Genomic DNA, 52,363 nt, shown 5'->3' with positions numbered 1-52,363 from the left:
CGAATGGGGTCTGGGGCGGAGCCCCCGGGGGCCCTGGCTGCGGGCCGTGGGTGGCTGGGTGCGCAGTTCCCCGCGCCCCTAACTACTCGGCCCTGGTCCGGACCGGCGACTTCAGCCTGTCCGGCGTTTGAGGACGAGCGCCCTTCAGGCGCGAATGGGGTCTGGGGCGGAGCCCCCGGGGGCCCTGGCTGCGGGCCGTGGGTGGCTGGGTGCGCAGTTCCCCGCGCCCCTAACTACTCGGCCCTGGCCCGGACCGGCGACTTCAGCCCGTCCGGCGTTTGAGGACGGGCCCGGGGCGGAGACCCAGGGGAGTTCGGCTGCGGGCCGTGGTCGCTCCCCGCGCAGTTCCCCGCGCCCCCGGCGGGGCTGGCGCCGGCCCGCGTTTGCGACTTCGGCGCGCCGGCACGGTCACCCCTTCGCGCCGCGTGGCAACCCACGTTGGGTCAGCCACGCCCGGTACAGGGGCGAGGCCGACGCCGCCTCCCAGTACGCCGCCTCCAGATCCGCCCCGACCCCCGCGAGCTCACCCCCGTACGCCCCCTCCCGTACCGCCACCACCAGCCGCACCCCCAGCGGATCCCCCCGCAGCGGCCGGATGGCGAAGTCCGCGCGCGGCTGTGACGTCGGCTGGCACAGGGTCACCACCTCGCCCGTGGCGACCAGACCCGCGGCGGTGAGGTAATCCCCGCGCAGGACACGGGGATTGAGCCCCGCCGCGTGCAGGACGCGCCGCAACCCCTCCCATTCGCCCTCCACGCTGGGGTCGACCATCCACTGGTCGTCGGCGAGGTCGGCCAGGTCAACGACGGGGTGACGCGCCGCGGGATGGTCGGCGGCCAGGCACACGAACTGCGGCTCGCGCTCCAGCAGCGTCCGCAGATCGAGCCCCGCCGGCACCCGCAGCGGACAGCCCTCCACCTCGTGCACGAACGCCACGTCCAGCTCACCCGCCGCCACCTGCCGCAGCAGCGCGGTGGCCGAAACCGCCACCTGGAGCTCGGTCTCCGTACCCGGCAGCCGCTCCCGCAGCCGCCGCAGCCACCCGGGTATGGCCCGGCTCGCGGTGGACCCGATCCGCAGCCGCCCCGCCCCGCCGGCCCGGGCGGCCGCGGCCCGCGTCTCGGTGACGAGGGCGGTGAGCGCGGCCAGCAGCGGCCGGGCCCGCCCGACCACGCCGAGGCCCAGCACCGTGGGCACACAGCCGGTCCGCTCACGCGAGAAGAGCCGCCCGCCCAACGTCCGCTCGATGCGCCGCAGTTGGGTCGTCACGGCGGGCTGACTCGTACCCAGCGCCCGGGCGGCACCGTGCAGACTCCCGGCGTCGGCGATGGCGCACAGCACCCGCAGATGTCTCACCTCCAGCTCCATGCGGCCGAGGTTAAGCGGCGCCAAGTGATCACACCAGATGGCCAAAACCGCTCCGATACGCGGGAGTTATCGCACATCGGCATCATTCCCGTACGTCGCTGTGGCCTCCACAATCACCGGGACGACGCCGCGCCGCGACCCACCCGACCGGGGTGCGCGCGTCGGCCTTCACCTCACCCGGGTGCGGCCCACCCAGCCGTACCCGGATCCCCCACAACGATTGGTGACCCCCCATGAGACACCCCCGCACCTTCGCCGTGACCGCCGCCCTGGGCCTGGCCCTCGCCGGTTTCGGCGCGATCCCCGCCACCGCCGCCACCCCGGCCACCACCGCGCCCACCGCCGCCGGCGCGCACTTCACGGCTTCCGGCAAGCACTCCGCCGCCCATGAGCAGGCGTTCTACGACGCCGTCATGAAGTCGGTCGCCAAGAAGCGCGCCGCCAACCCGCTCGCCGCGTCCGTGACGGTGTACTACAGCACCGCCAACGCGCCCAGTTTCCGCTCGCAGATATCGCAGGCCGCGCAGATCTGGAACTCCTCGGTGCAGAACGTGCGGCTCGCGGAGAGTTCGTCCGGCGCGGACTTCCAGTACTACGAGGGCAACGACCCCCAGGACGGTTCGTACGCCTCGACCGACGGCCACGGCAACGGTTACATCTTCCTGGACTACGGCCAGAACCAGCAGTACTACTCGGTGCGGGTCGTCGCGCACGAGACCGGCCACGTGCTGGGGCTTCCCGACCACTACTCGGGGCCGTGCAGTGAGCTGATGTCCGGCGGCGGGCCCGGCACGTCGTGCCGCAACGCCTACCCCAACAGCACCGAGAGGTCCCAGGTGAACAGCCTCTGGCGCAACGGGCTCGCCTCGGCGTTCAAGTCCGCCGCGTAGGCCTCTGGCAGCATGGGGGGATGCCTTCCAGTGCGTCTCCTCGCCGGTCCTGCCCGTTCTGCGGTCGTGACGTCGCCGTGGTGGCGGGCAGGTTCGTGCGGCACGATCCGCGTACGCGGGGCGCGGGTGAGCTGACGCTCTGCCCGGGTTCCAAGCGCGGCGCCCCGGCCCCGCCCGCCCAGGCCACCCTGGACGGCTTCACCCTGCCCCCCTTCCCGGGCCAACTCCCCTTGTTCTGACGCCTGGCTCCCGGCCCCTGACTCCCGCCCCGGACCCCGTTCTCAGGGGGCCGGGGCGGTGATGCCCCGGGCGGCGGCGACCTCCTGGCGCAGGGGGGCCAGGACCCCCTCCTCGTCGCCCGCGAGCGCCGCCCGCACACCCACCAGCGTCGAACGCCGCCGCAGCCCCGCCGCCAACTCCCGCAGCTGCGCCGCGATGTCCTCCACCTCGCCGGCCGCAGGCCACCCCGCGCCGTGGTTGACCCGCACCCGCGCCGCCGTCGTCGCGTCCACGACCCGCTCGACCGCGACGACCAGCGGCCACCACGCCGCCGCCCGCGCCCCCATCGGCGGGGGTTCCGTCAACGCCCGCTGGAATTCGCTGCGTACCGTCGACAGGTCCCGGTAGAGCCGGCGCCTGCGCCGGGCCCGTTCGGTGCGGTCGTCCTCGGATCCGAAGGCGTACTCCACGTAGTCCGCCGTCGCCGCCACCGCGTCCGCGAGCCGCGCCCCGATCCGGGTGTGCCAGCTCTCGGGCCACAGCAGATACCCCGCGATCAGCGCGATCGCGCAACCGATGAGGCTGTCCCACAGGCGCGGCAGGACCAGGTCGAAGCCCTGGTGGTTCAGGACGTCCGAGAGCAGCAGGATCACCGGCGTGATGGCCGCGGTCTGGAAGGCGTACCCCTTGGCGGAGAACGCCGGGATGAACGCGGCGAGCAGCAGCATCACCGGCACGTCCCACCAGCCGCGCGGCACCTCGGCGAGCACGGCCGCCGCGACGAGCAGGCCGCCCGCCGTGCCGACCGCGCGCGTCAGGGCCCGGGCGAACACCGAGCCGAAGTCGGGTTTGAGGACGAAGACGATGGTCAGGGCGACCCAGTACGAGCGCTCCACCGGCACCACCGACACCAGCGCCTGGGCGAGCCCGATGCACAGGGCGAGCCGTAGTCCGTAGCGCCAGGAGGTGGCGGAGAGCAGGACGTCGCGGGTGGCGCGGCGCGCGCGGATGCGCGGGGCGGCGGGGCGGCCGAGCCGGTCGTCGAGGGCGGAGTGCTCGGGGTCGGGGTGGTGCACCACGACGAAGGCGTGCCGCAGGGCGGTGTCCAGGGCGCGTTCGGCCGGGGTCGCGGGCGCGGGCAGTACGGGTACGACGGCGTCGGTGCGGCCCTCCTCGACCGCGTCCGCCAACTGCCGTACGGCGCGCGGGATCGCGGGGTCCACGCCCCAGCCGCGCAGATGCACGGCGGGGGCCGCCTCGACGATCGGGATCACCACGTTGAGCTGGGCGAGCAGCCGTACGAGCTCCCCGCGGCGTCCGTGTTCGCGGGCCCGGCGGCCGAGGATCAGGTCGTAGGTGGTGTTGAGGGAGTGGGTGAGGGCCTGGCGCCGGGCGTCGTACGCCTCGCTCGCGGCCGCCTCGATGGCGTCGGCGGCCGCGCGGTAGGTGCCCGCGACGGCGCCCCGTTCGGGTTCGGTGCGCCGAAGGGGCCAGCCGAGCAGACTCAGGAGCAGCACGAACAGGCCGCCCAGGCTGAGCAGCAGGGGCGCCTTCCACCAGGGCCCCGGCATGGGCAGTCCGGCCCCGACCACGGCGTTGAGCAGGAGCAGCAGCCCGGACACGGAGGCGACCGCGCCGATCGAGGAGATCATTCCGGACACCAGCGCGACCAGGGTGAGCGCGGCCACCGCGAGCCAGCCGTGCCCGAAGACCAGGCTGCCCACGGTGACCCCGAGCGCGCCGAACAGCTGCGGCACGGCGATGTTGAGGACCCGCATCCGGTAGGCGTCCGCGGTGTCGCCGATGACGCCGCTGAGCGCGCCCATGGAGGCCAGCGCGCCGTACGCGCTGTTTCCGGTGGCCATCCCCACGGCGAGCGGGGCGGCCATCGCGATGCCGGCGCGGGCGACGGCCGGCCAGGGGATGGGCGCGGGGGCCGGGCGCAGCCCCCCGATGAGCCATTCCGGGGGCACGGGCCACCCGCTCCGTCCCCCGTCCCGCTCTCGCTTCTGATCAGCCATGAGCACACGACACCGTAAAAAGATCACTTGGTGCAAACAGGACGGCCAACGGCGTCGTAAATGTTGTCCACAGGCTGTGGATTGTTTTCGGGTTTTTCCGCGCCGTGATCGGTACGCCGTGATCGGTCCCGCGTGATCGGTACGGCGTGACCGGCGCTGCCTGCCCGGCGCCGCGCAATCCGCTACCCGCCGTACAGGCCGAGCCCCACGAGCAGCGCCCGGTGGTCCGTGCCGCCCAGGGTGAGAAAGCGCGCGGAGGTCGCCTTGAAGTCGCCGCTCACCAGAACGTGGTCGATCTGGGTGCGCAGCGGTGTGGTGCGGTCGGCGGGCCAGGACCAGGCGCGGGCCTGTCCGGTGAGCCGGGCGCTGTCGTGCAGGGCGCCCTCGTCGAGTACGGAACGGAACAGCGCGTGGTCCTGCGTGGCGTTGAAGTCCCCGGCCAGGATGACCGGTCCGCCCCTGGCCGACTTCGCGAACTCCCTTACCCTGCCCAGCTCTTGATGCCATGCCGTGTCGTTCCCGGGCAGCGGGGGCATGGGGTGCGCGAGCTGGATCCGTACCTCGCGCCCGCCAATGGTGGCGACCGCGCCCGGCATCGCCATCTGTGACGGGATGCGCGCGACCGGCCGGAGCGGGAAACGGCTCAGTATCGCCGAGCCCGCCGAGCCGTCCTGCCGTACGACATCGCGATAGGGGTAGTCCGAGAGCGGCAGCGCGGCGAGCGCGTCGGAGCAGCGGAAGCCGCACTCCTCCACGAACACCAGGCCGGGCTTCTCGCGCCGGACGGCGGCGATCAAACCGTCCGTCGCCCAGCCGAACTCGGTGTTGGAGGTGAGCACCGTGAACTCGGCGCGTATGGATCCCGCGGGCCGGGTCGTGGCGTCACCGTAGGGCTGGGTGTACCAGCCGGTGACCGCGAGCACCGCCACCCCCCACACCATCCCCGTACGCCACCGCCCGAGCGCCACAAGCGCGAGCCCCGCGCCGCCCGGGACGAGCAGCCAGGGCAGGAACGCGAGCGCCTGCGGCACCGGTGTGACGCCGTCCGAGCCGGCGGCCCTGCATCCCACCACCGCACTGACCCCGGCGAGCAGCAGCGCCCCGGCCCACGCGGACACCACCCGCAAGGGACGCCGACGGCGGCCGCCGGTCACCTCGTGGTCCGCCAGGGTCCCGGTCTCCAAGGTGTCCAAGGCGGCGTGCCTCCCGCTAGCCGGTCACAGCGTTCGCATCCTCCCTCACGGACGGCCCGGCGGCCGGGACGGTTGCTCAAGCCTTTGCCCGCGCCGGACCCGGCGTCCGCGGCCACCCATCAGCGGACCGGCGAGCCAGCCCACGAGGGCCAGCGCGAGACCGGACGCGAGCAGGGCCCACGCCGCCGTGCTCACCAGGGCGCTGAGCACGTCGTAGACCGCGCCCGCCGCCGAGGGATCGGAACCGGCGGGAAGCCCGTCGAGCGTGCGGGACCTGCCGACGGCGACCAGCACCCGCAGGGCCGCCGCGCCGGCCGCGAGCCCGACCCCCACCCCGATCAGCGCGCGACGGCAGCGCACCGCGAGGGGCGCCGGTCCGGCCGGAGGGAGGTCGGTGTCTTCCACGGTGTCTTCCACGGAGATCCCATTCGCCGACGTGCGGATTACGGGTAGGCGCGCACGCGTCCACGTAATCCCGGGTTGCCCATCGGCGCGCGCGGGTGTGCGCTGGATGGGGGACGCAGGTCCCTGTCCCGGCAAGCGGAAGGAGTGCCGCCATGGCCGCACACGCTTCGGTACCCGCCACGAGTTCGAGCCGCCGCCGCACGGCTCACCACCTCGGCAGAGCCGCCCTCGCGGTCCCGGTCGTCCTCGGCGTGGCGTACGGCATCTGGGCCGCAGCCATCCAGCGCAACGGCGGCAGCGGCGTGCTCACCGGCGGTCAGATCGTCCTGGGCGTCGTGTCCGGCCTCGTCCTGATCGTCCTCGGTATCGGGCTGCTGCGCGCCCAGTCCGCGCTGCCCCGCGAGCTCCGCGCGGCCGCCTACGCCACGCTCTTCGGCGGCGCGATGGGCTTCCTGTACAGCCTGGCCGACCACAGCGTCCTGCGCTCGTCCGGGATCGGCGCGATCTGGGGCGGCGCGATGTTCCTCGTCTCGTTCTACGTGTTCTACACACACGAGGACTGAGCGGCGCGGGGGCTGAGCGGCGCGAGACGGGGCGGCGGCACCCCGCGCGGCACCAAGGCCCAGGCCGCCCGGGCCCCGGGCCCTGGGCGTCCGCACCCCGCGCGGCACCGGGGCCCCCGCCGCCCGGGCCCTGGGACCCCCGCCGCTCGGGCCCCGGGCCCCTGGGCGTCCGCACCCCACGCAGGCACCAAGGCCCCCGCCGCCCGGGCCCTGAGCCTCCGCCGCTCGCGCCCGGGTCCTGGGCGTCCGCGCCCTGCCCGGCTACAGTGGAGCCATGTCGTACGCGTCGCGGTGTCGCACCCACCTCTGCTGGTGGCGCTCCTTCTAGGAGCGGCCACGACGCACGTACGCCATCGCCAGCGGGCCGTTCCCTCCGTGGACGGCCCCTTTTTGTTGCCCTCGCCGCAGCCGCAGTGGGCGCCGTCCCGGCCCGCCCCCGCCACCCACTGCCTCCCGAGGAGCCACGATGACCACGACCCCGCAGATGCTGACGCGCCCCACCGCCGCCACCGCCGCCCCGGTCGCCCCCGCCACCCCCGACCGCATCCTGACCGGCGACCGTCCCACCGGCCCCCTCCACCTCGGCCACTACTTCGGCACCCTGCGCAACCGGGTCCGGCTCCAGAACGAGGGCGTGGACCTCTTCCTCGTCATCCCCGACTACCAAGTGCTCACCGACCGTGACGTCGCCGAGCGCCTGGGCGAGCACGTGGAGGGCCTGGTCCTGGACTACCTCGCCGCAGGCGTCGACGCGGACCGCGCCACGATCTTCACGCACAGCGCGGTCCCCGCCCTCAACCAGCTGCTCCTGCCCTTCCTGAGCCTGGTCTCGGTCGCCGAGCTCGGCCGCAACCCCACCGTCAAGGACGAGATCGCCCACTCCCGCCAGGCGGCGGTCTCGGGCCTCATGTACACCTACCCGGCCCACCAGGCCGCCGACATCCTGTTCTGCAAGGCGACCCTGGTCCCGGTCGGCCGCGACCAGGAGCCGCACCTGGAGCTGACCCGCACGATCGCCCGGCGCTTCAACGAGCGCTACGGCCCGGTCTTCCCCGAGCCCCGCACGCTGCTCTCCGAGGCGCCGCTGCTGCTCGGCACGGACGGTACGAAGATGAGCAAGAGCCGCGCCAACTCCCTTGCGTTGAGGGCGAGTTCGGACGACACCGCGCGCCTGATCCGGGGCGCGAAGACCGACGCCACCCGGCTCATCTCCTACGACCCCGAGCACCGCCCCGAGGTGAGCAACCTCGTGCTGATCGCCGCGCTCTGCCAGGACCGGGATCCGCACGAGCTGGCGGCCGAGATCGGCACGGGGGGCGCCGCCGCCCTGAAGGCCACGGTGACCGAGGCCGTTAACACCTACTTCGCCCCGCTCCGGGCCAGGCGCGCCGAGTACGCCCAGGACCTGGGCCACGTACGGCAGTTGCTGCACGAGGGCAACAGGCGGGCGAACGAGCTGGCCGAGAAAACCTTGACGGAGGTACGCGAGGCCATGGGCACCACCTACTGAGCCCGCCCGCCCCGGCCTGTCGGGGGCGCGGGGAACCGGGCGAGCAGAGCGCACCCACCCCCGCGCCCCGCCGGTGGGTTCCTAGACTGGGTGCGCGAGGACCCGGATCCGAAGGACAGGGCGGCGACGATGGCTGAACAGCGCAGGGGCGTGCGCATGCGGTGGCTTGTGCTGCCCGCGGCCGCGCTGATGGCCTGGGGATGCGTACGCGGCGGCGGCGCGGGCCAGGGCTCGGCGGACCCGCCCTCCCGCACCCCCGCCTCCACCGCGTCGGCGAACCCCTCCCCGAGCCCGTCCCCGAACGGCGCCTACGACCCCGCCGCGTTCGCGCCGCAGGTGCGTACGTACGCGAAGAAGGCCGGGATCAGCGCCCAGCTCCTGATGGCCATCCTCTACAACGAGGCCTACAAGCCGCACGACCCCGCCTTCGAGCGGAGCTGGCAGAAGTACAAGCCGGACGCCGCCTTCGGCATCGCGAACATGCACCGGGCCGCCTTCGACGAGACCAAGCGCGGGCGGGACTTCGCCGCTCGCAGCTGGGAGGAGCTGCCCGACGACCGCGCCCTCGCGGTCGAGGCGGCGGCCTGGTACCTGCACGACATGTCCGCGCAGCTGCCCGCGCACTGGCAGGGCCCGTACTCACGCGAGGAGCTGATGGCGCTCGGCTACAACGCCGGCGGCGGCAACATGGCGGCGTTCGCGCGGGGCGCGAAGCCGGGGAGCCAGGCGTCGGACTACCTGTCGCGGCTGCGGGACAACTGGACCAAGGCCGGCAAGGCGGTCGGCTAGCGCGGCGGCCGCGCGAGACCGAGCACCCGCAGGGCGTGGGCGAGCGAGACCATCGTCATGTGGTGGTGCCAGCCACGAAAGGACCGCCCCTCGAAGTCCCGCAGACCCAGCGGCTCAGCGACCTCGGCCAGATCGCGCTCCACCCGGCGGCCGAGCATCGCGATGCGGAAGAGCGCGCCCGGCTGCGAGGGGTCCACATTGGTGAGCCAGAACGCGTCCGGCTCCGCCCGGCCGGCTGTCGTCCACGCGGCGAGCAGGGTCAACGCCTGGGTGCGGCCGGACGCTCGGCGGTCCCGCGGAACGACTTGGGCGACGCCCACCGAGGTGGCGCGCAGCGTGCCGGTGGCGTGGTCGAACCACTCCACGGGCATCCGGCGTCCGTTCAGCGCCGTGAGGAGGCCGGGCCGCCCCGCGCCGCGCGGACCGGTGGCCGCCGCCCCGACGCGTACGACGAACGAAAGTTGACGCGCCGTCAACTGTGCGCAGACGCCGTACGGGTCACAGTCCCGCAGATCCATCACGACAGGGCGGGCCCGCAGACCCCACCCTTCGGTCATCTCGGCGAGCGAACCGATCGCGCACCGTTCCGGCGGACAGGCGCCCACCCCGTCCGGTATGGCGGCGCGTTCGCGCGGCCCGGCCTCCTCGCTCCAGCACGCGGGCAGCGCGATGCGCCAGTCGACGGGGCAGCTCGCCCGGTCGGATGCCAGCCAAATGCCGCTCGCGCGCTGGCAGTTGACGACGCGTCCGTATTGCGGCACGAACTGCCGTTGTACGCCCACCGAGTGGCGCCCCTCCTTGGTGATGACCAGGGGCCGCACCACCCAGGCACGCGCCTGCGCCCGTTCGTCGAAGAGCCGGGCCACTTCCGCGCGGACCGGGGCGGAGCCCCATGGGGACTTGCTGATGAACTGGTACAGGCTCTGCTCGGCGCTGCCACCGCCGTTGCCGCTTCCGCTTCCGCCCGCGCTCCCGGCGCCGGCGAGTGCCCGCATGGTCTTCTTCCCCTCGACCGAGAGCAGCCCGCGCACATACGCCTCGCCCCAGCGCCGTTGATCCGCGCGGGGAAGGGAGGCGAGCGTACGGCGGAGCAAATCGGTGACGGCATCCGATGAAACCGCTTCCGACGGGAACGCATCCGATGACTCCGATGACTCCGATGACTCCGGTGCATCCGATGGAATACCGCCGGGAATTCCCTGTCCGGTTCCGGAAACCAGCACGGCCATGTCCAGCCCCCTCCACGATAAAGCGGAACGCGTCGAAACCGCGGCCGGCCGGAGTCCGAACGGTCTCCACGGCACCGACCCGCGTCACACGCATCGACCGGACGCACCGAACACCGGCCGATGAGCCACCCGGGTCGCGTCGCGCGGCGCGGGCTAGGGGGTGTCTGGTGGATCAGGGTCGCCCCCGGCCATGGTCCACCAGACACCCCCTAGGTGTCCCGCAGGAGATCCGGCTGGGCGTCCCGCAGGGAATCCGGCGGCGAGGCATCCGGGCCGGTGGGGGCTTTCTTAGCCGTTCCTTGGTTGATATTCATGACGGCCTCCCCTGGGCGGCCCCTGCTTCTTTCGTTGACTTCCGTTCCGAAAGGCTCCCCGAGCACCCCGAACCTTCCCCGGGCTTTTCGTCAGCAGAAGCATCCCGCAGAAAAGCACCCGCGCTCGGTTCTCGCTGGCATCATGATTACGCAATGCGAAAACAAGAAGGGGAGGCACATGTGCGGAAATCCTGACATCGCGGCACAAGGCGCTGTGCCGCGCCCCTGCGACTGGGGACTCGAGCGGTACCGCGAGGCGCTGGCCGAGGGGCCCATAGGGGGTGAAATCCCCACATGCCTGCGGGAGTTGGGCCTGCTGCGTCCGCTGGCCGAAACGCCGACGGTGTGGGCGGCAGTGCCGCCGGACATCGCCGCCGGCGCGCTCGTACGCCCCCTGGAGCGTTCGGTCCTCGACCAGCGGCACGCCATCGCGGTGATCCAGGAGGCCGTCTCGCTCGCCGAGCACGTCTACCGCGACGAGCACCGGGACGCCGCGATCCCGCTGAGGCTGCTGCACGGCGCCGACCTCATCCACTCCGTGCTGCTGCGGGCCAGGGACGACTGCGCCTCGGAGATGCTGACCGCGCAACCGGGCGGCTCGCGCGATCCCTCGGCGCTCCAGCGCACCCTGCCGCAGGAGATCGCGATGTCCCTGCGCGGGGTCAAACAGCGCACCCTCTACCAGCACACCGTGCGCGCCCACGGTCCCACGCTCGCCTACATCGAGCAGATCGCGGCGGCGGGCGCAGAGGTGCGTACGCTCGACGAACTCTTCGACCGGCTGATCGTCTTCGACCGCCGGCTCGCCCTGATCCCCGACCCCCGGCACGAGCTCAGGACCACGGCGCTCCTGATCGAGCACCCGGCGGTGGTGGGGTACCTGGTCAAGGTCTTCGACCACGCGTGGGCGCGCGCCGAGCCGGTCACGATGACCGCCGAGCAGGCGCGGCCCCGCCTGATGACCGACGAGACCCGGCGCGCGGTGCTGCGCCTCATGGTCGAGGGGCACACGGACGCGGTCATCGGCACCCGGATCGGCATCAGCACCCGTACGGTCTCCACCCACATCAAGAAGGCGTCGGAGCTGTTCGGCAGCCGCAGCCGGGCTCAACTCGCCTATCTGCTCGCGCAGTCGGGGACCCTGGAGGACGGACCGGCGCGACCCGCCGCGACGACCGCCTGAGGCCAACGCCCCGACCGGGGCCGGGCGCTGGAGGTCAGGAAGTACGTGCCCGATCCTTGGCCGCCGTCCCGACCCGGCGCGACGCTGCCGTCCATGACAACCGAGAGCATCGACGCCACTCCCGTGGCGGCCGCCGGGGCGGCGCGGACCGGGCCACCCGCCGCGCCGCCGCGTACCGCCGGCCGCTTCCTCGGGATCGCGGTCGGTAACTTCCTCGTCCTGATGGACGCGTCCATCCTGAACGTCGCCCTCCCCGACCTGCGCCAGGGTCTGCACGCCTCGACGGGCGCGCTGGCGTGGACGGTCGACGCGTACACCGTCGTCTTCGCGGGCCTCATGCTCGCCTCCGGCTCGTTCGCGGACCGTTTCGGCCCGCGCCGCGTCTACCGGACGTCCCTGATCGGGTTCGGCGTCGTCTCGCTGCTGTGCGCGCTCGCGGGCTCGGCCGGGCTGCTCATCACGGGCCGCGCCCTGCTGGGCGTCGCGGCGGCGGGCCTCGTGCCGGCCTCGCTGGCCCTGCTCGCCGGGCTCTACCCCGACCCCGCCGGACGGGCGCGCGCGGTGGGCGCGTGGGCGGCGGTCAGCGCGCTCGGCCTGGTCTGCGGGCCGGTGCTCGGCGGCGCTCTGGTCGCGCTCGGCGGCTGGCAGCTCGTCTTCCTGGTCAACCCGCCCATCGCGCTGGTGACCTGGTTCGCCGCGCGGGGCTTTCCCGCCGACGCCAAGCGCCCGCACCGGCCGGTCGACGCGCCCGGCCTCGTGCTGTCCGTCGTGGGCCTCGGCACGCTGACGTACGGGCTCGTCGAGGGCGGCACCTCGGGCTGGGGCGGGCCGGCGCCGGTCGTCGCGGTGGCCGTGGCCGCCGTCGCGTTCGTCGCCCTCGCGCTGGTGGAACGCCGGGCCGCGTTCCCCGCGCTGCCGCCCGCGCTGCTCGTACGGGCCCGGGTGCGGGCCGCGATGATCGCCGGGGGCGCCGCGTCCTTCGTCTTCTACGGGCTGCTCTACGCGATGACCCAGTGGATGGTCGACGAGCGCTCCCTCTCGCCCCTGCGAACAGGACTCGCCTTCCTGCCGATGACGGTGCCGCTGGCGGTGCTGCCGCTGTTCACGGGCCGACTGGTGGCCCGGGTCGGCACGCGTCCGCTGATCGTGTTCGGGCTCGTGTGCGGTCTGCTGTCCGGGGTGATCCTGGCGTTCTCGGGAACCGAGACCCCGTTCGCGCTGCTCGTCGCCGCGCAGCTGATGCTGGCGCTCGGCTCCACGACGGCGATCCCGGCCTCGACGGCCGACGTGGCGATGACGGCGCCGGCCGAGTACGCGGCCACGGCGCAGGGGGCGCTCAACGCGTCCCGGCAGGCGGGGTCCGCGCTCGGCGTGGCGGTGCTCGGCACGCTGGTCTCCATGCACCGCATAGGCCTGACCGTCGCGTCGTTCGCGACCCTGGCCCTGCTGGCGGTCCTGACCCTCTTCGCCCGCGCGAGCCGTGAGAACCCCACGCCGTAACACGACCCGGGGCGGCTCCTCGCGCCCCTGGCGGGGCTGGTGCCGGCCCGCGTGGGCCGACCCTGGGGCAGGGCTCATGCTGGCCCATACGCTTGGGGGAGATTGAGGACGAGCGCGTTCAGCGCGAATGGGGTCTGGGGCGGAGCCCCAGGGACCCCGGCTGCGGACCGTGCGTGGCTGGTCGCGCAGTACCCCGCGCCCCTGGCGGGGCTGGTGCTGGCCGGTCTGTGGGTGCGGAGTTCGTTCGGGCTTTGACGGGCTGTCAGTAGGGCTGCCATCTGGGCGTCCAGGGCGCGGATGCGCGCGGAGGGCATCCGGTAGCGGTCGTGCGCCGCGCGTGGCCGAGGAACGGAAACGCCCCCTGCTCGGTGAGGGCCGTCACGCGGCGGCTGCGGCAGGCTTGCGGGCTCCGGCCACCAGGGGTACGGCCAGGACCGCGACCGGCAGAGCCATCGCCGCCCCGACCAGAATGCCGCTCCAGGCCACCCCCACCGCGGCGGCGGCGCCGCCGACGGTCGTGCCGACCACGAGGAAGACGTCGGACAGCGGGACCAGGGTCGCGTAGTAGCGCCCGTTCAGCTCCACGGGAAGACGCTTTTGCACCTCGGCGAAGTACACCACCGAGGCGATGGACTCGAAGACGCCGGCCACGAACAGCAGAGCAAGCGCGACGACGGCGTTACCCGCCACGCACAACGCGACCCAGCACAGGCCTTCCAGGACGTTTCCGAGAAGGTAGACCAAGCCCTGGTTCCAGCCGCGGAACCGAGCCGCGACCACCGCCCCGACCGCGCCGCCGAAGCCCATCGCGGCCAGCAGGTAGCCGAACATCGCCGGGACCCCGGCGAAGTGCTCCCAGGCGTACGAAGCCAGGAAGGTGCGTCCGAGCCCCAGCGCGATCATGTACGTGAAGGCGGTGAGGGTCAGCGAGGCCAGCCGGGCGTCGCCGCGCACCATCCGGGTGAGGCTCGCGGCGCCCTGAACCAGTGAACGCAGCCATATCGCGAGCCAGTTGGCGCGGCCATCGCGCGAGGTGGCCGGGTCGGCCGGCCCGGCGGCGACGGCTCGGGTGGCGCGCGGCAGCCCGACGAGCAGAAGGGCGGCCCCGGCCGCGGTGACGGCTTCCACACCGAACAGCGCGTTCAGGCCGAGTCCCGCCGCCGTGACACCGGCCAGGGCGGGGCCGAGCAGCTTGGGGATGCGCTCTGCGGCGACGATGAGCCCGTTGCCCTCCAGTTCGCTTCCCTGCGGGATCACGTGCGGGCGAAGCGCCATGGTGGCGGGGAAGCTGAACATGTAGCCGACGCCGATGGCCAGCGCCAGGGCCTGGATCTGCCACATGGCCGTGGTGAAGGGGAACAGAGCCGCGATGAGCCCGCTGGCCAGGGCGGCCGTCATGGCGACCTTTCGCGGGTCGTGGCGATCGACGATCTGGCCCGCCAGCGGTCCGAGCAGGATGTTGGGCAGGAAACGCACCGCGAGCGTGGCACCTGCCTCCAGCCCGATCCCGTACTGCCGGATCACCAGCAGCGGTAGGCCCACGGTGGTCATCGCCGAGCCGAGTTCCAGAACGAAGAGGGACGCGATGAGCCGCAAGGCGCCGGGAGTTTTCAGCATGTGGAGGAAACCGGCCGCAGAGCGCTGCCCGGTGTCTTCGCGCTCCTCTGGTGCACGTTCTGCGGTGTGCCCGGACATGCGTTCCCTTCGCCGTGGTGAAAACAAGGATGGGCCCAGTGGCGGGCACCGGGCCACGCGTTTTACGCGGGCCCCTGGCGGGGTTTGCGCCGGCCCGTGGGCTGCCCCGGGGCAGGGCTCATGCTGGCCTGTGCAGGCAACCTCAGCCCGTCCGGCGTTTGAGGACGAGGCCGTTCAGGCCGATCGGGGTCTGGGGCGGAGCCCCGGGGAGTTCGGCTGCGGGTGGTGGTCGCTTCTCGCGCAGTTCCCCGCGCCCCTGACAGGGCTGATGCTGGCCCACACTGGCAACCCCAGCCCGTCCGGCGTTTGAGGACGAGCGCGTTCAGCGCGAACGGGGTCTGGGGCGGAGCCCCAGGGGCGGCTGCGGGCCGTGCGTGGCTGGGCGCGCAGTTCCCCGCGCCCCTGGCGGGGCTGGGGGCCGGCCCGGGTGGGTATCGCGCCCCTGGCGGGGCTGGGGTTGGCCCGCGTCGTGCGTCTGGTTAGCCCGGGTGGGGGGCTGTGCACAGGCGGGCGTGGGTGAGGTCCGCGCATGCCTCGGCCGCGCCGGGATCCGGCGCCACCAGCATCGGGCTCTCCGCGTCCGCCCCCGTCGCGCTGTCCCGCACCTCCGACCAGACCGTGTCGCAGGACGGACTGAACCGGAGCCGCACGGCGTACGACGCCGTCGTCACGGAGCTCTGCGTACGGGCATCCGTACGGCACGGCGAGGTGTCGGGATCGGCGCCCTCGCAGCTCGCCCCCCGGCAGGCGGCGGGCGCGGGAGCAGGCCCGGCCCGGTGCGCGGCGGCCGCCCACGTGGCACTCCCCACCAGGGCCAGCGCGGCCGCGACGGTCACCGTACGCCGGTGCCGCAGCCGTCTGCGCGGCACGGACCCGGACCCGGCCACGACAGGCGGCGGCGGCTCCGGGGGCCGGGCCGCCCGGTCCCAGAGTTCGAGCAGACGCGCGTGCTGCTCGGCGCCCCCCAGGGCGCCCAACGCGTCGACCGCGTCACGCGGCGGAAGGCCGTCCCCGTTGAGATACCGGTGCCACGCCGACTTGCTGTACGCGGTGCGGGCGCCCAGACCCGCAAGACTCAGGCCCGCCGTCTGCTTGAGGTGCCTCAACTCCTCGATCAGCAGCCGCCTTTCGGGCCGGGTCGACTCGGGCAACGGTCGCCACTGGGCCACGCGGTCCCTCCCAGAAGTCCACAAAGTCCCGTTCGCATGCCATCTGTACCCCTGTGGGGCCGGAGCCAAGCTCCGGCCCCACGGCGCGAACGGGCGAAGTCGCGGGATCTCAGGCGCCGGTCAGCACCACGGCACGTACGCCCCCGCCACCACCCGTACGTAGTGCGCCGAGACGTAGTGGCCCCGGTGTCCGGCCAGCCGGTACCAGACCCGGTTGCCGTGCACCGAGGTCCCGTCCTTCTTGCAGACCAGCGACACCTGGCGTCCCGAGCGCAGGGTGCCGGTGGCCCGGTAGGTGACGCCCGCGCCGGCCCGGACACGCAGCGAACGGCCCCGGCTCGTGGCCACCGTCCCCTGCGGCAGGACCTTGTGGTGGTGGGCGACGGCGGTGGCCGCCCCCGTCGACGCGGCGCTCGGCGCGGCCGGCGCGGCGGCCATCGCGGTCGCCGGGAACAGGGCGAGCAGAGCGGCGACGGCGACGACGCTGGTGCGCACGGTGTTTCGGTTCATGTCTGTCTTCTCCAAGAAGGTGCGGGGCCCCCGAGTAAGTGACCCTGTGTCAGCAAAGGTGTCCGGGGAGCGACGTGCGGATGCGTCCCAGCCGTCCCTGGGACGAATCGGGACGCGCCTCCGGGGGCCCGGGACGCCACGGAGGCCTCGTACGGCCCCGGCGGCCCCGCGTCCCGCCGCGTGACGCCCGCCCCGTTCACTCGCGTGGCGGAACGCCTGGGCCTCACTTAGCGTGAGGAAGGGGCGATCACCAACGCGGTACCGGCAAAACGCGGGACCGCCAAACGCGACACCGCCAGGCGCGAGAGCACCGACGCGAGATCACCGAGGGAGACGCGCACATGGGCCGTCACACCAAGGACGCCGCCGAGGAGGGACGCGCCCAGCGCATAGCGGCCGCGTCCGAGCGCCTGTCCGCCCCGCCCCCCGCCGCCGCGTACGCCGGTGGCGGCGTGCCCCCGCCCGGCGCGCCGCACACCGGGGCCCGGCACGAGCACCGCTGGCTCGTGCTCGGCGTCATCGCGCTGGCGCAGCTCATGGTCGTACTCGACGCGACCATCGTGAACATCGCGCTGCCCTCCGCACAGCGCGACCTCGGGTTCAGCGACGGGAACCGCCAGTGGATCGTCACGGCGTACGCCCTCGCCTTCGGCTCGCTGCTGCTGCTCGGCGGCCGCATCGCCGACCTGGTGGGACGCAAAATCGTCTTCCTGACCGGGCTCGTGGGCTTCGCGCTCGCCTCCGCCATCGGCGGCGCCGCGCCCAGCTTCGAGGTCCTGGTCACCGCGCGCGCCCTTCAGGGCGTCTTCGGCGCGCTGCTCGCGCCCGCCGCGCTCTCGCTGCTCACCACGACGTTCACCGACCCGAAGGAACGCGCGAAGGCGTTCGGCATCTACGGCGCGGTCGCCGGCACCGGCGGCGCGGTGGGTCTGCTGCTCGGCGGCGTCCTGACGGAGTACCTGGACTGGCGCTGGTGCCTGTACGTCAACCTCCTCTTCGCCGCGCTCGCCTTCCTCGGCGCCCTGCGGCTGCTGCACCCGGGCGCGCCCGCCGACCGTCCCAAACTCGACATCCCCGGCACCGTGCTGGTCTCGGCGGGCCTGTTCTGCATCGTCTACGGGTTCTCCAACGCCGAGACGCACGCGTGGAGTTCGTCGCGGACCTGGGGGTTCCTCGCGGCGGGCGGCGTCCTGCTCGTGGCGTTCGCCTGCTGGCAGACGCGGGCCAGGCACCCCCTGCTGCCCCTGCGGGTCGTCCTCGACCGGGACCGGGGCGCGTCCTACCTCGCCATGTTCATCTCCGGCGCGGGCATGTTCGGCGTGTTCCTGTTCCTGACGTACTACCTCCAGCAGATCCTGCGGTACTCCCCGGTCAGCACGGGGCTCGCCTTCCTGCCGATGGTGTTCGCGATGATCGTCAGCTCGGTGGTCGCGCAGAACAAGCTCGTGCCCCGGCTCGGCGCGAAGCCGATCGTGCCGCTCGGCATGGGGCTCGGCGCGGCCGGGCTCGCCTGGATGACGGCCCTGGACGCGACGAGCGGGTACGCGGGACATGTGCTGCCCCCGCTGCTCGTCATGGGCGTCGGCATGGGTCTGATCTTCGCCCCCGCCATGAGCATGGCCACGGCGGGAGTGGCCGCGCACGACGCGGGTGTCGCCTCCGCGATGGTCAACACCAGCCAGCAGGTGGGCGGTTCGATCGGTACGGCCCTGCTCAACACCCTGGCCACGAGCGCGGCCACCAGCTATCTGGTGGGCCGCCGCCCCACGCCGGAAACGCGGGTCAGGGCCCAGCTGGAGAGTTATTCGACGGCGTACTGGTGGTCGGCGGCCTTCTTCGCGCTCGGCCTGCTGGTCTCGGTCGTCCTCTACCGCAAGGGCCCGCCCCGGCAGGCGACGGGCCCGGCGGAGGGACCGGCGCACATGTGAGGCGCGGGCGGGCGCGCGGTCCGGTACGCGCGCCGCCACCCGGCCGGGTACGCGGCCCGCTCACTCCAGGCCCAGCCACCCCTCGAGGACGGCCTCGCGCTCGCGGGAGCGCAGGAGGTGGTCGGGCGGGGTCTCGTTCCACCACCGGGTGAGGACCGACGGCGAGGACTCGCCCCGTACGAAACGGGCGAGCAGCCCGAGCGAGAGGTCGGTCTCGCGCTGGGAGTACGCGATCGCCGCGCCGGAGTACACCCCGACCGTGGCCTGATCCCGCTCCTTCGTGGTGAGCGCCACCGACATCCGGGCGGGATCGCTGGGAGACCACAGGTCGAACACGGCGGCCGCCACGGTCACCGCGTGGATCGTCCACCGCACGGGCGCGGACCGGACCGGCACGTCGTCCACCCGCAGGTCGAGCAGGTCGGCCCAGGGCCAGTCCCGTGGCTCGGGCCCGGTGCGGTGTGCGCCGTCGGGCGTGAGCAGTACGCCCGTGTCCCCGTCGCCGGGGGGCGTGCCGAGGTGGACCTCGTCGGCGGTGATCCAGAAGAGCCCGACCATGCTTCCGGCCCCGTGGTTCGCGGCCGGCGAGGGCGACGAGGGCGATGACGGTGTCGATCGCAAAGCCAACTACTCCTAAGGTCCGTCTGTCCGGCGGGCCGCTGCCCGGCCGCCAAGTTGCCTGTCCGGCGGGCCGCTGCCCGGCCGCCGCGCGGCGCACACCCGTGCCCAAAGATCCGAACATAAGACCGCCGCCCCCGTCGGCCGACGAATTCACGCCAGCGCCAACTGCGCGGTGGCGATGACATTTGTCCTGCGGCAGTCAGGACGCTTCACTCTGCCCCCGCACCCGCCCCCGACGGGAGGATCAGTGATGTCGGCAAGGGCCGGCGGATCACTGGGAACAGGGTGAGGGGAACGCCATGAGCGCCACGGTCGCGACGGAGATGCCGGTCAAGACGCAGACGCCGGTTCAGGTCGAGGGCCGGACGGCCGCAGCCTGGACGGAGCCGCTGAAGGGGCTGCCGAACTGGTACTTCCCGCTGGTGGGCCTCTTCGCCGGCATCTTCGACATCGCCCGGGCCTACCCGGTCCTGTACGCGCTGATCCCGGTCGTCGCCATCGTCCAGATCGTGCTGGCCTGCACGGTGTTGAAGGCCCGCATCCGCTTCATGAAGTCGCTGTGGAAGAACAAGCGCACCCGGTTCCTGGCGCTCGGCCTCCTGGCGGTCCGTTTCGTCATCCGCTACGGCCTCGGCCTCGCGGGCCTTGCCCTCGGGGCGGCCACGGGCGAGCTCACGGTGGGCATCGTGATGGCGGTCATCGGTACGGCGATGGCCTGGGGCGACCAGTGGCTGATCCTGCGCACCCTGCGCCACGCCCGCGCCACGCGGACCGTGTGACCATTCCGCCGCGAACACGCAGGCCCCGGTGCCGGTTTCCCCGGCCCCGGGGCCCGCGTCTGTCCCCTCACCCCGGTACGGGAGAGCTACCCGTACCTCTGGAGAGCCACCGGCGACCGGCCCGGGAGAGCTACGGACGAAGCGGTTCTCCAGAGCGACGCCGACGAGGGGGCGCGCCCCTTAACCTCGGCGGCGGAACACCATCCCCCCAAGGGCCATGCCGCCACCGCCTCGCCGCACACCCGTGCCGACGCCGTCACGGGCGGTCCCGGGCGGGGTACCGCCAGGATGAGCAACAGGATGAGGGAGACGTCGCGTGCCTAGGGTGAGCCGGATGGGGACGGGGCAACGAGCACGCGGGCAGGGGAGCGAGAGCGCGGGGCGGCTGGTGTCCGGCGGGGCGCGCGCGGCGCTGCGCACGGTGTGCCGGGACCTGCTGGGGTCCGAGCGGCCAGTGCGCGGGCGCGGACCTGCGAGCGCCGGGCAGGGGTGGCTCGCGTGGCGGCCCGCGATCCTGATGCCGCTGCTGCTCGTGGCGGTCTCGGCCATGGCGGGCGCGGCCAAGGAGTACACCGAGGACTTCCAACTGGACACCTGGGCGGGGACGGTGGCCGCCGTGGTGCAGGCGGGCGCGATGGTCACCGCGCTCTACCGGCCGCTGGCCTCCTGGCGGGCGACGACCATCGTGACGGTCGTCGCCGGGCTGTGGGCGGGGAGCCAGGCAGGCCCGGACGCGCTCTACCCCTGGAACGCGGCCGGGATCGCGATGACCGCCGAGGTCCTGCTCCTGGTCTCGCTCACGCACCGGCCCCGGATCGCCGCCGAGGCCCTGGTGGTCAGTTTCGGGGCGGGGCTGCTGTGCGCCGCCGTGCCCGGCGAGCGCCACACCTCCGTCGGCGTGGGCGTCGCGGCGGTGTGCTTCACGGTCGCCGCGGTGCTGGGGGCGGCGCTGCGCGGGCTCGGGGTGGCCCGTACGCAGCTCGTCGCGCAGGAGGAACTGACCGCAGAGGAGCGGGCCCGGCGCACCCTCCTTGAGGAGCGCGGCCGGATCGCGCGCGAGCTGCACGACGTGGTGGCCCACCACATGTCGGTCATCTCCATCCAGGCACAGGTCGCGCCCCACCTGGTGGAGGACCCGTCGGACGAGCTGAAGGAGAACCTGGCGGGCATACGGCAGAACGCGGTCGAGGCGCTGACCGAACTCCGTCGGGTGCTGGGGGTGTTGAGATCGGACGGGCCCACGGGGCCGGACGGGTCCACGGGATCCGGGGGGCCCACGGGGTCCGGGGGGAACGGGTCGCGGGTGCCGGGGGCGGTCCGGGGCGCGCGGCACGCCCCCCAGCCCTCGCTCGACCGCATCGACGAGCTGGTGGCCAACGTGCGGGGCGCCGGCCTGACCGTGACGTCCACCGTCCTCGGCACCCGGCGCACCCTGGCACCCGGGGTGGAGCTGTCCGCCTTCCGCATCGTGCAGGAAGCGCTCAGCAACGCGATGCGGCACGCGCCGGGCGCGACGGTGGCGGTGCTGATCGCCTACCACAGGACCGAGCTCGCCCTGCGGGTCACCAACACCGCGCCCGACCGGCCGGTCGCGCCCTCGCCCGGCGCCGGGCACGGGTTGCTGGGGATGCGGGAGCGGACTGCGATGCTGGGCGGGGAGCTGGCGGTGGGGGCGACGCCGGACGGGGGGTACGAGGTCAGCGCGACCCTGCCGCTGGACGCGTCCCCGTCCTGACCGGGCCCGGACCGCCCGGCTCCGGTGGACCACGAAACGTTGCTGGACGCTGCTGGAGGGCAGGGCATGACGATCCGCGTACTGATAGCCGACGACCAGGTGATGGTCCGTCAGGGATTCACGGTGCTGCTCAACGCGGAGCCGGACATCGAGGTGGTGGGGCAGGCGGTCAACGGCCTGGAAGCGGTGGCGCTCGCGGCCGAACTCGCCCCCGACGTCGTCCTGATGGACATCCGGATGCCGGAACTGGACGGCATCGATGCGACGCGGCGGGTGCGGGGCGAGGGCGCAGGTGAGGGACCCGGCGACGGAACCGGCGACGGACCCGGTGACGGAACCGGGGCAGCCCGGGTCCGGGGGGTGCGGGTGCTGGTGCTCACCACCTTCGATCTCGACGAGTACGTGTACGAGGCGCTGCGCGCGGGGGCATCGGGGTTTCTCCTGAAGGACGCGTCCGCCGACGAACTCGCCCACGCCGTACGGGTGGTGGCGTCCGGGGAGGCGCTGCTCGCCCCGAACATCACGCGGCGCCTGATCGAGGAGTTCTCCCGGCTGGCCCCGGCGCCCCGGGATCTCCCGGGGGCCAGGGTGGACGCCCTGACGGAGCGCGAGACGCAGGTGCTGTCCCTGATCGCGCAGGGCCTGTCCAACGCGGAGATCGCGGGGCGGCTGGTGCTGGCGGAGCAGACGGTGAAGACGCATGTCAGCCGGGTGCTGATGAAACTGGGTCTGCGGGACCGCACGCAGGCCGCGGTCTTCGCCTACGAACGGGGCGTGGTGCGCCCCGGCTCCCCGTGACACCTGCCCCCGCGCGGGGTCAGCCTCGGCGGCGGCGCAGGAGGAGGACGCCTCCTCCCAGGACGCTCGCCGTGGACACCGCCGCCAGCGCCTGCGGAGCCACCGCGGGGCCGGCCGGGGCGGCCTGCCTGGCCTGGGTGGACGGGGCGGCCGTGGCCGGGTCGCCGCCGTGGCCGTGGTGGCTGACCGTGGAGCGCGACGCCCCTGCGGCGATCTTCTGCTCGGTGGGCGCGGCGGCCGAGCTCCCGGCCCCGTACACCACGTCCGAGCAGCTGTAGAACGCCTCCGGGCTGTCGTCCCGCTGCCACACCTTGTAGATGATGTGGCGCCCGGTGCGGGCCGGGAGCGTGCCGGTGAAGTTGTAGTAGCCGTCCGTCGCCGTGCGCGACGTCCGGTACACCGCGACGGGCGTGTCGTCCAGGTCGGACCACTTCAGCGGCTTCGTCGGGTCGAAGCCCTCCTTGGTGATGTAGAGCGTCATCGTGCCCGAATGGGCGGCCGTCACACGGAACTTGAAGGGGAAGGAGCCCGCCGCGACACCGGTGGAGGGCCAGTCGGTGCGGGCCCAGTCCAGCGCCCGGTACTTGTCGCGGTTCGCCGAGCACAGTTTGCCGTCCGGGATGATCTGACGGGACTGGCCGTTGGCGTTGGCGATGTTCACCTCGTTCCAGTCGTACAGGGGCTGGGTGCCGGAGTCGGCGACCAGGTCCTTGCACACCTGCGACACCGGGTGCTCGGGGCCCTCGGCATAACAGGCGGCGATGCGGCTGACGGGGTTGAACATGGTGCCGTGCGCGGACGCGGGGGTGGGCGCCAGGGCGAAGAGGGACAGGGAGGTCGCCCCGAGGACACCCAGGGACGCTGCGGTACGCCGAGCGGACATACGAGTGCTCCTTGATCGTGGGGAGGCGGGACGAGCCGGACCGGCACGCCGGGCGGGGCGCGCCAACTCGCCCCGTGGTGGCGGCACTTGAGAGCGTGGCATTGGTCTGGACCAGCCCGCAAGAGGTCTACGCCAACCTGTCGCACAAGTCCGTCGACCCGTCCCACGTCCTACGGGACCATCGGTCGGTCGCCCGCCGGGCGGGTCCACCAGATCCCCTCGCCGTGCGTGAGTCCGGGCAGCCACCGCTCGACGCCAGCGGCCCCGCGTGCCGCGACCGTGCCCCGCAGCAGCCACCCCTCCGCCGTGGCCACGGTCTCCTCGACGGCCGCGCCCATCGCCGTGAGCCGGCCGCAGACGGCGGCGAGCGTGGGGCCCGGGGCCTCCAACTCGTAGGCGAGACAGGGCTCGTAGAGCCGCGTCCCGGCGGACCGCAGGGCCCGGTCCAGCACGATCCGGGTCAGCGCGCGGAAATCGCCCGCCGTACTGAACACGCTGGAGAACCCCGAGCGTACGAGCGTGACCACGCAGTCCGAGACCGCCCATCCCCGGGGCCCGGCGCGCAGCCCGTCGTGCACGCTCTCCTCCACCGCCTGGTACGGGGTTCCCGGGTGCGGGGGAGGGGGTGCGCGTACCCGGAGGGCCGGGGCCCTGGTGTTCCCCGGGGGAACGGGGTCCCCGCGTGCGGGTCAGGGGGGTGCGTACCCGGAGGGTTCGCTCACCTGGGTGGACAGTAGAGTGCGGGCCGTCCCCATGGGCCCGGCCGGGTCCCCGCGCACACCCCGAGGTACGCACACCGTGAACCCCGCTCGCACGCCCTCCCGCCCCGACGTCACCGTCGTCGGGATCGGGGCCGACGGGTGGGGCGGGCTCGGGAGCCGGGGGCGCGAGGTGTTGCTGGCGGCCGACGTCGTCGTGGGCGGAGCCCGGCAGCTCGCTCTGCTGCCCGAGGAGTGCCGCGGGGAGAGGATCGCCTGGCCGACGCCGCTCAAGCCTGCCGTCCCGGGGATCATCGAAGCCCACCGGGGCCGCCGGCTGGCCGTGCTGGCCAGCGGGGACCCCATGTTCTACGGGATCGGGCGCACCCTTACCGACGTACTCGGCGCCCCGCCCCGCGTGCTGCCGCACCCCTCGTCGCTCTCCTACGCCTGCGCCCGGCTCGGCTGGCCCGTCGAGGAGACCGAGGCCGTCACGCTGGTGGGGCGCCCGGCCGCCCGGCTCGCGGCCGCGCTGCACGACGGGCGCAGGATCCTCGTCCTGAGCGCCGACGCCCGCACCCCGGCCGACGTCGCCGCGCTGCTGCGCGACCGCGGGTTCGGGCCCAGCCGGATGCGGGTGCTCGAACAGCTGGGGTCACCGCGCGAGCGGGTCGTGGAGGGGAGCGCCGAGTCGTGGGACGCCGCGCCAGGTGACGCCCTGAACGTCGTCGCCGTCGAGTGCCGCCGCGCCCCCGACGCCCTGCGGCTCGGCGCCGTACCGGGGCTGCCCGACGACGCGTACGAACACGACGGCCAGCTCACCAAGCGGCACGTACGCGCCGCCACCCTCGGCGCGCTCGCGCCCGCGCCCGGCGAGACCCTGTGGGACATCGGGGGCGGGTCCGGCTCGATCGCGGTGGAGTGGATGCGTACGCACCCGTCCTGCCGGGCCGTCACCGTGGAGCGGGATCCGGTGCGGGCCGAGCGCATCGGCCGCAACGCGGACCGGCTCGGCGTGCCCGCGCTGCGCGTCGTCGCCGGCGCCGCGCCCGACGCGCTGGCCCAACTCCCCGCGCCGGACGCCGTGTTCATCGGCGGGGGGCTCACCGCGCCCGGGCTGCTCGACGCGTGCTGGCAGGCGCTCGCGCCCGGCGGACGCCTGGTCGCCAACACCGTCACGCTGGAGTCCGAGGCGCTGCTCGCCACCTGGTACCGGCGTTACGGTGGCGAACTCGTCCGGCTCGCGGTCGCGCACGCCGTGCCGGTCGGCGGCTTCACGGGATGGCGCCAGGCCATGCCGGTCACCCAGTGGGCCGTCGTCAAACCCGGACCTTCCGCACCCTCCGGACCCTCCGCACCACTCGACACCCCTTCTGGAGCAGCCACATGACCGTGTACTTCATCGGCGCGGGGCCCGGCGCCGCCGACCTGATCACGGTGCGTGGCGCCCGTACGCTCGCCTCCTGCCAGGTGTGTCTGTACGCGGGCAGCCTCGTGCCGCGCGAACTCCTCGCCGAGTGCCCCGAGGGCGCCCGGCTGGTGGACACCGCGCGGCTCAACCTCGATGAGATCGTGGGGGAGTTGACGCGGGCGCACGAGGCCGGGCTCGATGTGGCCCGGCTGCACTCCGGTGACCCCTCGGTGTTCAGCGCCGTCGCCGAGCAGATGCGGCGGCTGGACGCGGCGGGGGTGCCGTACGAGATGGTGCCGGGGGTGCCGGCCTTCGCGGCGGCCGCCGCCGCGCTCAAGCGGGAGCTGACGGTGCCCACGGTCGGCCAGACCGTCATCCTGACCCGGATCGCACAGCGGGCCACGGCCATGCCGGAGGGAGAGGACCTGGCGACGCTCGGGCGGAGCGGGGCGCTGCTCGTCCTGCACCTGGCGGCGGGGTATGTCGACCGGGTCGTGGAGGAGCTGCTGCCGCACTACGGCGCCGACTGCCCCACGGCGGTGGTCGCCTTCGCGTCCCGCCCCGACGAGCTGGTCCTGCGCGGGACGCTGGGGGACATCGCGGAGCGGGTGAAGGGGGCGGGGGTGGTGCGGACGGCGGTGATTCTGGTGGGGCGGGTGCTGGGGGCGTCATCGTTCCGGGACAGCCACCTGTACTCAGCCGAACGCTGCCGAGACTAGCCCCGGCCCCGCTCGCGGACCGTGCTGGTCTGGTCGCGCAGTTCCCCGCGCCCCTGGTGGGGTTGGTGCTGGCCCACCCGGCATACCTCAGCCGGTCCGGCGTTTGAGGACGAGCGCCCTTAAGGCGCGAACGGGGTTTGGGGCGGAGCCCCAAGGCGTCGGCTTTCGGGTGCGGGCCGTGGGTGGCTGGTCGCGCAGTTCCCCGCGCCCCTGGCGGGGTTGGTGCTGGCCCGCATGAGGATGCGTATCCCCGGCCCGGGCTGCCCCTGGCGGGGTTGGTGCTGGCCCGCATCGGGATGCGTGTCCTCGGCCCGGCCGCCCCGGCGGGGTTGGTGTCGGCCCGCGCCGTAGGGGTTAACGGGGCGTGCTGCGGCCTACTACCGTGCCGGCGCGGTCGACGCACAGGACGTCCACCGCCACCGGCGCACCCCGTAGAACACTCAGCGCCTCGTCCCGGGCCCGCGCCGCGACCACGTCGCCGAGGGGGACGCCGGCCGCCGCGCACAGCTGGAGCGCGGCCAGACCCGTGTTGGCCACGGCCACCTCCGCCGCCAGCGCCTCGCTCGCGCCGCCCTCCCGGGCCAGCGCCGCGAGGAAGGACTTGTCCACCTGGGACCGGCCGGAGTGCAGGTCGAGGTGGCCCGCCGCCAGCTTGGACAGTTTGGCGAAGCCGCCGCAGATGGTGAGCCGGTCCACCGGGTGACGGCGTACGTACTTGAGGACCGCGCCCGCGAAATCGCCCATGTCCAGCAGCGCTTCCTCGGGCAGCCCGTACTCCGCCACCACCGTCCGCTCCGACGTGGAGCCCGTGCAGCCGGCCACATGCGTACGGCCCGCCGCGCGCGCCACGTCCACCCCGCGCCGGATCGAGTCGATCCACGCCGAGCACGAGTACGGCACCACGATGCCGGTCGTGCCCAGGATGGACAGGCCGCCCAGGATGCCCAGGCGCGGGTTCCACGTGGAGCGGGCGATCTCGGCGCCGTGGTCGACGGAGATGGTGATCTCCACGTCGGCCGTGGTCCCGTGCCGCCGCGCCACCAGCGTCACGTGGTCCGTCATCATGCGGCGCGGCACCGGGTTGATCGCGGGTTCGCCGACCGCGAGCGGAAGCCCGGGCCGGGTGATCGTGCCCACCCCGTCACCGGCCCGGAACACCACCCCGGAGCCGGGCGGAAGCAGCCGTACCGTCGAGCGGATCAGCGCGCCGTGCGTCACGTCCGGGTCGTCGCCCGCGTCCTTGACCACCGCCGCCATCGCCTGCCCCGCCCCCAGCTCCTCGGCGGCCAGCGCGAACGCGGGCGTCTGCCCGCGCGGCAGCGTGATGGTCACCGGATCGGGGAAGTCGCCGGCCAGGAGCGCGGTGTACGCCGCCGTCGTGGCCGCCGTCGCGCAGGCACCGGTCGTCCAGCCGGGGCGCAGACCGGTGTGCTTGAGTTGGGCACCGCGTCCGCCCTTGGGCTCGCTCATGCTCCCCGCCTGACCCGTGCTCGACGGCCTGCCTGCCTCATGACCTTCGGCCTCACTCACGAACGGAACCGGATCCTGTGCACATCTTGATTCTGGGGGGTACCGGCGAGGCCCGTCGCATCGCGGGCCTGCTGGGCGCCGGCGCGGCCGACGGCCCGCGGGTGACCAGCTCGCTCGCGGGCCGGGTCGCCGCACCCAGGCTGCCGCCGGGCGAGGTCCGCGTCGGCGGGTTCGGCGGCGCCGACGGGCTCGCCGCGTGGCTGCGTACGCACGAGGTGGACGCGCTCATCGACGCCACTCACCCCTTCGCCCGGACGATCAGTTTCAACGCGGCGGCCGCCGCCGCGCGGGCCCATGTTCCCCTGCTCGCGCTGCGCCGCCCCGGCTGGGTCCCCGGCGAGGGCGACCGCTGGCACGCGGCGGACTCCCTGGACCAGGCCGCGGCGCTGCTGCCTGGACTCGGCCGCCGGGTCTTTTTGACCACCGGCCGCATGGGCCTCGCCGCCTTCGCCCCGCTCGACGCCCTGTGGTTCCTGATGCGCTCGGTGGACGCCCCCGAGCCGCCCTTCCCGGCCCGGATGGAGGTGCTGCTCGACCGGGGGCCCTTCACCCTCGAAGGGGAGCGGGAGCTGCTGCGCGCCCACCGCGTCGACGTGCTCGTCACCAAGGACAGCGGGGGCGCGGCGACCGCCCCGAAGCTGACCGCCGCCCGCGAGGCGGGCATTCCCGTCGTCGTGGTGCGGCGCCCGCCCGTGCCGGATGGGGTGGCCGTGGCGGCCACCCCCGAGGAGGCGGCCGCCTGGGTGGCCGGTCTCACCGTCCGGTCCCGCCCGGGTCAGTCCTCCGGATAGCGCCTCGGCGTCCAGACGATCTCCTCGCCGTCGCCGCGCCGTACGGTACGGGTCTGCGAGGAGCCGATCAGCAGGATCGTGCGCATGTCGACCTCGGCCGGCTCCAGATCGGCAAGGCGCACGATCCGGACCCGCTCGCCCGGCCCGCCCACGTCGCGGGCCACCACGACCGGGGTGTCCGGCGCCCGGTGCTCTAGGAGCAGTTCGCGCGCCTTGGCCACCTGCCATGTACGGCTCGCGGAACCGGGGTTGTAGAGCGCGAGGACGAGATCGGCCGACGCCGCCGCGTGCAGGCGCTCGGCGATGACCTCCCACGGCTTGAGCCGGTCGGACAGCGAGATCGTCGCGTAGTCGTGGCCGAGCGGGGCGCCCGCGCGGGCAGCTGCCGCGTTGGCGGCGGTCACCCCCGGCAGGACCCGCACGGCAACGTCCGCGTACCGCGGCTGCGAAGCCACCTCGAGGACGGCGGTGGCCATCGCGAAGATGCCCGGGTCCCCGCCCGAGACCACGGCGACCCGCCTGCCCCGCATGGCCAGTTGGAGTGCGAACTCGGCGCGCTCGGACTCCACCTTGTTGTCCGAGCCGTGCCTGCGCTGCCCGGGGCGCTCCGGCACCCGGTCCACGTACGTGGTGTAGCCCACGATGTCGTCGGCGGCGGCGAGCGCGCCCCGCGACTCCGGCGTCAGCCACAGCGGCCCGGCGGGACCGGTGCCCACCACCACGACCTCGCCGCGCTCCCGCTCGACGGGCGCGGCGTCGATACGGCTCGGCAGCACCGCCACCGAGAAGTACGGCACCGAATCGGCCTCGATGTCGGCGAGTTGACCCGTGCGCTCACCCGGCATGGTGGCGCGCTCCACATACCGCGCCTCATCGAGGCGCCCCGAACGCTCCAGCGCCCGGCGCACCTTGGTGAACGTACGCCCCAGCTTCATCACCACCGCCGAGTCCGTGGCGGCCAGGCGCGCGGTCAGCTCCTCCTCCGGCAGTGTGCCGGGCAGGATCGTCAGGACCTCCTCGGCCTCCACCAGCGGCTCACCGAGCCGGGCGGCGGCCGCGCTCACCGAGGTCACCCCGGGGATCACCTCGGTGGGGTAGCGGTGGGCGAGCCGCTTGTGCATGTGCTGGTAGGAGCCGTAGAACAGCGGGTCGCCCTCGGCGAGCACGGCGACCGTGCGGCCCGCGTCGAGGTGCGCGGCGAGCCGGGCGGAGGCCTCCTCGTAGAAGTCGTTGAGCGCGCCCCGGTAGCCGCCGGGGTGGTCGGTGGTCTCCACCGTCAGCGGATAGACCAGCTTCTCCTCGATGTGGTCGGCGCGGATGTGCTTCGCCGCGATCGAGCGCGCTATCGAGCGGCCGTGGCGCGCCGAGTGGTACGCCACCACGTCCGCCTCCGCGATCGCCTCCACCGCGCGCACCGTCATCAGGGACGGATCGCCCGGGCCGAGCCCGACGCCGTAGAGCCGGCCCGCCGTGCTGCTGTTCTCGTTCATTCCGCCTCGCTCGCGATCGCGTTGAGCGCGGCCGCCGCGATCGCGCTGCCACCGCGCCGGCCCCGTACCACCAGGTGTTCAAGGCCCGAAGGGTGCGCGGCGAGCGCGTCCTTGGACTCGGCGGCGCCTATGAACCCGACCGGTACGCCGATGACGGCCGCCGGACGCGGCGCGCCCTGCTCGATCATTTCGAGCAGCCGGAAAAGGGCGGTGGGCGCGTTGCCGACGGCCACCACGGCGCCGTCCATGCGGTCGCGCCACAGTTCGAGCGCGGCGGCGCTGCGGGTGGTGCCGAGTTCGGCGGCGAGGGCCGGTACGGACGGATCGTTCAGGGTGCAGATCACCTCGTTGTCGGCGGGCAGCCGCTTGCGGGTCACCCCGCTGGCGACCATCCGCGCGTCGCACAGGATCGGCGCGCCCGCGCGCAGCGCCTCGCGGGCCCGGGCCACGACGGCCGGCGTGTAGCCGAGGTCGCGGGTCAGGTCCGTCATGCCACAGGCGTGGATCATGCGGACCGCGACCTGGCTCACGTCGGCGGGCAGCCCGGCGAGGTCCGCCTCGGCGCGGATCGTGGCAAAGGACTGGCGGTAGATCTCCGCGCCGTCCTTCTCGTAGTCGAACACTGTGCTCTCGCTCATCTCGTGGTTGTCCCTGTCCCTGTCCCGTACGCCTGAACCCGGCCGCCCCGCGCGCGGGCCACCGCGTCCGCCAACTCGCGCTCGTCCAGCGGCAGTTGCTGTTCCTGTGCGTCTGGTGCGTCTGGTACGCCTCGTACGCCCCGTACCGTCACCGTGTAGTGGCCTTCGGCGGTGGCCGTCACGTCCACCCAGTCGCCGTGCGGGTGGCCGCAGCGCCGCTCGCACCCCGACCAGTGGACGGGCAGACCGCCCGTGCCCGGCAGGGCGTCGCGGCGCACGTCGGCCAGCGCCTTGGCGCACCCGGGGCGGCCGGTGCACGCGCCGACCCCGGCCCATGGGGCGTCGGGGCGGGTGGTGAATCCGGCGTCGTCGAGTTCGCGCAGCCGCGCGCGGGCGCCGGGCCCGTCGAAGCCGGGGACGACGAATCCGCGCCACGGGGTGATCCGGACCTCGCCGCCGGGGCCCGGGAGCGCCCGGAGCCGCGCGGCGGAGACCCGGCCCAGCGCGGGGGCCACGACCAGGGCGTAGGTGCCGTCGGGGCCGGCGACGATGCCGGGGGTGGGGGCGGTCTGCTGGCCGTCCGGTACGGGGGCCGGGGTGGCCGGGATGCCCGCGCGGGCCAGGGCGGACGCGAGGTCGACGGCGTGGTCCGGGGGCAGGTCGCGCACCCGCCAGGCACCGGTGCCCGCGGCCGCCTCCAGGAACGCGCGGGCGGCTTCCAGGGCGGCGCGCGGGGCGTCGGACGCGGCCACCCGCAGGGCGCTCGCCCCGACCCGGACGACGACGGTCTCCCGCTCCTGTGCGAGCAACGTCACATCGGCGCCGAGGCCCGCGACGTCGCCGCGGCCGTCGTCGAGGGCGAACAGGAAGCGGCCGGAGAGGGCGGTCGTCCAGTCCTGGGCGCACAGGAGGGCGTCGAGGGCGCGCAGGCGGGCGGTGGCGTGGGCGCCGTCGTGGCCCCGCCCGTCCAGGCCGGCCAGCGGCGACGCGACGATGTTGCGCACGCGCTCGTGGGTCTCGGAGGGCATCAGGCCGGTGTGGCGCAGGAGTTCGGCCAGTGCGGTGGCGTGGGGGGCCGCGATGCCGCGCAGCTCGGCGTTGCCCCGGGAGGTGAGGGTGAGGTGGCCGTCCGCGTACCGCTCGGCGGCGGTGGCCAGGGCGTGTACCTGACGGATCGTCAATATGCCGCCCGGCAGGCGGAGTCGGGCGAGGTTGCCGTCGTCGGCCTGGTGCAGTCGCAGGGCGCCGGGGCAGGCGTCGCCGCGGTCCCGTACGACGGGGTCGCGGGGGGCTGCTCCCGGGGCGTCCCCTATGGGGGTTTCGCCCTGGTTGTGGGGTGTTGCGGAGGGGCGCGGCATGGCGGCGAGCATACCCAGGTCGCATCCGCGGGGGCCGCCCCGCCGGGTGGGTACGGGGCGCGCTACCGGCGTCCGCGCCGGGCCCGGGCCGGATCGGCGCATGCGGGCCGGCACCAACCCCGCCAGCGGCGCGGGGAACTGCGGCGCCCAGCCACCCACGGCCCGCAGCCGGGACCCCTGGGGCTCCGCCCCAGACCCCGTCCGCGCCTGAAGGGCGCTTGTCCTCAATCGCCGGACGGGCTGAGGTTGCCCGCACGGGCCAGCATGAGCCTTGCTCCGGGGCAGCCCCCACGGGCCGGCACCAACCCCGCCAAGGGGCGCGGGGAACTGCGCGAGAAGCGACCACGGCCCGCAGCCGGGGCCCATGGGGCTCCGCCCGAGACCCCGTCCGCGCCTGAAGGGCGCTTGTCCTCAATCGCCGGACAGGCTGAGGTTGCCTGCACAGGCCAGCATGAGCCCTGCTCCGGGGTAGCCCCCACGGGCCGGCACCAACCCCGCCAAGGGGCGCGGGGAACTGCGCGAGAAGCGACCACGGCCCGCAGCCGGGACCCATGGGGCTCCGCCCCAGACCCCATTCGCGCTGAAGGCGCTTGTCCTCAATCGCCGGACGGGCTGAGGGTGCCCGCGCGGGCCAGCACCAACCCCGCCAAGGGGCGCGGGGAACTGCGCACAACCTGGCCACGCCCCGAAGGCGGGCCCTCGGTGGGCCGGGGCCGAGGGGGGACCCGGGTGGGTCGCTACTATGCAGGCGGCAGGCCACCCGGCCCGCCGGCGTCGCCGGACACGGCGACAGGGGAGGAAGCCCGGTGAGATTCCGGCGCGGTCCCGCCACTGTGAGCCCGGACCCGAGCCCCGCTCGACCGGGTGAGTCAGGAACTCCCCCTCCCCGGGCAGGGGAGACCATCCGACACCACCCGGGGCGCGGACACCCCGAGGAAGGCCTGACGCCGCATGCTGCACTCGCCCGGGGAGCCCACGGAGGACCCCCGCCCCATCCTGCTCCTGTCGACGTCCGACACCGACCTCCTCAGCGCCCGCGCCGCGAACGGCCCGGTGCCGTACCGGTTCGCGAACCCGTCCCGGCTCGCGCTCGACGCCCTGCCCGAGCTGATCGACGGCGTCGGCCTCGTCGTCGTACGACTGCTCGGCGGCGTACGCGCCTGGCAGGACGGCCTGGACCAGCTCACCGCGAGCGGCCTCCCGGTCGTCGTCCTGACCGGCGAACAGGCCCCGGACGCCCAGCTGATGGCCGCCTCCACCGTCCCCGTCGGCATCGCCGCCGAGGCGCACGCCTACCTCGCGCACGGCGGCCCCGCCAACCTCGACCAGCTCGCCCGGTTCCTGTCCGACACCGTGCTGCTCACCGGCCACGGCTTCGAGCCGCCCGCGCCCGCCCCGTCCTGGGGCCCGCTGGAGCGTACGGCCAGGGCCACCGACGGCCCCACCGTCGCCGTGCTCTACTACCGCGCCCACCACATGAGCGGCAACACCGCCTTCGTGGACGCCCTGTGCGGCGCGATCGAGGACGCCGGTGCCCGCCCGCTCCCGCTGTACGTGTCCTCGCTGCGCGACCCCGAGCCCGCGCTCATCGACGAACTGCGCGCCGCTGACGCCATCGTGACCACCGTCCTGGCCGCCGGCGGCACCAAGCCCGCCACCGCCTCGGCCGGCGGCGACGACGAGTCCTGGGACGCGGGTGCGCTCAGCGGCCTTGACGTGCCGATCCTCCAGGCGCTCTGCCTCACCGGCTCCCGCAGCGCCTGGGAGGACAACGACGAAGGCGTCTCCCCGCTCGACGCGGCAAGCCAGATCGCCGTGCCCGAGTTCGACGGCCGCCTCATCACCGTGCCGTTCTCCTTCAAGGAGATCGACGAGGACGGACTGCCCGCGTACGTGGCCGACGCCGAGCGGGCCGCCCGCGTCGCCGGCATCGCCGTGCGCCACGCCCGCCTCAAGCACATCCCGGCCGCCGACAAGCGCATCGCGCTCGTCCTGTCCGCCTACCCCACCAAGCACTCCCGCATCGGCAACGCCGTCGGCCTCGACACCCCCGCCAGCGCCGTCGCGCTCCTGCGCCGGCTGCGCGCCGAGGGGTACGACTTCGGGCCCGAGGAGGAGATCCCGGGCCTGGTCTCCGGCGACGGCGACGAACTGATCCGCGCCCTCATCGACGCGGGCGGCCACGACCAGGACTGGCTCACCGAGGAGCAGCTGGCCGCCAACCCGGTGCGCATCCCGGCCGCCGACTACAAGCGCTGGTACGCAACGCTCTCCGAGGAGCTGCGCGAGAACGTCGAGCGGCACTGGGGCCCGCCGCCCGGCGAGATGTTCCTCGACCGCTCCCGCGTGGGCAACGGCGGCGACCCCCAGGGCGACATCGTGCTCGCCGCCCTGCGCCGCGACAACCTGCTGATCCTCATCCAGCCCCCGCGCGGCTTCGGCGAGAACCCGATCGCGATCTACCACGACCCCGATCTGCCGCCCAGCCACCACTACTTGGCCGCCTACCGCTGGATCGCGGCCCCGGCCGCCGACGGCGGATTCGGCGCCGACGCGATGATCCACCTGGGCAAGCACGGCAACCTGGAGTGGCTGCCCGGCAAGAACGCGGGCCTGTCCGCCGCCTGCGGCCCCGACGCCGCGCTCGGCGACCTCCCGCTGATCTACCCGTTCCTGGTCAACGACCCGGGCGAGGGCACCCAGGCCAAGCGCCGCGTGCACGCCACCCTCGTCGACCACCTCGTGCCGCCGATGGCCCGCGCCGACTCCTACGGCGACATCGCGCGCCTGGAACAACTCCTGGACGAGCACGCCCAGATCGCCGCCATGGACCCGGCCAAGCTCCCCGCGATCCGCGCCCAGATCTGGACGCTCATCCAGGCCGCCAAGCTCGACCACGACCTCGGGCTCGAAGACCGCCCCGAGGACGAGGGCTTCGACGAGTTCATCATGCATCTCGACGGCTGGCTCTGCGAGATCAAGGACGTCCAGATCCGCGACGGCCTGCACGTCCTCGGCAACGCACCGGCCGGCGCCGACCGCGTCAACCTCGTCCTCGCCATCCTGCGCGCCCGCCAGATCTGGGGCGGCACCACCGCCCTGCCCGGCCTGCGCGAAGCCCTCGGCCTCGACGAGTCCGCCGCCACCCGCACCAGCGCCGACGAGGCCGAGGAACAGGCCCGCGCCCTGGTGCAGTTGATGGACGACGCCGACTGGGACCTCGCGGCGATCCCCGCCGAGCAGCCCCAACAGGTCCGCGCGATCCTGGAGTTCGCCGCCCGCGAGGTCGTGCCGCGCCTGGCCGCCACCACCGCCGAACTCGACCACACCGTCCACGCCCTGACCGGCGGCTTCGTCCCGGCGGGCCCCTCGGGCTCCCCGCTGCGCGGCCTGGTCAACGTCCTGCCGACCGGCCGCAACTTCTACTCCGTCGACCCCAAGGCCGTCCCCTCCCGGCTCGCCTGGGAGACCGGCCAGGCACTCGCCGAATCCCTCGCCAACCGCTACCGCGCCGACAACGGCGAGTGGCCGACCTCCGTCGGGCTCTCCCTGTGGGGTACGAGCGCGATGCGCACGGCCGGCGACGACGTGGCCGAGGCGATGGCGCTGCTCGGCGTGCGCCCGGTCTGGGACGACGCCTCGCGCCGCGTCACCGGCCTCGAACCCATCCCGCTCGACGAGCTGGGCCGCCCCCGCATCGACGTCACCCTGCGCATCTCGGGCTTCTTCCGCGACGCCTTCCCGCACACCATCGGTCTGCTGGACGACGCGGTCCGCCTCGCGGCCTCCCTGGACGAGGGCGCCGACGTCAACCACGTACGCGCCCACACCCAGGCCGACCTCGCCGAGCACGGCGACGAACGCCGCGCCACCACCCGTATCTTCGGCTCACGCCCCGGCACCTACGGCGCGGGCCTGCTCCAGCTCATCGACTCCCGCGACTGGCGCACCGACGCCGACCTCGCCGAGGTCTACACGGTGTGGGGCGGCTACGCCTACGGCCGCGAACTCGACGGGCGTCCGGCCCGGGAGGAGATGGAGACGGCGTACAAGCGGATCGCGGTCGCGGCGAAGAACACCGACACCCGCGAGCACGACATCGCCGACTCCGACGACTACTTCCAGTACCACGGCGGCATGGTCGCCACCGTCCGCGCCCTGCGCGGCACCGCCCCCGAGGCCTACATCGGCGACTCGACCCGGCCCGAGACCGTCAAGACCCGCACCCTGGTCGAGGAGACCTCGCGCGTCTTCCGCGCCCGCGTGGTCAACCCCAAGTGGATCGAGGCGATGCGCCGCCACGGCTACAAGGGCGCCTTCGAACTCGCCGCCACCGTGGACTACTTGTTCGGCTACGACGCCACCACCGGCGTCGTAGCCGACTGGATGTACGACAAGTTGACCGAGACGTACGTCCTGGACCCGGCCAACCGCGCATTCCTCCAGAACGCCAACCCGTGGGCCCTGCACGGCATCGCGGAACGCCTTCTGGAGGCCGAGTCGCGCGGCATGTGGGCCAAGCCCGACCCGGCGGTCCTCGAAGCGCTGCGCCAGGTCTACCTGGAGACCGAGGGCGACCTGGAGGACGAGGGCTGAGCCCGGCGACGCACGAGGGGCGGGCCCGGGTCGCACGACCCGGGCCCGCCCCCGTTCACCCAGCGCCGCTCCCTGCTAACTCCGGCTGCCGAAGTCCTGCGTCCACCAGGGGCCGCCCGACCCGTAGTGCACGCCTATCCCGATCTCCTTGAAGCCGCAGTTGAGGATGTTGGCGCGGTGGCCGGGGCTGTGCATCCAGGAGTCCATGACGGCGGCCGCGTCGGCCTGGCCGCGCGCGATGTTCTCACCGTACGAGCTCCACTGGTAACCGGCGGCCGTGATCCGCTCGCCGGGGCCCGCGCCGCTCGGGTCGGTGTGGTCGAAGAAGTTCTGCGCGGCCATGTTCTCGGAGTGCTTGAGCGCCGCGTCGTACAGCTGGGGATTGCTGGTGAGCGCCGGGCAACCCGCCTTGCTCCGCTCGGAGTTGACCAGGTCGAGCACCTGCTGCACGGCGGCGGGCGTGTTCGGGCCGGCGGCGCTCGGAGCCGCGCGCTTCGTGCTCGGCGCGGGCTTCGGCGGCGAGGGGCGCGCAGACGGTCTGGCGGCCGGCGCGGAGTGCTGGGAGGGGCGCGGCGAGGGCGAAGTGCTCGGCTTCTGCGGCGAGTTGGATGCGGACGGCGACGGCGCCACGGGCTGGGCGCTGATGCCGTCGGCCGCCGCGTCGGTGGTGACGACGGGGGCGTCGGCGACGGCGTGGGAGGCGTCGCCGCCGGAGTCCGTGAGGAAGTGGTACGCCCCGCCGGCCGCGGTGACCAGGGCGAGGGCCGCGATGGCGGTGGCGGTCCTGCGCCGGCGCCGGGCCCGCCGGTCGCGGCGGTCGCGCCGGGACGCGGGGGCCCGTCGCTTACCGGCCGCGTGCGCGCCATGGGCGGCGCGGGGAGCCTGCGCCGAGGCCTGGGTGGCGGCGCTCGGGGTGGCTTGGGTGGTGGCGTTGGCGACGGTGTCCAGGCCGGGACCGTGACCGAGCGACGCGCCGGCCAGAGCGGCCGTGGCCGCCGCCACCGGGACGAGGGCGAGCCCCACGAGCAGGCCCTCGGCGGGTATGAGCCCGCTCCAGTGCCCCGAGCAGACCGCGCAGGTCCGCGCGTGCCGGGCTATGCGCTTGCGCCACAGGGCGGACGGCACACCGTCCCAGGACTGCGTCAGCCCGTTCAGCTCGCCGCAGCGCTCGGTCCCCGCGAGGGCGCGCACCACGACCCGGGCGGTCTCCAGCTGGCCCTTCATGCGCTGCACGCGCACGGCGGCGTGCTCGGCGGACAGCTCCAGCGCGGCCGCGACCTCGCCCCGTGTGAGCACACCGGCCGCCTCAAGCCACCACAGCGAGAGCAGCGCCCTGTCGTCGGGCTCAAGCCAGCGAGTGGCCTCGGTGACCTCCTTGCGCTGCCCCGAGAGGCCGAGCCGGGCGATGGTGAGGTCCACGAAGTCGGCGCCGGGGTCGGCGACGTCGTAGGCGTCCTGGAGCCCGCCGTCCACGGGCGTACGCCGGTGGCCGTGCCAGTACCGGCGGACCTCGTTCATGGTGACGGCGACCAGCCAGGACCTGAACGCCTCGGGGTCGCGCAGCGAGCCCAGCCCGTCGAGCATCCGCAGCAGGCTCTCCTGCACGACGTCGTCGACATCGGCGTGGCCGCCGAGCGCCCGGCCGACGATGTTGTAGACGAGCGGCAGATACCCCGAGACGAGCTCGTCCCGCGCCCGCTGGTCCCCGGCACGGGCCGCGACGACCACCGCGGCTTCCTGTTCACTGATCACGCCTCGTCCACTCTCCCGGAGCACCGAACCCATCTGACCCGACGTAGAGGAGACACCCCGGCGGTGTCCGGATAACAGAAAACAGCGAACGTTTCCGCTCCACCACCGAACACATTCCGACCAGAGCGGTCCCGCGCAGCCTAACCACGCGCGCCCGGGGCGAGCCCCGCGCCCGCCGGGGCGAACGCGGCCCGGTAGGCGCGTGGGCTCGTGGCCAGGCGGGCGGCGAAGTGCTGGCGCATGGTGATCTCACTGCCGAAGCCCGCACGGCGGGCCACCTCCGGCATGGGCAGGTCGGTGCGCTCCAGGAGTTTCTGCGCCCTCGCGACGCGCTGGTCGAGCAGCCACCGCAGGGGCGTCGTCCCGGTGGTCGCCGTGAAGTGCCGGGCGAAGGAGCGCGGTGACATCCGGGCGCGCTCCGCGAGGGCGGCCACGGTCAACGGTTCGTGGAGGTGGTGGAGCGCATACGCGCGTACGTCGGCCAGGGCGTCCATGTCCCGGTCCGTGCGCGGGACGGGATGTTCGATGAACTGCGCCTGGCCTCCCGTTCGAAACGGCGCGGTGACCATCGACCGGGCGATCGTCGCGGCGGTCTCGGCACCGTGCGCGGTCCGTACGAGGTGCAGGCACAGATCGATGCCCGCGGCCGTGCCGGCGGAGGTCCAGATGTTGCCGTCCTCGACGAACAGCGCGTTCCGTTCGACGCGTACCCGTGGATGCCGGGTCCGGAGCAGGTCGGCGAGGTCCCAGTGGGTCAGGGCGCGGCGGTCGTCGAGCAGCCCGGCCTGGGCCAGCGTGAGCGCACCACCGCACAGCGCCGCGATCGTGGTGCCGCGGGCATGGGCGCGGCGGAGGGCCGCGAGTACGGGCGCGGGTGCGGGGGTCGTGTGGTCGTCCAGACCCGGGACGAGGATCAGACCGGCACGGTCCAGCCAGGCCAGGGTGCGGTCGGGGGTGAGGGCGAGGCCGCCGCGCATCGGCACGGGCGCCGGATCGGCGGCGACGCGGCGCAGTTCGAAGGCGGGCACGCCCCGGGCGGTGCGATCCGCGCCCCACACCTCGGTGATCACGGAGACGTCGAAGGCCCGGATGCCGGGAAAGGCCAGCAGGGCGACCCGGTGGCCGGCGCCAGAGGGAGGCATCGTGTCCGTCACGCTGGCAGTAAACCATCGATCGCTGACTTCTGTACCTCTGGGGCGAGGTGGTCCGCACCGCCAGCATGGGGTCATGACCAGCGATATGCGCAGCAACCACGAGAACGCACCGAGCGAGGGGAGCCCCCGGGCCCCCGAGCGGACCGACCTCGCGCCGAACGCGGCACTGGTCGTCGTCGACGTGCAGCGGGGCTTCGAGGAGGAGGAGTTCTGGGGGCCGCGTGACAACCCGGCCGCCGACGAGAACATCGCCGCGCTGATCGACGCCTGGCAGGAGACGGGCCGGCCGGTCGTCTTCGTGCGGCACGACTCGTCGCGACCGGGCTCGCCGTTGCGGCCCGGATACGGAGGCAATGACTTCAAGGAGTACGTGCGCAGGCGGCGGGGGCAGGGCACGGGTCCGGAGCTGCTGGTGACCAAGACCGTGAACTCGGCGTTCTACGGGACGCCGGACCTTGGCGCCTGGTTCGATGAGGCCGGGATCCGCCAGATCGTGGTGATCGGGATCCAGACCAACATGTGTGTCGAGACCACGGCCCGGATGGGCGGCAACCTCGGCTACGAGGTGCTGGTCCCCCTCGACGCGACCCACACCTTCGACCTGAGCGGCCCCTTCGGCTGGCACCGGTCCGCCGCCGAACTCGCCCGGGCCACCGCGGTGACCCTGCACGGCGGCGGGTTCGCGCGTGTCGTGACGACGGCGGGGCTTCTCGCGGTGTGCCGATAGGGGACCGGCTTGGGCGCGGGGGCGCCCTACACCCCGGCGACGTGTGCGGCACGCAACCGGGGGAAACGCCGTGCGCCGACGGGCCCGGTGTATCGTGCGCACCACCTTTCTCATGGAATGTGCTGCTTTGTGCGATGACTTGAGAGCCCCCACACCTCCCGGGATCGGGCGCCGCGCCCTCCTCGCCGGCCTCCCCGCGGCCTTCGCGTTGAGCGGGTGCGACATGCGTCCGGCGCGGCGTGAGCGGGAGCACGGGAGCGGTCACGGTGCCGTCCCCGAGCCGGTGCGCCAAGGCGGTGTGGCGGGACAGCGGCAGCCGAGTGTCCTCTTCCTCTCCTACGACCTGCACGCGAACACCCGGGGCGCGCCGGGCCGGGACGCGGTGCGACGGCTGCTGGCGCGGTGGAGCGAACTGATCGCCGGACGGGCGCGGGGGACGACGGTGACCGTCGGGATCGGGCCCACCCTGCCGCCGAGGCTCGGTATCGGCGCGCCCGACGCGCTGCGGGAGCTGCCCGCCTTTCCCGGGGAGCGCCCGGAACCCGGGGCGGGCGGCGGGGAGATCGGCGTCCAGATCTGCGGGCCCGGCCCCCGGGCGTGCGAGGCGCTGGCCGGGATGCTCGCGGGCGCCGGAGCCGGGGTGCTGCGTCCGCGCTGGCGCCAGGCCGGGTTCCTCGCGTCCGGGCGGCCCGGGGCGCGGACGGCGTTCCTCGCGCCACCGGAGGCCGGCGGAACGCCCCGCGACCTCTTCGGCTTCAAGAACGGCACGGCCAACCCCGGGCCGCAGGAGTGCGAGCATTGGGTGTGGCTGCCCGGGCCCGGCCCCTACGCGGACGGCACGTTCCTCGTGGTGCGCCGCATCCGCCTGCGGGTGGAGGAGTTCGGGCGGCTCCCGGTCGCCCGGCAGGAGCAGATCATCGGCCGCCGCAAACAGGGGGGAGAGCCCCTTGCGGGCGGCTCCGAGCACGACGCGGGCGACCTCGACGCCCGCGCGCCGGACGGCGGTTACCTCCTGCCGGCCGACGCCCACCTGCGCCTGGCGGACCCCCGCCTCGACGGCGGCGCCCGCATGCTGCGGCGGGGCTACTCCTACGAGAACAACGCGGCCGACCGGGGAACGCTCTTCCTCGCCTACATGAGGGACCCCCTGCTCTTCGTGCGGGCACGGCAGCGAATGGCGTCCGGCGACGCGCTCAACGCCTACACCCAGCCCTACGGCTCCGCGCTGTTCTACGTCCTCCCCGGCTCGCGCCCGGACCGGCCGCTGGGCAGCACGGTCCTGTGACACCGGGGCGCGCTCCGGTCCCTCACGCCGGGCCCGGGAAGTGGCAGGCCGCCTCGCGTCCCTCCCCCGGCACGGTGGTCCGCAGCACCGGGGCCTCGGTGCGGCAGATGGCGCGGGCGCGGGCGCAGCGGGGGTGGAAGGAGCAGCCGGGTGGTGGCGCGGCGGGGCTCGGGGGGTCGCCGAGCAGGGTGATCCGCTCGCGGGCCCGTTCGGCCGCCGGGTCGGGCAGCGGCACCGCGGACAGCAGGGCCTGGGTGTAGGGGTGGGCGGGGTCGGCGTAGACGCTTTCCTTGTCGCCGATCTCCACGACCCGCCCCAGGTACATCACCGCGACCCGGTCGCAGACCCGTTTGACCACGGACAGGTCGTGCGCGATGAAGAGGTAGGCCAGGCCGAGTTCCTTCTGGAGGCGTTCCATCAGGTTGACGATCTGGGCCTGTACGGAGACGTCGAGCGCGGAGACGGGTTCGTCCGCGACGATCAGGGCGGGGTCGAGCGCGAGGGCGCGGGCGATGCCGATGCGCTGGGCCTGGCCGCCGGAGAATTCGTGCGGATAGCGGTCGATGTGTTCGGGGATGAGGCCGACGAGTTCCATCAGTTCGGCCGCCCGCGCGCGTGCGACGCCGGGCGGGGTGCCGTGCGCGAGCAGGGGGTCGGAGATGATCCGGGCCACCGTCTGGCGGGGGTTGAGCGAGGAGTGGGGGTCCTGGAAGACCATTTGGAGGTCCTTGCGCATCGGCCGCAGCCGGCGCCGGTTCAGACGGCTGATGTCGCGCCCCTCGTACGCGATCGTCCCCGAGGTCGGCTCCAGGAGCCGCACGATCATGCGGCCGGTGGTGGACTTGCCGCAGCCGGACTCGCCGACCAGGCCAAGCGTCTCGCCCCGCGCGACGTCGAAGCTGACGCCGTCCACGGCCCGCACGGGCGCCGAGCGGGCTCCTCGGCCCGGAAAGTGCATCCTCAAGTCCCGTACGGACAACAGGGGTTGGGCGGTCTCGACGCTCATGACGCTATGCCTTCGTATGCGGGGAGGTGGCAGGCGGCCGTGTGCCCGGGCGGCCCTTCGAGCAGGGGCCGCTCGCTCGCGCACCGCGCGCGCGGCTCCTCGCTCGCGGCGGCGGCGCGCGGGCAGCGGGGCGCGAACGCGCAGCCGGGTGCGGGGTCGAGCAGGGAGGGCGGGCTGCCCGGGATGGCGCGCAGGGGCTCCTCGTCGCTGTCGTCGAGCCGGGGCAGCGAGTCGAGCAGACCCCGGGTGTAGGGGTGGACGGGGCGCGCGAACAGGTCGTCCACGGGCGCCTGTTCGGCCGCCCGGCCGCCGTACATCACCAGGACGTCGTGGGCGACGCGGGCCACCACCCCCAGATCGTGGGTGATCATCACGACGGCCAGTCCGTGCTCCTGCTGGATGCGGGCGATCAGTTCGAGGATCTGGGCCTGCACGGTGACGTCGAGCGCGGTGGTCGGCTCGTCGGCGATGAGCACTTCGGGCTCGCAGGCGAGCGCCATCGCGATCATGGCGCGCTGGCGCATGCCGCCGGAGAACTGGTGCGGGTACTCCCCGGCCCGCCGCGCGGGCTCGGGGATGCCGACCTCGGCCAGCATCTCCACCGCGCGTCTACGGGCCTGCCCGCGCCCGGAGTTGAAGTGGACGCGGTGGTGCTCGGCGATCTGCTCGCCGATCGTGTAGTAGGGGTGGAGGCTGGAGAGCGGGTCCTGGAAGATCATCGCGATGCGCCGGCCGCGCACCTGGTTGAGGGCGCGTTCGGGCAGCCCCACCAGTTCGCGCCCGTCCAGCGTGATGGAGCCGGTGACCTCGGCGCCGGTGTGCAGGCCGAGGACGGCCATGGACGTGACGGACTTGCCGGAGCCCGATTCGCCGACGATGCCGAGGGTGCGGCCCCGGTGGACGTCGAAGGAGAGGGCGTCGACGGCCCGTACCGGCCCGCGCGGCGTGGCGAAGGCGACGCTCAAGTCCCGTACCGACAACAGGGGTTGAGGCTCGCTGGTCTGGGTCATCAGAGCCTCACTCGCGGGTCGACGACGGCGTACAGGAGGTCGACGGCCAGGTTGGCGACGACGATGAAGGCGGCGGCGAGCAGTGTCACGCCGAGGATGACGGGCTGGTCACCGGTGGACAGCGCGCCGTAGAAGAGCCGTCCGATGCCGGGCAGGCCGAAGATCGACTCGGTGATGACGGCGCCGGCGAGCAGCGCGCCCAGGTCCATCCCGAACAGGGTGAGGATCGGGGTCATGGCGGAGCGCAGGCCGTGTTTGACGACGACGGTGCGGCGCGGCAGGCCCTTGGCGCGGGCCGTGCGGATGTAGGGCTCCGCCATCGTCTCGATCATCGAACTGCGGCTCTGGCGCGCGTACATGGCGGCGTACATGACGGCGAGCGCGATCCAGGGGAGCAGCAGGTTGGACGCCCAGTGCAGGGGGTCGGAGGTGAGGGAGACGTACTGCGGATAGGGCAGCAGTCCCGCGATCCTGATCAGTCCGTAGATCAGCATCACCGAGGTGAAGTACACCGGCAGCGAGGCGGCGGCGACCGCGCCGACCATCAGGGCCCGGTCGGTCAGGGAGTCCTTGCGCAGGGCCGCGACGACGCCGGCGCTCAGCCCGAGCGCCAGCCACAGCACGGCCGCGCCGAGCGCGAGGGAGGCGGAGACGGGCAGGCGGTCCATGAGCAGCGACCAGACGGACTCGCTGTTCTCGTAGGAGTAGCCCAGGCACGGGAAGTCGCAGTGCAGGGCGTACTGGCCGGTGCCCATGGTGCGGCCGGTGAAGATCCCCGAGGCGAAGTCCCAGAACTGGCGCCACAGCGGCTCATCCAGGCCCATGTGGACGCGGATCGCGGCCAGGCGTTCGGCGCTGCACGACTTGCCGCAGGCGGCGGCCGCCGGGTCGGAGGGCAGGACGTAGAAGATGGTGAAGGTGACGGCGGCGATCGCGATGAGCACACCGATGACGCCGAGGATCCTGCGGGCCAGATAGCGGCTCATGTGCGGCTCCCCCTCGGGTCGAGGACGTCGCGCAGCGCGTCGCCGAGCAGGGTGAAGGCGAGCACGGTCAGGAAGAGGCAGGCGCTCGGGATGACGAAGTACATCGGGTCGGTGTCGTAGAAGGACACGCTCTCGGCGATCATCTGGCCCCACGACGGGGTGGGCGGGCGCACGCCGACGCCGAGGTAGCTGAGCGCGGCCTCGGTGGCGATCATGCCGGGGACGATGAGCGTGGTGTACGCGATGACGGGCCCGGCCACCCCGGGCAGGATGTCGCGGGTCAGGATGCGCCAGGGTCCCGAGCCGCCGACCCGGGCGGCGTCCACGTACTCGCGGTGTTTGAGCGAGAGGGTCTGGCCGCGCACCACGCGGGCGATGCCGGGCCAGCCGAACAGGCCGATGACGGCGGTCATCAGCAGGACGCGGTTGACGTCCTTGGCCACCGACATCATCGCGATCATGAAGATGAGGGAGGGGAAGGACATCGTGAGGTCCATCAGGCGGGAGAGGACCGTGTCGGTGCGGCCGCCGAAGTATCCGGCCGCGATCCCCGCCGCCGTGCCGGTCACCACGACGATCGCGGTGGCGGTCAGGGCGATGAACAGCGAGACCTGGGCGCCGTGCACGACGCGGGCGAACAGGTCGCGCCCGGTGATGGGTTCCACGCCGAGCCAGTGTTCGGCGGAGATGCCGCCGAGCGGCCCGAGCGGCTGGCCGCCGAGGTAGGGGTCGATGGCGCTCTTGTCGAAGGCGTCCGGCGACCAGCCGCCGAGCGCGCCGAGCAGGGGTGCGCCGGCCGCCATGACGAGGAACAGCACGACGACGGCGAGGGAGATCTTCACGGAGGTACGGCGGCGCAGCTCGGCCCGGGCCAGCTGCCACGGGCCCCGGCCCGCCACGGGCGCCGACGGCGGCGCCGCGCTCTTCACCAGAGTGGTCATGGTCGGGCGCGCCCTCAATTCCCGCTCGTGGAGGGGTTCTTGAGCCCGATGGTGGCGTAGTCGATCTGGCCGCCGAACGAGGTCTGGCCGTAGGCGCCCGCGATGTTCTTGCCGACCACGAGCGGCCAGCGCCGCACCAGGACCGGAATGGCGGGCGCCTTGGCGAGGATGTCGCCGTCGAGCCGCTGCCAGGCCTGGTCGGCGGCCTTGGCGTCGGTCATCGCCGCTATCTCGTCCATCCGCTTCATGGTCGCCTCGTCGCGGAAGATCGAGTGGTTGCCGGAGTTGCCCTTGTCCTTGATGTAGCGCCCGTCGAAGACGAACGGCAGGAACGTGGAGCCGGAGGGGTAGTCGGGACACCAGCCCGAGTACACGAGGTCGGTGCGGTTCTTGACGTCGCCGATGGTGGCGTAGAACGCGGAGGGGTCGACGGTCTCGATGGTGACCTTGATGCCGGCCTTGGCCAGCGACTCCTGGATCGCCTCCGCGCGGCCCTTGTCACCGGTGGATACGGTCATCTTCGTCTCGAACCCGCCCGGCTTGCCCGCCTCCTTCAGGAGCTGCTTGGCCTTGGCGATGTCACCGGTGGCCGGGATCTTGAGGGTGTCCGGCTGCTTGCCGCCGAAGAGGGTGGCCGGCATGTAGGCGGTCGAGGGGTCGTTGAAGGCGGGCCCGCCCGACGAGGTGAGCACCGCGTCCTTGTCGAGCGCGTACATCATGGCCTGGCGCACCCTGACGTCGGTGAAGGGGGCGCGCCCGGTGTGCATCTGCACCATGTCCGTGCAGTTGGTGGACTCCGCGAGCAGCCGCGAGCGCACCTCGGCGACGGGCAGCACCTTCGGCGCGCTCTCGGGGCGCAGCGCCCCCCAGGACACGGCGGAGGCGTCGGCGCCCTGGCTGGCGATCATCCGGTCGTCGATCTGGGTCGCCTTGAGGCCCATCGTCACGACGACACGGTCGGGATAGGCCTTGCGGACCGGGTCGGTGTTCGGGTCCCAGTGGGTGTTGCGGACCAGGACCAGCTGTTTGTCGCGCTGGTAGGACTCCACTTTGTACGGGCCGGACGAGAAGGGTCTGTTGTCGTACTTGGGCCCGGTGTCCCGCGCCTTGGGCACGGGGGCGAAGGTGGGCATGACGGTGGCGTTGGGGAACTCCGCGAAGGGCTTGCGCAGTTCGAAGACGATGGTGTGGTCGTCGGGGGTCTGAATCGAGTCGAGGTGCTTGCCCTGCCCGGGGCCCTGGTAGCCCTCGGCGCCGGTGAGGTAGCGCGCCGCGTAGTCGGCGCCGCCGGGCAGGTCGGGCGAGAAGGAGCGCTCCACGTTGTACTTGATGTCCTGCGCGGTGACCGGGGTGCCGTCCTCGTAGGTGACGCCCTGCTTGAGGTGGAAGGTCCAGGTGCGGGCGCCGTTGGAGGACGTGCCGAGGTCGGTGGCGAGGTCCGGCACGAGTTCGCTGCCGCCGGTTCCGGGGGCGGCCTTGTAGGTCACCAGGGTGCGGTAGAGCAGCCGGATGCCGAAGTCCATGTCGTTCATGACCCAGTTGCGGGCCGGGTCGAGATGGGTGAAGTCCTGGTTGGACAGGACGGTGAGGGTGCCGCCCTTGACCGGGGTGCCGCCGACGGTCTTGCCCACGTTGGCAAGAGCGGGATTCGTACCGCCCGGCCCGCCCCCGCTCGCGTGCTTCTCCCCCGAACACCCGACCGCGCCGAGAGTCAGGGCCGCCACCACGGCGGCGGCGAGGGCGGTGCGGATGCGCTTGTTCATCTGTGGTCACTCCGTACGGTGCGGTCAGCCCTGGGCGGCTGGAATGTGACCCGTAACATAGTAATGTGAAATTGCACTGACAAGGTGTCGGGAACCTTTTTATCCACGCTTGGCCCTGCGGGGCGGTGGGGTGGGGGTGCGCGGGGCGACTTCGGCGCCCACGGAGCCCGCCGTGTTCGCGCCGGGGTGCCGGGGCCCTGGCGGGCGGCTGGGGGTGCCGGGAGCGGGGGGCCGACCTCGGTCCGTGGATCAACGAGCGGCTGACCGGACCGCACGTGCGGTTCTCTGCGCGCGGGGCCCCGGGTCCTGTGGTCCACTCCTCGCGCGGGGCGCGCAAGTGCCCGGCCCCAGGCGCGTTCTGGGGCCGGGTGGTCCGGGTGGTGGTTTGGACAGGGGGCCCGGTCGGCCGACCTCATCGGTGTCCGAGCCCTCTCTGCCCCCGCGCGGCCACCGGTGACGAGCGCCCGCGCGGGCTTCTGGAGGGGTTACTCGTAGCGCTCCCAGACATGGCCGCCCCGATGCCGCATGGGCAGCCAGCACGAGACGTCCGCCGAGGGGCCGGTCCGCTCGCAGGCGGGCAGGCGGCGCAGTTCCATGCCGGCCTCACCACCCCACACCAGCCACAGCTCGTCCGGCGCGTCCCCGGTCGGTGCCAGGTGGCGCAGGAGGGCCACGTGCTCGCCGTAGGGGTGCGGGTCCAGCTCGCAGGCGACGTACGCCGGAACGTCACCGTCCTCGCCCCCCGGGTAGGACAGCGCCCTGCGCCGCTCGTCCTCCGGCAGGCTCACCCATTGCGAGCACTCCACTGGGGCGCCCCTTTCGGATCGGGTCGGGTCAGATGGGTTCGGGGCGGGTCGGGTTGGGGCGGGTCGAGGTCGAGGTCAGGATCGGTGCGGGTGCGGGTGCGGGTGCGGGTGCGGGTGCGCGGCGATCGTCGCGTTCGCCGCGTCCAGGGCGTCCTGGTCGCCGCGCTCGCGCGCCTCGGCCCGCCGCTCCCCCCACTCGCGCCACACGGCGCAACCGTGGCGCTCCGAGGGTTCCCGTCGCGGCAGGAACGGCTGCACCGCCCACATCAGCGCGTCACCACCGGAGTGCCGTAGAGGCGCGCGACCCGGAGCTCGGTGTCGGTCGGCGGCCGCAGACGGTGCGGGGCGACGGCCCACTGCCGCCCACCACCGGGCGGCCGCAGGAACACGGACCCCTCGTACTCCGCCACGACCTGGCCGACCCGGCCGGTGTCCATATCAACTACGTAGCGCATCGCGCTGTTCATGCCATTCATGCCATGTCTCTTCGGGGTTGGCTGGGCCACCGCGGCGTGCGGCAGCAGTGGCACGTGATCACTCACCGTGTGGCCTCCGATACACACGGTGTGTCCGTCGGCCCAGGCTGCATGCAAGTGGAACGCCACAAAATGAAAACTTGCATATTCGGCCCAGCCCTGGGGTCGGGTGATCCTGTGGAATGCTGGGCGCGGCAAGTGGAGACTGGTCCTCAACTCCGGTGGGTGTGACGCCACATGGGTGCACCGACAGTGCGACGACGTCGCCTCGGCGCCGAGTTGCGCCGCCTGCGCGAAGCCGCCGGACTGAAATTGGACGACGTCCAGGAGCGCACCTCCATCAGCGCGGTAAGGCATCGCGGGTGGAGACGGCGCGCACGGGCGTCAAGCCGAGCGACCTGGATATCCTGCTGGCGCTGTATGGCGTGGCCGAGGATGACACGGAGAAACGCGGGGTTCTGCACGCGTTGGCACGGGACGGCGCACGGCGCGGATGGTGGCAGACCTATGCCGACACGATCTCGCCGGCGTACGCCGATCTGATCGGCCTGGAAGCGCAGGCCAAGAGCGTCCGCACGTGGCAGACCACGCTGATTCCAGGCTTGCTTCAGACTGCGGCGTACGCCCGCGCGACCATCGACGCCATCAACATGACGACGCCGCCGGACCGCGTGAACGCGCTCGTGGAGGTCCGCACCGCGCGGCAGTCGATCCTCACCCGCCCCGACCCGCCGGAGCTCTGGGCCATCATCCACGAGGTGGCCCTACGTCCCCAGTTGGGCGACACCCACGTCATGCGGGAGCAGCTGCAACGCCTCCTGGACGTCACCACGCTTCCGCACGTCTCCGTGCAGGTGCTCCCCCTCACCGCGTCCCCGCACCCGGGGATGTCGGGCCCGTTCACCCTCCTCGGGTTTCCGGAGTCAGCAGATCTGGACATCGCGCACGTAGAGGACCTGACAAACGCCCTCTACGTCGAAGACCCTGTCGAAGTGGCAATCTACGGAGCCGCGTTCGAGCGCCTGCGCGCGGCGGCCCTGCCGTTCGACAAAACGACCGACCTCATCGCTCAACTGAAGGACTCACCATGACCACCATTCCGAACTCCGCCCAGACCGGCCTCACCTGGACCAAGTCGTCGTACAGCAGCGACGGCGGAAACTGCCTCGAAGTCGCCCACGGCGTCACCGGCGCCATGCCCGTGCGGGACTCGAAGGTCCCCGCCGGTCCGGCGCTGGTGATCCCGGACAGCATCTGGGGTGTCTTCCTGGACGCCGTGAAGCACCGCGCCATCTGAGTACGGACGTATGACGGAGCCGCCACCCCTACATTTGGGGCGGCGGCTCTGTGGTGCGCGGACGGTGGCAGGCAGAGTGCGGCCCGGGTCGAGAACGATGAAGTCGTACGGGGACTGGATGGTGCACGCCTCCATGGGGAGAATCTGGATGCGGACGTTCCCCAGGGTGGCGAGCCGGGCGATCGCGTGACCTCCCAGCCCAGGGCCGCCCCGGCACTCCCGCCGGAGCACACCCCAGCGCTTATGCAACGACTAGCCCAGGAGGTTGAGCAATGACGCCTCATCACACCGTCCCCGCCCTCACCGCGTACGCCCTGGCCCCCGAGAAGGCCTGGACCAAGTCGTCGTACAGCAACGACGGCTCCGGCAACTGCGTCGAAATCGCGGAACTCACTGCCACCATCGCCGTGCGCGACTCCAAGCAGCCCGCAGGCCTCGCCTTCCAGATCTCTCCCACGGCGTTCAGCGCGTTCCTTGCCTTCGCAAAGAACGCCACCGTTTGAACCTTCACCCCGAGAGGCTGAACCGTGATGCCCAGCACCGCGTACGAACTGGCCCCTGAAAGCGCCTGGCGCAAGTCCTCGTACAGCAACGACGGCTCCGGCAACTGCGTCGAGGTCGCCCACGGCGTCACCGGCGCGATGCCCGTGCGGGACTCGAAGTTCCCCGCCAGTCCGGCGCTGGTGATCCCGGACAGCGTCTGGGGTGTCTTCCTGGACGCCGTGAAGCACCGCGCCATCTGAGTACGGACGTACGTCGGAGCCGTCGCCCCACGGATGGGGTGGCGGCTCCCTCGCGCTGGGCGGCCCCGTGACCCCCTTGGCAGGACCAGTGCCATGTGAAATATTACTGACGTGTCCATGAGATCCATGAGAAGCACCGCGGACGTCGCGGACGTCATCGTGGTCGGCGCAGGGGTCGTGGGAGCCGCCTGCGCCTACTACGCGGCCCGCGCCGGTCTGCGGGTCACCGTGCTCGACCGGGGCCCGGTGGCCGGCGGGACCACGGGGGCGGGGGAGGGCAACCTCCTGGTCTCCGACAAGGAGCCCGGCCCCGAGCTCGAACTCGCCCTGCTCTCCACCCAGTTGTGGCAGGAGCTTGCCGAGCTGCTGCCGCCGCGCATCGAGTACGAGCCCAAAGGCGGTCTCGTCGTCGCCCGTGACGAGGCGGGGATGAGCGCGCTGCGGGAGTTCGCGGCGGCCCAGACGAAGGCGGGCGTCACCACGCACGAGGTCGCGGGCGACCGGCTGCACGACCTGGAGCCGCACCTGGCGCCGGGTCTCGCGGGAGGCTTCCACTATCCCCAGGACGCCCAGGTCATGCCCGCCCTCGCCGCCGCCCATCTGCTGCGCGCCTCGGGCGCCGAGGTCCGGCTCGGCCAGGAGGTCACCGGACTGCTCACCGGCCCCGACGGCGCGGTACGCGGTGTACGGACCGCCACCGGGGTGCTGCACGCGCCCCACGTGGTGAACGCGGCCGGCACCTGGGGCGGTGAACTGGCCCGCCTCGCCGGGGTGTTCCTGCCCGTGCTGCCCCGGCGCGGATTCGTCCTGGTCACCGAACCGCTCCCGCGCGTGGTGCGGCACAAGGTGTATGCGGCGGACTACGTGTCCGACGTGGCCAGCGGCTCGGCCGCGCTCCAGACCTCACCCGTGGTCGAGGGCACCCCGGCGGGCCCCGTCCTGATCGGGGCGAGCCGCGAACGGGTCGGCTTCGACCGCACCCTGTCCGTCGGCGCGGTCAGCCGCCTCGCGGCGGGGGCGAGCGCGCTGTTCCCTGTGCTGGCCGAGGTCCGCGTCCTGCGTACGTACGCGGGCTTTCGCCCGTATCTGCCCGACCACCTGCCGGCGATCGGGGCGGACGCGCGGGTGCCGGGGTTGTTGCACGCGTGCGGGCACGAGGGCGCGGGGATCGGGCTCGCTCCCGCGACGGGGCGGCTGATCGCCGCGTGCCTGGTGGGCGAGCAACTACCGCTGGACGGCGCGGCGTTCGACCCGGGCCGGTTCGAGCGGGCGGCGGTTTGAATGGCGGCGAGCCGAGTTCTGTCCGGAGGGAGGAGACCCATGGTGGCGCGTAGCCCCGGGGAACTGGCCGGGGCGCGACCCGGCCCGGCGTTCGAGATCACGGTCGACGGGCGCCCGGTGCCCGCGCTGCCCGGGCAGTCCGTCGCGGCGGCGCTGTGGGCGGCCGGCATCCTGGCCTGGCGCACCACGCGGGTCGGCGGCCGGCCCCGGGGCGCGTTCTGCGGCATAGGGCAGTGCTACGACTGCCTCGCGACGGTCAATGGCGTACCGAACCGGCGGGCGTGCCTGGTGCCCGTGGCGGACGGCGATGAGATCACGACGCAGGAGGGGGAGGGGCGTGCGGGGTTTGCCGTCTGAGACGGGGGATTCGGGGGGTGCGGGTGGTGCCGGCTCCGGTGCGGGTGGCGCGGGTGGTGCGGGCGGTGCGGGCGGTGCGAGTGTGACGGGCGCGGGTGCGGGTGCGGGTGCGAGTGCGAGTGCGGCGAATGGCGCGGGCGCGATCGGCGCGGGCCCGAATGGTGCGAGCGCGGGGCCCGGCGAAGTGGGCGCACGGCTCCCCGCGCCGGTGGACGAGGCGTGGGATCTCGTCGTGGTGGGGGGCGG

Annotated in this window: 49 protein-coding genes and 1 riboswitch (1 of these 50 running past the window's edge); of the genes, 24 read left to right on the top strand and 25 right to left on the bottom strand. The window is 73.4% G+C overall.

Translation table 11 applies throughout. The annotated features are described in order from the left end of the window. Positions 1-408 precede the first annotated feature (408 nt). Positions 409-1,368 (bottom strand): LysR substrate-binding domain-containing protein, encoded by a 960-nt coding sequence (locus tag ACFYM2_RS02325; protein WP_388832677.1) that lies wholly within the window; start codon positions 1,366-1,368, stop codon positions 409-411. A 233-nt stretch (positions 1,369-1,601) separates the two neighbouring features. Between ACFYM2_RS02325 and snpA the strand changes: the two genes are divergently transcribed. Together snpA and ACFYM2_RS02315 are read left to right on the top strand one after the other, a co-directional pair. Further along, complete coding sequence (gene snpA / locus ACFYM2_RS02320; RefSeq protein ID WP_358999680.1) at positions 1,602-2,258, top strand: snapalysin; 657 nt, start codon at positions 1,602-1,604, stop codon at positions 2,256-2,258. Between the two features lie 20 nt (positions 2,259-2,278). After that, the gene (locus tag ACFYM2_RS02315; protein WP_388832673.1) at positions 2,279-2,497 is read left to right on the top strand and encodes a hypothetical protein; all 219 of its coding nucleotides are present in this window, start codon (positions 2,279-2,281) and stop codon (positions 2,495-2,497) included. A 42-nt stretch (positions 2,498-2,539) separates the two neighbouring features. Here ACFYM2_RS02315 and ACFYM2_RS02310 read toward each other — a convergent pair whose 3' ends face one another. From ACFYM2_RS02310 to ACFYM2_RS02300, 3 genes are all read right to left on the bottom strand, one after another. Then, positions 2,540-4,498, bottom strand: a complete 1,959-nt coding sequence (locus tag ACFYM2_RS02310) for an FUSC family protein (protein ID WP_388458242.1) — start codon at positions 4,496-4,498, stop codon at positions 2,540-2,542. Positions 4,499-4,680: 182 nt separating this feature from the next. Further along, positions 4,681-5,682 (bottom strand): endonuclease/exonuclease/phosphatase family protein, encoded by a 1,002-nt coding sequence (locus tag ACFYM2_RS02305; protein WP_388833090.1) that lies wholly within the window; start codon positions 5,680-5,682, stop codon positions 4,681-4,683. Positions 5,683-5,736: 54 nt separating this feature from the next. Continuing rightward, positions 5,737-6,096 (bottom strand): hypothetical protein, encoded by a 360-nt coding sequence (locus ACFYM2_RS02300; RefSeq protein WP_388832671.1) that lies wholly within the window; start codon positions 6,094-6,096, stop codon positions 5,737-5,739. A gap of 152 nt (positions 6,097-6,248) precedes the next feature. Between ACFYM2_RS02300 and ACFYM2_RS02295 the strand changes: the two genes are divergently transcribed. The 3 genes from ACFYM2_RS02295 to ACFYM2_RS02285 all read left to right on the top strand — a co-directional run bounded on the left by ACFYM2_RS02295 (position 6,249) and on the right by ACFYM2_RS02285 (position 8,958). Beyond that, positions 6,249-6,659 carry a hypothetical protein gene (locus ACFYM2_RS02295; RefSeq protein WP_388832668.1) on the top strand — a complete coding sequence of 137 codons (411 nt, stop codon included), beginning with the start codon at positions 6,249-6,251 and terminating at the stop codon, positions 6,657-6,659. Between the two features lie 484 nt (positions 6,660-7,143). Continuing rightward, positions 7,144-8,169: a tryptophan--tRNA ligase gene (gene trpS / locus ACFYM2_RS02290; protein WP_388833087.1), complete on the top strand. Its 1,026-nt coding sequence runs from the start codon at positions 7,144-7,146 to the stop codon at positions 8,167-8,169. Between the two features lie 129 nt (positions 8,170-8,298). After that, positions 8,299-8,958, top strand: a complete 660-nt coding sequence (locus ACFYM2_RS02285) for a transglycosylase SLT domain-containing protein (protein WP_358999696.1) — start codon at positions 8,299-8,301, stop codon at positions 8,956-8,958. On the opposite strand, the gene ACFYM2_RS02280 is transcribed toward ACFYM2_RS02285, so the two are convergent. After that, positions 8,955-10,052 carry an IS701 family transposase gene (locus ACFYM2_RS02280; protein WP_388832665.1) on the bottom strand — a complete coding sequence of 366 codons (1,098 nt, stop codon included), beginning with the start codon at positions 10,050-10,052 and terminating at the stop codon, positions 8,955-8,957. The genes ACFYM2_RS02285 and ACFYM2_RS02280 overlap by 4 nt on opposite strands. A gap of 627 nt (positions 10,053-10,679) precedes the next feature. On the opposite strand from ACFYM2_RS02280, the gene ACFYM2_RS02275 reads away from it, so the two are divergent. Together ACFYM2_RS02275 and ACFYM2_RS02270 are read left to right on the top strand one after the other, a co-directional pair. Further along, on the top strand, positions 10,680-11,684 hold the full coding sequence (locus tag ACFYM2_RS02275) for a LuxR C-terminal-related transcriptional regulator (protein WP_388832662.1): 1,005 nt from the start codon (positions 10,680-10,682) through the stop codon (positions 11,682-11,684). A gap of 93 nt (positions 11,685-11,777) precedes the next feature. Further along, the gene (locus tag ACFYM2_RS02270; RefSeq protein ID WP_358999705.1) at positions 11,778-13,184 is read left to right on the top strand and encodes an MFS transporter; all 1,407 of its coding nucleotides are present in this window, start codon (positions 11,778-11,780) and stop codon (positions 13,182-13,184) included. 378 nt (positions 13,185-13,562) lie between these two features. Here ACFYM2_RS02270 and ACFYM2_RS02265 read toward each other — a convergent pair whose 3' ends face one another. The 3 genes from ACFYM2_RS02265 to ACFYM2_RS02255 form a co-directional block, all read right to left on the bottom strand. Then, positions 13,563-14,801 (bottom strand): MFS transporter, encoded by a 1,239-nt coding sequence (locus ACFYM2_RS02265; RefSeq protein ID WP_358999708.1) that lies wholly within the window; start codon positions 14,799-14,801, stop codon positions 13,563-13,565. A gap of 557 nt (positions 14,802-15,358) precedes the next feature. Then, positions 15,359-16,048, bottom strand: coding sequence for a DUF2690 domain-containing protein (locus tag ACFYM2_RS02260; RefSeq protein WP_388832658.1), 690 nt, complete (start codon positions 16,046-16,048; stop codon positions 15,359-15,361). Between the two features lie 120 nt (positions 16,049-16,168). Continuing rightward, entirely contained in the window at positions 16,169-16,558 is a 390-nt protein-coding gene (locus ACFYM2_RS02255; RefSeq protein ID WP_388832655.1) for a hypothetical protein, read from the bottom strand. Positions 16,559-17,094: 536 nt separating this feature from the next. Between ACFYM2_RS02255 and ACFYM2_RS02250 the strand changes: the two genes are divergently transcribed. Next, on the top strand, positions 17,095-18,486 hold the full coding sequence (locus ACFYM2_RS02250; RefSeq protein ID WP_388833084.1) for an MFS transporter: 1,392 nt from the start codon (positions 17,095-17,097) through the stop codon (positions 18,484-18,486). Positions 18,487-18,546: 60 nt separating this feature from the next. Here the strand turns inward: ACFYM2_RS02250 and ACFYM2_RS02245 are convergent, their stop codons facing one another. After that, the gene (locus tag ACFYM2_RS02245; protein WP_388458258.1) at positions 18,547-19,044 is read right to left on the bottom strand and encodes a hypothetical protein; all 498 of its coding nucleotides are present in this window, start codon (positions 19,042-19,044) and stop codon (positions 18,547-18,549) included. Between the two features lie 362 nt (positions 19,045-19,406). Here ACFYM2_RS02245 and ACFYM2_RS02240 point away from each other — a divergent pair, with 362 nt between their 5' ends. From ACFYM2_RS02240 to ACFYM2_RS02230, 3 genes are all read left to right on the top strand, one after another. Further along, positions 19,407-19,886, top strand: coding sequence for a hypothetical protein (locus tag ACFYM2_RS02240; RefSeq protein ID WP_358999722.1), 480 nt, complete (start codon positions 19,407-19,409; stop codon positions 19,884-19,886). A 334-nt stretch (positions 19,887-20,220) separates the two neighbouring features. Continuing rightward, positions 20,221-21,621 carry a sensor histidine kinase gene (locus ACFYM2_RS02235; protein WP_388832652.1) on the top strand — a complete coding sequence of 467 codons (1,401 nt, stop codon included), beginning with the start codon at positions 20,221-20,223 and terminating at the stop codon, positions 21,619-21,621. A 66-nt stretch (positions 21,622-21,687) separates the two neighbouring features. Further along, positions 21,688-22,419, top strand: a complete 732-nt coding sequence (locus ACFYM2_RS02230; protein ID WP_388832649.1) for a response regulator — start codon at positions 21,688-21,690, stop codon at positions 22,417-22,419. Between the two features lie 19 nt (positions 22,420-22,438). Here ACFYM2_RS02230 and ACFYM2_RS02225 read toward each other — a convergent pair whose 3' ends face one another. Further along, positions 22,439-23,302, bottom strand: coding sequence for a lytic polysaccharide monooxygenase (locus ACFYM2_RS02225; protein WP_388832646.1), 864 nt, complete (start codon positions 23,300-23,302; stop codon positions 22,439-22,441). Positions 23,303-23,472: 170 nt separating this feature from the next. Beyond that, positions 23,473-23,892, bottom strand: a complete 420-nt coding sequence (locus tag ACFYM2_RS02220; RefSeq protein WP_388832643.1) for a hypothetical protein — start codon at positions 23,890-23,892, stop codon at positions 23,473-23,475. A gap of 163 nt (positions 23,893-24,055) precedes the next feature. Between ACFYM2_RS02220 and cbiE the strand changes: the two genes are divergently transcribed. Together cbiE and cobM are read left to right on the top strand one after the other, a co-directional pair. Further along, entirely contained in the window at positions 24,056-25,390 is a 1,335-nt protein-coding gene (gene cbiE, locus ACFYM2_RS02215) for a precorrin-6y C5,15-methyltransferase (decarboxylating) subunit CbiE (RefSeq protein WP_388833081.1), read from the top strand. Beyond that, complete coding sequence (cobM, locus tag ACFYM2_RS02210) at positions 25,387-26,130, top strand: precorrin-4 C(11)-methyltransferase (protein ID WP_358999734.1); 744 nt, start codon at positions 25,387-25,389, stop codon at positions 26,128-26,130. The genes cbiE and cobM overlap by 4 nt, the downstream gene beginning before the upstream one ends. 354 nt (positions 26,131-26,484) lie before the next feature. Here cobM and ACFYM2_RS02205 read toward each other — a convergent pair whose 3' ends face one another. Then, complete coding sequence (locus tag ACFYM2_RS02205) at positions 26,485-27,600, bottom strand: cobalt-precorrin-5B (C(1))-methyltransferase (RefSeq protein ID WP_388832640.1); 1,116 nt, start codon at positions 27,598-27,600, stop codon at positions 26,485-26,487. A gap of 77 nt (positions 27,601-27,677) precedes the next feature. Between ACFYM2_RS02205 and ACFYM2_RS02200 the strand changes: the two genes are divergently transcribed. Next, positions 27,678-28,451: a cobalt-precorrin-6A reductase gene (locus tag ACFYM2_RS02200; RefSeq protein WP_388832637.1), complete on the top strand. Its 774-nt coding sequence runs from the start codon at positions 27,678-27,680 to the stop codon at positions 28,449-28,451. On the opposite strand, the gene ACFYM2_RS02195 is transcribed toward ACFYM2_RS02200, so the two are convergent. From ACFYM2_RS02195 to ACFYM2_RS02185, 3 genes are read right to left on the bottom strand one after another with little or no spacing between them, the layout of a single operon-like run. Further along, on the bottom strand, positions 28,436-29,941 hold the full coding sequence (locus ACFYM2_RS02195) for a precorrin-2 C(20)-methyltransferase (protein ID WP_388832634.1): 1,506 nt from the start codon (positions 29,939-29,941) through the stop codon (positions 28,436-28,438). The two genes, ACFYM2_RS02200 and ACFYM2_RS02195, sit on opposite strands and share 16 nt — an antisense overlap. Further along, on the bottom strand, positions 29,938-30,579 hold the full coding sequence (locus ACFYM2_RS02190) for a precorrin-8X methylmutase (protein ID WP_350231308.1): 642 nt from the start codon (positions 30,577-30,579) through the stop codon (positions 29,938-29,940). Before ACFYM2_RS02190 ends, ACFYM2_RS02195 begins: the two co-directional genes overlap by 4 nt. Next, positions 30,576-31,949: a cobalamin biosynthesis protein CobG gene (locus ACFYM2_RS02185; protein ID WP_388832632.1), complete on the bottom strand. Its 1,374-nt coding sequence runs from the start codon at positions 31,947-31,949 to the stop codon at positions 30,576-30,578. Before ACFYM2_RS02185 ends, ACFYM2_RS02190 begins: the two co-directional genes overlap by 4 nt. Before the next feature lie 783 nt (positions 31,950-32,732). Then, a riboswitch (cobalamin riboswitch) is annotated at positions 32,733-32,816 on the top strand. 72 nt (positions 32,817-32,888) lie between these two features. On the opposite strand from ACFYM2_RS02185, the gene cobN reads away from it, so the two are divergent. Further along, entirely contained in the window at positions 32,889-36,533 is a 3,645-nt protein-coding gene (gene cobN / locus ACFYM2_RS02180) for a cobaltochelatase subunit CobN (protein ID WP_388832629.1), read from the top strand. Positions 36,534-36,608: 75 nt separating this feature from the next. Here the strand turns inward: cobN and ACFYM2_RS02175 are convergent, their stop codons facing one another. Further along, a complete protein-coding gene (locus tag ACFYM2_RS02175) occupies positions 36,609-38,285 on the bottom strand; it encodes a sigma-70 family RNA polymerase sigma factor (protein ID WP_388832626.1) in 1,677 nt (558 codons plus the stop codon). 140 nt (positions 38,286-38,425) lie between these two features. After that, positions 38,426-39,427, bottom strand: coding sequence for a GlxA family transcriptional regulator (locus ACFYM2_RS02170; RefSeq protein ID WP_388458481.1), 1,002 nt, complete (start codon positions 39,425-39,427; stop codon positions 38,426-38,428). Between the two features lie 97 nt (positions 39,428-39,524). Here ACFYM2_RS02170 and ACFYM2_RS02165 point away from each other — a divergent pair, with 97 nt between their 5' ends. Both ACFYM2_RS02165 and ACFYM2_RS02160 read left to right on the top strand, forming a co-directional pair. Beyond that, positions 39,525-40,166, top strand: a complete 642-nt coding sequence (locus tag ACFYM2_RS02165) for a cysteine hydrolase family protein (RefSeq protein WP_388833078.1) — start codon at positions 39,525-39,527, stop codon at positions 40,164-40,166. Positions 40,167-40,464: 298 nt separating this feature from the next. After that, positions 40,465-41,451 (top strand): Dyp-type peroxidase, encoded by a 987-nt coding sequence (locus tag ACFYM2_RS02160; RefSeq protein ID WP_388832623.1) that lies wholly within the window; start codon positions 40,465-40,467, stop codon positions 41,449-41,451. Positions 41,452-41,473: 22 nt separating this feature from the next. On the opposite strand, the gene ACFYM2_RS02155 is transcribed toward ACFYM2_RS02160, so the two are convergent. The 8 genes from ACFYM2_RS02155 to ACFYM2_RS02120 all read right to left on the bottom strand — a co-directional run bounded on the left by ACFYM2_RS02155 (position 41,474) and on the right by ACFYM2_RS02120 (position 48,439). After that, the gene (locus ACFYM2_RS02155; protein WP_388832620.1) at positions 41,474-42,457 is read right to left on the bottom strand and encodes an ABC transporter ATP-binding protein; all 984 of its coding nucleotides are present in this window, start codon (positions 42,455-42,457) and stop codon (positions 41,474-41,476) included. Next, on the bottom strand, positions 42,454-43,467 hold the full coding sequence (locus ACFYM2_RS02150) for an ABC transporter ATP-binding protein (protein ID WP_388458284.1): 1,014 nt from the start codon (positions 43,465-43,467) through the stop codon (positions 42,454-42,456). Before ACFYM2_RS02150 ends, ACFYM2_RS02155 begins: the two co-directional genes overlap by 4 nt. Continuing rightward, the gene (locus ACFYM2_RS02145; protein ID WP_388832617.1) at positions 43,467-44,453 is read right to left on the bottom strand and encodes an ABC transporter permease; all 987 of its coding nucleotides are present in this window, start codon (positions 44,451-44,453) and stop codon (positions 43,467-43,469) included. Before ACFYM2_RS02145 ends, ACFYM2_RS02150 begins: the two co-directional genes overlap by 1 nt. Next, entirely contained in the window at positions 44,450-45,394 is a 945-nt protein-coding gene (locus ACFYM2_RS02140) for an ABC transporter permease (protein WP_388832614.1), read from the bottom strand. Before ACFYM2_RS02140 ends, ACFYM2_RS02145 begins: the two co-directional genes overlap by 4 nt. A 14-nt stretch (positions 45,395-45,408) precedes the next feature. After that, the gene (locus tag ACFYM2_RS02135) at positions 45,409-47,157 is read right to left on the bottom strand and encodes an ABC transporter substrate-binding protein (protein ID WP_388832611.1); all 1,749 of its coding nucleotides are present in this window, start codon (positions 47,155-47,157) and stop codon (positions 45,409-45,411) included. A gap of 485 nt (positions 47,158-47,642) precedes the next feature. Then, entirely contained in the window at positions 47,643-47,945 is a 303-nt protein-coding gene (locus tag ACFYM2_RS02130) for a hypothetical protein (protein ID WP_388832608.1), read from the bottom strand. Between the two features lie 93 nt (positions 47,946-48,038). Beyond that, on the bottom strand, positions 48,039-48,170 hold the full coding sequence (locus ACFYM2_RS02125; RefSeq protein WP_388832605.1) for a hypothetical protein: 132 nt from the start codon (positions 48,168-48,170) through the stop codon (positions 48,039-48,041). Between the two features lie 59 nt (positions 48,171-48,229). After that, a complete protein-coding gene (locus tag ACFYM2_RS02120; RefSeq protein ID WP_388832602.1) occupies positions 48,230-48,439 on the bottom strand; it encodes a hypothetical protein in 210 nt (69 codons plus the stop codon). 362 nt (positions 48,440-48,801) lie between these two features. Here ACFYM2_RS02120 and ACFYM2_RS02115 point away from each other — a divergent pair, with 362 nt between their 5' ends. From ACFYM2_RS02115 to ACFYM2_RS02085, 7 genes are all read left to right on the top strand, one after another. Further along, entirely contained in the window at positions 48,802-49,530 is a 729-nt protein-coding gene (locus tag ACFYM2_RS02115; RefSeq protein WP_388832599.1) for a DUF5753 domain-containing protein, read from the top strand. Next, positions 49,527-49,736, top strand: coding sequence for a DUF397 domain-containing protein (locus tag ACFYM2_RS02110; RefSeq protein WP_388832596.1), 210 nt, complete (start codon positions 49,527-49,529; stop codon positions 49,734-49,736). Before ACFYM2_RS02115 ends, ACFYM2_RS02110 begins: the two co-directional genes overlap by 4 nt. A 272-nt stretch (positions 49,737-50,008) precedes the next feature. After that, on the top strand, positions 50,009-50,239 hold the full coding sequence (locus ACFYM2_RS02105; RefSeq protein WP_388832593.1) for a DUF397 domain-containing protein: 231 nt from the start codon (positions 50,009-50,011) through the stop codon (positions 50,237-50,239). Between the two features lie 27 nt (positions 50,240-50,266). Next, a complete protein-coding gene (locus tag ACFYM2_RS02100) occupies positions 50,267-50,479 on the top strand; it encodes a DUF397 domain-containing protein (protein WP_388832590.1) in 213 nt (70 codons plus the stop codon). 126 nt (positions 50,480-50,605) lie between these two features. Beyond that, entirely contained in the window at positions 50,606-51,760 is a 1,155-nt protein-coding gene (locus ACFYM2_RS02095; RefSeq protein WP_388832587.1) for an NAD(P)/FAD-dependent oxidoreductase, read from the top strand. Between the two features lie 42 nt (positions 51,761-51,802). After that, the gene (locus ACFYM2_RS02090; RefSeq protein ID WP_359002777.1) at positions 51,803-52,117 is read left to right on the top strand and encodes a (2Fe-2S)-binding protein; all 315 of its coding nucleotides are present in this window, start codon (positions 51,803-51,805) and stop codon (positions 52,115-52,117) included. 184 nt (positions 52,118-52,301) lie between these two features. Beyond that, positions 52,302-52,363 carry the start of an NAD(P)/FAD-dependent oxidoreductase gene (locus ACFYM2_RS02085; RefSeq protein WP_388832584.1) on the top strand. It continues 1,411 nt past the right edge of the window, so only the first 62 of its 1,473 coding nucleotides appear in the window; it begins with the start codon at positions 52,302-52,304; the stop codon falls past the right edge of the window.

Source organism: Streptomyces sp. NPDC006711 (assembly GCF_042869775.1).
GTDB lineage: Bacteria > Actinomycetota > Actinomycetes > Streptomycetales > Streptomycetaceae > Streptomyces.
Note: the sequence above shows the minus strand (reverse complement) of the source record. Positions and strands in the feature narration are given on the sequence as shown.

What these genes read in the sequence shown, in the direction of transcription:
- trpS (WP_388833087.1), top strand. Translation starts at nt 7,144, where the DNA reads ATGCTGACGCGCCCCACCGCCGCCACCGCCGCCCCGGTCGCCCCCGCC.
- ACFYM2_RS02185 (WP_388832632.1), bottom strand. Translation starts at nt 31,949, where the DNA reads ATGCTCGCCGCCATGCCGCGCCCCTCCGCAACACCCCACAACCAGGGC.
- ACFYM2_RS02270 (WP_358999705.1), top strand. Translation starts at nt 11,778, where the DNA reads ATGACAACCGAGAGCATCGACGCCACTCCCGTGGCGGCCGCCGGGGCG.
- ACFYM2_RS02235 (WP_388832652.1), top strand. Translation starts at nt 20,221, where the DNA reads ATGGGGACGGGGCAACGAGCACGCGGGCAGGGGAGCGAGAGCGCGGGG.
- ACFYM2_RS02170 (WP_388458481.1), bottom strand. Translation starts at nt 39,427, where the DNA reads ATGCCTCCCTCTGGCGCCGGCCACCGGGTCGCCCTGCTGGCCTTTCCC.
- ACFYM2_RS02120 (WP_388832602.1), bottom strand. Translation starts at nt 48,439, where the DNA reads ATGAATGGCATGAACAGCGCGATGCGCTACGTAGTTGATATGGACACC.
- ACFYM2_RS02190 (WP_350231308.1), bottom strand. Translation starts at nt 30,579, where the DNA reads ATGAGCGAGAGCACAGTGTTCGACTACGAGAAGGACGGCGCGGAGATC.
- ACFYM2_RS02135 (WP_388832611.1), bottom strand. Translation starts at nt 47,157, where the DNA reads ATGAACAAGCGCATCCGCACCGCCCTCGCCGCCGCCGTGGTGGCGGCC.
- ACFYM2_RS02140 (WP_388832614.1), bottom strand. Translation starts at nt 45,394, where the DNA reads ATGACCACTCTGGTGAAGAGCGCGGCGCCGCCGTCGGCGCCCGTGGCG.
- cobN (WP_388832629.1), top strand. Translation starts at nt 32,889, where the DNA reads ATGCTGCACTCGCCCGGGGAGCCCACGGAGGACCCCCGCCCCATCCTG.
- ACFYM2_RS02105 (WP_388832593.1), top strand. Translation starts at nt 50,009, where the DNA reads ATGACGCCTCATCACACCGTCCCCGCCCTCACCGCGTACGCCCTGGCC.
- ACFYM2_RS02195 (WP_388832634.1), bottom strand. Translation starts at nt 29,941, where the DNA reads ATGAACGAGAACAGCAGCACGGCGGGCCGGCTCTACGGCGTCGGGCTC.
- ACFYM2_RS02230 (WP_388832649.1), top strand. Translation starts at nt 21,688, where the DNA reads ATGACGATCCGCGTACTGATAGCCGACGACCAGGTGATGGTCCGTCAG.
- ACFYM2_RS02155 (WP_388832620.1), bottom strand. Translation starts at nt 42,457, where the DNA reads ATGAGCGTCGAGACCGCCCAACCCCTGTTGTCCGTACGGGACTTGAGG.
- ACFYM2_RS02295 (WP_388832668.1), top strand. Translation starts at nt 6,249, where the DNA reads ATGGCCGCACACGCTTCGGTACCCGCCACGAGTTCGAGCCGCCGCCGC.
- ACFYM2_RS02150 (WP_388458284.1), bottom strand. Translation starts at nt 43,467, where the DNA reads ATGACCCAGACCAGCGAGCCTCAACCCCTGTTGTCGGTACGGGACTTG.
- cobM (WP_358999734.1), top strand. Translation starts at nt 25,387, where the DNA reads ATGACCGTGTACTTCATCGGCGCGGGGCCCGGCGCCGCCGACCTGATC.
- snpA (WP_358999680.1), top strand. Translation starts at nt 1,602, where the DNA reads ATGAGACACCCCCGCACCTTCGCCGTGACCGCCGCCCTGGGCCTGGCC.
- ACFYM2_RS02265 (WP_358999708.1), bottom strand. Translation starts at nt 14,801, where the DNA reads ATGCTGAAAACTCCCGGCGCCTTGCGGCTCATCGCGTCCCTCTTCGTT.
- cbiE (WP_388833081.1), top strand. Translation starts at nt 24,056, where the DNA reads ATGGGCCCGGCCGGGTCCCCGCGCACACCCCGAGGTACGCACACCGTG.
- ACFYM2_RS02310 (WP_388458242.1), bottom strand. Translation starts at nt 4,498, where the DNA reads ATGGCTGATCAGAAGCGAGAGCGGGACGGGGGACGGAGCGGGTGGCCC.
- ACFYM2_RS02315 (WP_388832673.1), top strand. Translation starts at nt 2,279, where the DNA reads ATGCCTTCCAGTGCGTCTCCTCGCCGGTCCTGCCCGTTCTGCGGTCGT.
- ACFYM2_RS02240 (WP_358999722.1), top strand. Translation starts at nt 19,407, where the DNA reads ATGAGCGCCACGGTCGCGACGGAGATGCCGGTCAAGACGCAGACGCCG.
- ACFYM2_RS02250 (WP_388833084.1), top strand. Translation starts at nt 17,095, where the DNA reads ATGGTCGTACTCGACGCGACCATCGTGAACATCGCGCTGCCCTCCGCA.
- ACFYM2_RS02255 (WP_388832655.1), bottom strand. Translation starts at nt 16,558, where the DNA reads ATGAACCGAAACACCGTGCGCACCAGCGTCGTCGCCGTCGCCGCTCTG.
- ACFYM2_RS02095 (WP_388832587.1), top strand. Translation starts at nt 50,606, where the DNA reads ATGAGAAGCACCGCGGACGTCGCGGACGTCATCGTGGTCGGCGCAGGG.
- ACFYM2_RS02245 (WP_388458258.1), bottom strand. Translation starts at nt 19,044, where the DNA reads ATGGTCGGGCTCTTCTGGATCACCGCCGACGAGGTCCACCTCGGCACG.
- ACFYM2_RS02285 (WP_358999696.1), top strand. Translation starts at nt 8,299, where the DNA reads ATGGCTGAACAGCGCAGGGGCGTGCGCATGCGGTGGCTTGTGCTGCCC.
- ACFYM2_RS02275 (WP_388832662.1), top strand. Translation starts at nt 10,680, where the DNA reads ATGTGCGGAAATCCTGACATCGCGGCACAAGGCGCTGTGCCGCGCCCC.
- ACFYM2_RS02100 (WP_388832590.1), top strand. Translation starts at nt 50,267, where the DNA reads ATGCCCAGCACCGCGTACGAACTGGCCCCTGAAAGCGCCTGGCGCAAG.
- ACFYM2_RS02110 (WP_388832596.1), top strand. Translation starts at nt 49,527, where the DNA reads ATGACCACCATTCCGAACTCCGCCCAGACCGGCCTCACCTGGACCAAG.
- ACFYM2_RS02145 (WP_388832617.1), bottom strand. Translation starts at nt 44,453, where the DNA reads ATGAGCCGCTATCTGGCCCGCAGGATCCTCGGCGTCATCGGTGTGCTC.
- ACFYM2_RS02225 (WP_388832646.1), bottom strand. Translation starts at nt 23,302, where the DNA reads ATGTCCGCTCGGCGTACCGCAGCGTCCCTGGGTGTCCTCGGGGCGACC.
- ACFYM2_RS02325 (WP_388832677.1), bottom strand. Translation starts at nt 1,368, where the DNA reads ATGGAGCTGGAGGTGAGACATCTGCGGGTGCTGTGCGCCATCGCCGAC.
- ACFYM2_RS02205 (WP_388832640.1), bottom strand. Translation starts at nt 27,600, where the DNA reads ATGAGCGAGCCCAAGGGCGGACGCGGTGCCCAACTCAAGCACACCGGT.
- ACFYM2_RS02165 (WP_388833078.1), top strand. Translation starts at nt 39,525, where the DNA reads ATGCGCAGCAACCACGAGAACGCACCGAGCGAGGGGAGCCCCCGGGCC.